Origin of the sequence: Streptomyces sp. 840.1, from assembly GCF_003751445.1 — a bacterium.
GTDB lineage: Bacteria > Actinomycetota > Actinomycetes > Streptomycetales > Streptomycetaceae > Streptomyces.
Genome location: NZ_RJUU01000001.1, coordinates 3,695,285 through 3,752,955 on the forward strand (window position 1 = coordinate 3,695,285; position 57,671 = coordinate 3,752,955).

Sequence of the window (57,671 nt, forward strand, 5' to 3'; positions counted from 1 at the left end):
CTCATCCTGCACGCGGACCACGAGCAGAACTGTTCGACCTCCACCGTGCGTCTGGTCGGCTCCTCGCAGGCGAACATGTTCGCCTCGATCTCCGCCGGTATCTCGGCGCTGTGGGGCCCCCTGCACGGTGGCGCCAACCAGTCGGTGCTGGAGATGCTCGAGGGCATCCAGGCCAACGGTGGCGACGTCGACTCCTTCATCAGCAAGGTGAAGAACAAGGAGGACGGCGTCCGCCTGATGGGCTTCGGCCACCGGGTGTACAAGTCCTTCGACCCGCGCGCCAAGATCATCAAGGCTGCGGCCCACGATGTGCTGTCCTCGCTCGGCAAGTCCGACGAGCTGCTCGACATCGCGCTCAAGCTGGAGGAGCACGCGCTCTCCGACGAGTACTTCGTCTCGCGCAACCTCTACCCCAACGTGGACTTCTACACCGGTCTGATCTACCGGGCCATGGGCTTCCCGAGCGAGATGTTCACCGTGCTCTTCGCGATCGGCCGGCTTCCGGGCTGGATCGCCCAGTGGCACGAGATGATCAAGGAGCCGGGTTCCCGCATCGGCCGCCCGCGCCAGATCTACACCGGCGAGGTCCTGCGCGACTTCGTCCCGGTCGAGGGTCGCTGAACCCCGGACCACCCCGCCTGACCCCTGCCTCACCCCCGGCCCTCGCGGCCGGTTGCCTTCGCCCCGACTGCCGCGCTTTCGCACAGAGCGCGGTGTCCGGGGCGATTTGCTTGCCCGGACGCGCTCCGTGCGTGGTTGTGCCGCGATCCGTGCGGGGGCGTGGTGCGTTCAGCGCGGGGCGCCGTACATGCGAGAAGCGCCCCGTCGTCGATCCCCCCACGGGCCGACAACGAGGCGCTTCCCATATCCCGGAGCGGATTCCCCCCACGGGATCCGGCCGGGCGTTCAGTGGGAGCCGAAGCTCCTGGGTTCCTCGGGTACTGCGTGTACTGCCTGTACTGCGCCTGTCTCCTCGTACAACCTGCCGGCCGGCGGTCTGCCGGGGTACGTACCGACGGGAGGGCCGCTCAAAGCTCCCCGGTGCACGTGCCCCGGCAACGCTTGCCTGGAGCGTCCCCCAAGACCCTCCGTCGGATGTCCCCCAAGACATCCATTGGCATCGCACTCTTAGACTCGCGAACCCACCGAATGGTTACCCCTCAACCGGTGTGATCTAGGTCTCTTTGTGTAAGTTACGTGAAGGACCTCAAGCGCAGACTGTTCGTTACGACGAAGACCGATGAGAACGCCATCGCCGCTCCCGCAATCATAGGGTTGAGCAGGCCAAATGCCGCAAGGGGTAGAGCAGCAACGTTGTAACCGAATGCCCAGAAAAGGTTGCCCTTGATCGTGCCCAAGGTACGCCTGGACAGCCGGATCGCGTCGGCGGCCACCTTGAGATCTCCACGAACCAGCGTCAGATCGCTCGCCTCGATCGCCGCGTCGGTGCCGGTGCCCATGGCCAGACCGAGATCGGCGGTGGCCAGGGCGGCGGCGTCGTTGACCCCGTCCCCGACCATCGCGACCGCACGTCCCTCGGCCTGCAACCCCGCGATGACGTGCGCCTTTTCCTCCGGGAGCACCTCGGCCCTGACCTCGTCGATGCCGACCGCGCGGGCCACGGACTCCGCCACCGCCCGGTTGTCACCGGTCAGCAGGATCGGTGTCAGACCCAGCGCGCGGAGGTCCGCGACGGCCGCCGCGCTGGAGTCCTTGACCGCGTCGGCGACTTCGAGGACGCCCCGCGCCTCACCGTCCCAGGCGACCGCGATCGCGGTACGTCCCTGGGCGGCAGATTCGGTCAGGGCCGCGGTGAGCACATCCGGAATGCCGATTCCGGCTTCGGTCAGCAACCGGGGGCGGCCGACGAGCACCTTGCAACCGTCGACGACGCCCTGGACGCCGAGTCCGGGGACGTTGGTGAAGTCCTCGGGGGTGGGGAGGGGAGTGGTGGTGCGTTCGGTGGCTCCGGTGGCGACGGCCTGGGCGATGGGGTGTTCGGAGGCGTGTTCCAGGGCGCCGGCGAGGCGCAGGACGTCGGTTTCGGTGGTGCCGGGGGTGGTGTGGACGGCCTGGAGGGTCATTTTGCCGGTGGTGACGGTGCCGGTCTTGTCGAGGACGATCGTGTCGACGCGGCGGGTGGTCTCCAGGACTTCCGGGCCCTTGATCAGGATGCCGAGCTGCGCGCCGCGTCCGGTGCCGACCATGAGGGCGGTGGGTGTGGCGAGGCCCAGGGCGCAGGGGCAGGCGATGATCAGTACGGCGACGGCTGCGGTGAACGCGGCCGTCACGTCGTCCGTGGCCAGCAGCCAGGCGACCAGGGTGGCGAGGGCGATCAGGATCACCACGGGGACGAAGACCGCCGAGATCCGGTCCGCGAGCCGCTGCACCTCGGCCTTGCCGTTCTGCGCGTCCTCGACCAGCTTCGCCATCCGGGCCAGCTGGGTGTCGGAGCCGATCCGGGTCGCCTCGACGACGAGCCGGCCGGAGACGTTCACGGTGGCGCCGGTGACGGCGTCCCCGGCAGCCACGTCGACCGGGACGGACTCGCCGGTGAGCATGGAGGCGTCCACCGCCGAGTTGCCCTCGACGACGGTGCCGTCGGTGGCGATCTTCTCGCCGGGCCGGACCACGAAGCGGTCTCCGACGGCGAGCCGGCCGACCGGGACGCGTACCTCGGTGCCGTCGCGCAGCACCGCGACGTCCTTGGCGCCCAGATGCATCAGGGCGCGCAGCGCGGAACCTGCCTTCCGCTTGGACTTCGCCTCCAGGTAGCGGCCCAGCAGGAGGAACGTGACGACGCCGGCGGCCACCTCCAGATAGATCGTGGAGGAGCCCGCCGTACGCGAGACCGTGAGGTCGAAGCCGTGCCGCATGCCGGGCATTCCGGCGTCACCGAGGAACAGGGCCCAGAGCGACCAGCCGAAGGCGGCGAGGGTGCCGACCGAGACCAGGGTGTCCATGGTGGCCGCGCCGTGCCGGAGATTGGTCCAGGTCGCCCGGTGGAAGGGCAGTCCGCCCCAGACGACGGCGGGGGCGGCCAGGGTGAGCGAGAGCCACTGCCAGTTGTCGAACTGGAGCGCCGGGATCATCGCCAGCAGAACGACGGGGGCGGCGAGGACGGCCGACACGATGAGCCGCTGACGCAGCGAGGCGAGGGCGGTGTCCTTGTCGGTGGAGTCGGTGGAGTTGTCGGGGCCGCCGGGGGCGGTTGCGGGCGGGGTGGGTGCCTTGCCGGCTTCGGCGGCCGAGGCTGCGGGTGCGGCTCTGTCCGGTGCGGCTTTGTTGGGTACGGCTCTGTTCGGTACGGCTCTGTCCGGTGCGGGGCGGCGGACCGGTTCTGCGGTGTAGCCCGTCTTCTGGACGGTCGCGATCAGATCCGCGACACCGGTCCCGGGGCCGAAGAGGACCCGGGCCTTCTCAGTGGCGTAGTTGACGGTGGCGGTGACCCCGTCCATCCGGTTCAGCTTCTTCTCGACGCGGGCCGCGCAGGAGGCGCAGGTCATCCCGCCGATCGTGAACTCGGCCTCCGAGCTCTCCGCTGCCGGGGCTTCGGTCTCTGTCGCGCTGTGCATGTCCGAACTCCTGAAACGCCGACCGGGCCGTACCCCACCAGTATCTGCTGGTCGGTCCGGCCCGGCGGCGAAGGGGTGATGCGGGTGGGATGCGAGTGGTGTGGATCCGGGGTTCCCGGCGCGTTCAGGCCCGGCCGGCGAGCTCGTATCCGGCCTCGTCGACGGCGGCGCGGACTGCCTCCTCGTCCAGCGGGGCCTGAGAGGTCACCGTCACCTGGCCGGTGGACGCGACCGCCTTCACCGAGGTGACGCCCGCGATGCCGGAGATCTCCTCGGAAACGGCGCCCTCGCAGTGTCCGCAGGTCATGCCGGTCACCTGGTAGACCGTGGTCACGCCGCCCTGCTTCGCTTCGGCGCTCGCACCGTCGTGGCAGGAGCCGCTGGGCGAGCAGCAGGAGCCGGTCGCCCGGTCGTTCGCCTGGGGGAGCTGCGTCTCGGCGGTCATCGTTTTCTCCTCTTCGACGGGCACATATGGGTGCGGAGGCGGGCGCCCGGGAGGGGTCCGGGAAGGCCGGTGTGCCTCCACACTCAACACACTATACCCCTAGGGGGTATGAATGCGAGCGGCGTGAGCGGCTAGCGGCCATTCGGGGGAGTGGAGGGAGTGGAGGGAGTGGAGGGGGTGGTGACGGGCTCGGCCTCGCACATCATCGGTTCGAGATAGCGGAAGAGGGCCGTCTTGAGCTCCTTGGTGTACGCCTCCCGCTCCGCCCCCTCGTGCGCCATGATCACATCCAGCCCCGCCTTGAACAGGGCGAAGATCATCGCGGCGACGCGGGTGAGGTCGGCGGCGGGGGTGCCCGGAAGGTAGCCGGCGAGGATGGTTTCGACCCTGGTGAGCATCGCCGTGTGGATGGCGTCGTGGTCCTGCGTGATCGTGCCGGGGATCTCGGAGCCGTGCATCAGGACCGTGAAGGCCGGGTTCTCGCAGTTGAACTCGATGAGCGGGTCGAGGGTGGCGTCGAGCAGCTGGTCCAGCGGGAGTTCGAAGTGGTTCGGGAGGAACGCGGCTCCGTATGTCTCCTGCCAGCGGTTCAGGAGCTGGTCACCCAGCTCGACCGCGATGGCTTCCTTGTTTGGGAAGAACTGGTAGAGCGTGCCCGGCGAGACCCCGGCCTCGCGGGCGATGGCATTGGTGCTCGCCGCGGTGTAGCCGCTCGCGCAGAAGACGCTGGAGGCGGCCCTGAGGAGCTGGGCGATGCGGGCCTCGCCGCGGGCCTGGCGGCGGCGCGGGCGGGCGGCGGCGGGTCCGGACTCCGACACGGTGTATCCCCAGCTTTCGTGTGCGGTTGACAAACACGAGTGGCCGCTCGCATTTTTGTGAAACGCGAGTGATGACTCGTGTTTGCCAGTGTATGTGGCAACGACTGATCCATGCTGCCCTGCGCAGCCGCTTCGCGCTGCCGCCCGGGTGCCTGGATCCGGGGGAAAAGAGGACACCGCACCATGCCTCAAGTCAACGGTTCGGAGCGCATCGGGGGCTGGACCCGTTTCGTCACCGCGCGGCCGAGGCTCGCCCTGCTGGCGGCCCTCGTGATCACGGCGCTCGCGGTCTTCGCCGGCAGCGGGGTCGCGGACCGGATGGGCAGTGGTGGCTGGGAGCCCCCGAGCGCCGAATCGACCTATACGACCAAGGCGCTGGAGCGCGAGTTCCCGGCGTCCCAGCCGAATCTGCTGCTGCTCGTCGACAGCGGCGGCGTATCCGTCGACGATCCCGCGGTGGCCGCCGAGGCGGCGCGCCTCACCGAGCGGCTGGCCGGCGAGAAGGACGTCACGGGCGTCGGCTCGTACTGGCAGAGCAAGGCGCCCGCACTCCGCGCCGAGGACGGGCGGGAGGCGCTGATCGCGGCCCGGATCGAGGGCGACGAGAAGGCGGTGGGCGAGGTCCTGGACCGGCTGGCCCCGCGCTACCGAGGTGCGCACGGGCCGGTGGACGTCTCGGTCGGGGGGCCGGTCGCCGTGCGCCACGAGATGCAGACGATCATCCAGGACGACCTGCTGCGGGCCGAGATGATCGCCCTGCCGGTCACGCTCGTGCTGCTCGTCATGGTCTTCGGCAGCGCGATCGCCGCCCTGCTGCCGCTGGGGGTGGGCATCGTCGCCATCCTGGGCACCAACGCCGTGCTGCGTGGCATCACCGAATTCACCGATGTCTCGGTCTTCGCCCAGAACCTCACCACCGCGCTCGGCCTGGGACTCGCCATCGACTACGCCCTGTTCATCGTGCGCCGGTTCCGCGAGGAGCTGGCGGCCGGTGCGCAGACGCGCGAGGCGGTGGGGACGACCTTGCGCACGGCGGGGCGGACCGTCCTGTTCTCCGCGCTCACCGTCGCGGTCTCGCTCGCGGCGATGCTGGTCTTCCCGCAGTACTTCCTCCGCTCGTTCGCCTACGCGGGCATCGCCGTCGTGGTGCTGGCCGCCACGGCCGCGCTGGTGCTCCTGCCGGCCGCGCTGATGCTGCTCGGCCCCCGGGTCAACTCCCTGGATCTGCGAAAGGTGCTGCGCCGGGGGCGTGCGGTGCCGTCGGCTGCGACCGGGTCAGGCAGGGGGTGGGGGCGGTTCGCCGCGCTGGTGCTGCGCAGGGCGCCGCTCTTCGCGGTCGTCACGAGTGTGGGGCTGGTGCTGCTCGGGCTGCCGTTCCTCGGGGTGAGGTTCGGCACGGCGGACGATCGCCAGTTGCCGGCCTCCGCCGAGTCACGTGTGGTCCAGGAGCACATCAGGGACGGGTTCCCCGGCAGCCCCGGCGGCGGCCTCGAAGTCCTCGCGGAAGGCGCCGCGACCCCGGCCCAGTACGCCGAGTACCGCAGCCGGATCGCGGCGCTCCCGGGCGCCCTGCGGGTCGACGGCCCGGTCGTCGAGGGGAGCTCGGCCTACTTCAGCGTGCTACCGAAGGAGGAGTCCGTGGGGGAGGAGTCGCAGGCCCTGGTGAAGGACCTCCGGGCCGAGCCCGCGCCCTTCGACACCTCGGTGGCCGGTACCGCAGCCGCGCTGGTCGATTCGAAGGCCGCCATCGCGGACCGGCTGCCCTGGGCGGTGGGCATCATCGTCGTGGTGACCCTGCTGCTGGTCTTCCTGCTCACCGGAAGCGTGCTGATTCCCCTCCAGGCCGTCGTGCTCAATGCCCTGAGCCTCACGGCGATGTTCGGAGCCGTCGTCTGGGTGTTCCAGGACGGGCATCTGTCCGGGCTGCTCGCCTTCACCAGCACCGGGGACATAGAGACGACACTGCCGGTGCTGATGTTCTGCGTCGCCTTCGGACTCTCCATGGACTACGGGGTGTTCCTGCTTTCCAGGATCAAGGAGGAGTACGACAGGACCGGCGACCACGAGCACTCGGTCGCGTTCGGGCTGCGGCACACCGGCGGTCTGATCACCGCGGCGGCTGTGATCCTCGCGGTGGTGATGGTCGCGATCGGCACGTCGCGGGTGACCAACACCAAGATGCTCGGCCTGGGCATCGCCCTGGCCGTGCTGGTGGACGCCATGGTCGTGCGCAGCCTGCTGGTCCCGTCCGTGATGAAGCTGATGGGCCGGGTCTCCTGGTGGGCCCCGGCACCACTGAGGGCCTTCCACCGCCGATTCGGCCTGAGCGAAGGGGAGTCCGTGCGGCCGGTGGCCCGGGAGATATCGGGGCCCGCCGCCGAGCGCGAGCGCGACAGAGTCACCAGCGGGACGTAGCCGCTGAGGGGGAGGGGTGGGCGGGGTGGTGACTCAGTCGCGCCCGGCGGCGGGCCCGGCGGCGAGCGCGACGGCGGGGCTGCCACCCCGCCGCCCCGGCCCCCGCTCAGTCCCGGCGGCCCCGGTTGCCGGGGCGGGTGGTGACCCAGGTACGGATGGTGTCCGCGTACCAGTACGGCTTGCCGCCCTCCACGTGATCCGGTGGCGGAAGGAGACCGTGTTTCCGGTAGGAGCGGACGGTGTCCGGCTGCACCCGGATGTGAGCGGCAATGTCCTTGTAGGACCAGAGCCTTCTGTCCGTCATGGGTAACACCTCTCTCTACCGCAGCGGCAGCCCGGAGGTCGTCGGGGGTGCTGCGGCCGCACCGACGCCGACGATCACTCGGTCTGTGTCCGGTGAACGAGGACGTTGAGGGACGGGGAGGGGCTGTCGAGTGCCTGTGACATAAATCGCGCGTAATGGAGATATGTGTGACGAGGAAGTGATCTCTGTGACGGAAGGAGTGCACTGGGGCAAAGGGGGTTACGAGCCCGTGGGGGTGTCCGCCCTCGGCCTCTGCACCTCAGATGTGCCTCAACTGTGGTGATACCGGGACCGACTCCGGGCACGCTTGTCCCATGACTGGTTTTGGTAAGCAGAACATGGCCGTCCTCGTACTGCGCGAGGCGGATGACATCACCACCCTGCTCCGGCGGGCCCTGGACACCGCGCCCGCCGAGGAACGCCCGGGGCTGGAAAGGGCCATGGCGCTCACCGCCGAGGCCGGTGCCGTTCCGGACGCGGAGCTGCGCGGCCGCTGGGCCCTGCGCAGGATGGCATCGGCCGGGTACGAGGGGCCGCCCCGCGCGGTCGCCGCGGTCAAGGCGCTGCGTACGGCCGAGCGGAGCCTGAGCCTGCTCCAGGCGGTGAACCTGTCGAAGGACGCGGAGGCCGTCACGATGGGCGCGAAGGAGGACGCGCAGGAGGAAGCGAAGGACGGTGCGTGACGCGTGAGGAGGCGGATGCCGGGCGGGCTGCGGAGCCGGAGGCCCGGTAAACCGGAGGCCCGGTAAACCGGAGGCACGGGTGGGCCGCCCCGCGCGAGACTGCGCCGGTGACCGCTGACTCCCCGCCCTCGCCCCCGCTGCCCACCACGCCTTCCTCCCCATCCTCCTCCTCCGCCTCCGCTCTCTCCGCGCGCTCCTCCCCGTCCTCCCTCTCCTCCTCGCCGCTGGGCTCGGCGCAGGCGCGTGCTCTGAGCCATGTGGCCGCACTCTCCTCCGGGCGGCCGCTGGACCGCGCCGTACCGCTCACGCTGAACTTCCACCCGGACCGGACGGCGGGCGGACGCCCCATCCTGGCGGGGCTTGCGCAGGACGGCGTCTACCGGTCGCAGTTCGTCACCGGTACCAGCAACGGCGGGCTGACGGCGCATCCGGGCGGTGACCGGTGGCGCTGGGAGAGCCGGATCTTCGGCGGCGCCTACGACAGCGGGCCGGGCGAACAACGGCCGGTGTACGGGGCGTTGAACTTCCGGCGGCTGGCGACCGGGGCCGCGCCCCGGTTCGGTTCGGCGCACTTCAGGCTGACCGCGCAGACGCTGGAGCGGGCCACCTTCTGCTACCCGGACAGCGCCGCCGAGCCCTCGGACTTCGGCGTCGCCGGCCGGATGGGCCTCATCGAACTCGCCGAGTCCGACAGCCGGGACGCGCTCGACGACTACATCGAGGCGCAGGTGCACGGCCCGGTCCTGCTCGACCGCCATCTGGAGGCACTGGTCCTCGACCCGAGTTTCCGGGGCACCGCCGTGGAGGAGGCCGCGCGACGGCTGCCCTGCCGTACGGAGTGGCACGGCGGCTTCCGGCTGACCGTGGCTGAGCTGCGCCGCCACCCGGACTACCGGGGCCAGGAGTTCGTCGACCTCGGCGCGGAGATCTCCCGGGGCGGGCTGCTCGATCCCCGGATCATCGGAGAGGCCGCCCGCACCGGCCGTTACGAGGCACAGTCGCTGAAGAGGGTCTGGCACTGCCTGGCCCGCTTCGGCGCCCCGGACCGCACCGCATCACCCTGACCGTCTGAAGGGTCAGAAGGGCGCGGGAGGCTGCGGCTATCGGTGGTCGGTGGTCGGCTGTCGCGTCACGCGTCACGCGCGCCAGAGCGCCGACCAGGTCTGCGGGCCGACGAGGCCGTCCGGTACGAGGGGCGGGTGATCGGCCTGGAAGCGCTGGACGGCAGTGAGGGTCCGCGTGTCGAACGTGCCGTTCACCGCCTCCCACGGCAGGTAGCGCCGGTTGGCGAGCATGCACTGAACCTGGGAGACACGGTCGCCCTGTTCGCCGAAGACGGTCGGCGCGGCGCCGTCGTAGAAGGCGCAGACGGGGCTGGAGCCGGCCGGCGGGGCGTTGCTCTCGTCGGCCGAGGCGCCGGGGGCGGCGGCGAGCGCGGTGGCCAGGGCGAGCGCGGCGAGGGCCGAGGCCCCGGCCGTCCGGCGGGACGGCAGCGTTTGGCGGATCACGGTGAGTTGCTCCTGAAGGGGTGCGGGGGCGGTTGCGGGACGCGATGGTGACCGCGCCCCGGCTCTCTCACCGAGGACAACACCGCGTACCGCCGTCACGTCACGTTCCGGGCCGCTCGGCGTGTCGGGCGGCCCGCTCCGGGCTGCCGCAGGAGCGAAGGAACTCCCGGGTGCGGCGGGCGATCGGGAACGGCGCGTCGGGCGGGCACGGGTACATGTCCTGCTCGACGATCGCGAACAGGTCGACGTCCAGCCGTCGCGCGGCGTCCAGCACCGGTGCCAGGGCGGGCACCCCGCCCGGCGGTTCGCACATCACCCCGCGCGCCACGGCGGGACCGAACGGCACCTCGTTCGCCACCACTTCGGCCAGGATCTCCGGGTCGACCTGCTTGAGGTGGAGATAGCCGATCCGTTCGCCGTAGGTCTCGATCAGTTTGACGCTGTCGCCGCCGCAGTAGGCGTAGTGCCCGGTGTCGAGGCAGAGCGAGACCAGCGCGGGATCGGTGGCGTCGAGGAACCGGCTGACGTTCTCCTCGCTGTCGATGTGGGTGTCGGCGTGCGGGTGGACGACGATGCGCAGACCGAAGCGGTCCTGCACCTCGCGCCCCAGCCGCTCCGTCTGGGTGGTGAGGTCGCTCCACTGTTCCGCCGTGAGCGTGCGGTCCTCCAGTACCTCGCCCGTCTTGTCGTCGCGCCAGAACGACGGGATGACCACGAGATGGTCGGCGCCCATCGCCCGGGTGAGTTCCGCGATGTCGGCGACATGCGCCCAGGTCCGTTCCCAGACGCCCGGACCGTGGTGCAATCCGGTGAAAACGGTGCCCGCCGAAACGCTGAGCCCGCGGCTGCGGGTCTCGTCGGTGAGACGGGCCGGATCGGTCGGGAGGTAGCCGTACGGGCCGAGCTCGATCCACTCGTAACCGGCGGTGGAGACCTCGTCGAGGAAGCGGTGCCAGGGCACCTGCTGCGGATCGTCGGGGAACCACACCCCCCAGGAGTCGGGCGCGGAGCCGATACGGATGCGGGCCGGAGGGGATGCGGAGGGGGTCATGCGCTCCAGCCTCACCGTCCGGGGAGATGAGTGTCAAGCATTAGTCCGTATGTCCGGACCAATCATTGACAGCATTCGGGGGAGGAGTTAGACCGGGGACGGCAGTTGCGTCCGCCAGCTGCCGCACCGGCCGTCGAAGGGACACAGATGCCTGAGCCGTACGACGTGATCACCATGGGCCGGATCGGAGTGGATCTCTACCCGCTGCAGACGGGCCTGCCGCTGGCCCGGGTGGACGCGTTCGGGAAGTTCCTCGGCGGCTCGCCCACCAACGTCGCCGTCGCGGCGGCCCGGCTGGGCAGGCGCAGTGCGGTGGTGACCCGGACGGGGCGGGACGCGTTCGGGGAGTACCTCCACCAGCAGCTCAGGGAGTTCGGGGTGGACGACCGGTGGGTGACGCCGGTCGACGCGTACCCGACGCCGGTCACCTTCTGCGAGATCTTCCCGCCCGACGACTTCCCGCTCTACTTCTACCGCATGCCCAAGGCCCCGGACCTGGAGATCCACCCGGCGGAACTGGATCTGGCGGCGGTGCGGTCCGCCCGGGTCTTCTGGATGACCGGCACCGGACTCTGCGCCGAACCCAGCTGTTCCGCGACGCTCGCCGCGCTGCGGGCCAGGAACCGTTCGGGCATCACGGTCTTCGACCTCGACTGGCGCCCCATGTTCTGGGACACCCCGCCGGACCCCGCGTCAGACACATCGCCGGACGCCGCACCCGGTGGCCCGCACCACCGCTCGCCCCACCCCGCCGCCTCCGCCCGGTACCGCGAGGCCCTCGCCCACGCCACCGTCGCCGTGGGCAACCTCGACGAGTGCGAGATCGCGACCGGCGAGCGCGAACCGCACGCCGCCGCGCGCGCCCTGCTCGCCGCCGGGGTCGAGCTGGCCGTCGTGAAGCAGGGCCCCGGCGGCGTCCTCGCGGTCCACCGCGACGGCACCGTGGCCGACGTGCCGCCGCTCCCGGTGGAGGTGGTCAACGGCCTGGGCGCCGGTGACGCGTTCGGCGGCGCGCTCTGCCACGGCCTGCTCGCCGGCTGGGACACCGCCCGCATCATGCGGTACGCCAACGCCGCGGGCGCCATCGTCGCCTCCAGGCTCGCCTGCTCCTCCGCGATGCCGTTCCCGCAGGAGGTCGAGGAAGCGCTCGCCGCAGGCTCCGTGACCGCGACGGAAGCCGCGACGCAAGCCGCCACGAAGGCCGCGACGGACCCGGGCCTCACCCCCACCCCCACCCCCACCGAATCCGGAGCGGCGTCATGACGGCCCCGGCTGCTTCCCTCTCCGACCTCGTCCACCTGCGCATGCACCACCCGGAAGCCGTCGCGGAGGCTGCCGCGCGGCGGCGCAGGCGGCCGCTCGTCGGCAGCGGCGGGCGGCTGATGATCATCGCGGCCGACCACCCGGCCCGTGGCTCGCTCGCCGTCGGAGAGCGGGAACTCGCCATGGCCAACCGGTTCGAACTGCTGGACCGGCTCTGTCTGGCGCTCTCCAGACCCGGCGTCGACGGAGTCCTCGCCACCGCCGACATCCTCGACGACCTGCTGCTCCTGGGCGCCCTGGAGGACAAGGTCGTCATCGGCTCGATGAACCGGGGCGGTCTGGCCGGTGCCGCCTTCGAACTGGACGACCGGTTCACCGGCCACCGCCCCGAGGACCTCGACCGGCTCGGCTTCGACGCGGGCAAGCTCCTGCTGCGGATCGACTACGACGACCCCGGCTCCCTCGACACGATGCACAGCACCGCCCGCGCTATCGACGCCATGGCCGCTTACCGGCTGCCGGTCTTCGTCGAACCCTTCCTCTGCCGCCGCGCCGGCGGCAAGGTCCGCAACGACCTGAGCGCGGCGGCGGTGAGCACCTCCATCGCCATCGCCTCGGGGCTGGCCGGCACCTCCGCGTACACCTGGCTCAAGGTCCCCGTCACCGAGAAGCCCGAGGACATGGCGCAGGTCATGGAGAGCTCCACGCTGCCCGCCGTGCTGCTGGGCGGCGAGGTGGGCGAGGACCAGGACGGCGCGTACGAGAGGTGGCGCACCGCGCTGCGGCTGCCGACCGTCCGGGGGCTGGTGGTGGGGCGGTCGCTGCTCTACCCGTCCGACGGGGATGTGGGCGGCGCGGTCGACACGGCCGTATCGCTGCTCGAACCGGGCGCGACGGGTAGGGAAGGAGCATGACGATGCACACAGAACCGAGGCGCCACCTGCCCGCGGGGAGCGCGGCGCGCGGTCCCTACGCCCTCGACATCGGGCCCGAGCAGGCCGGCTGGGACCGGTCGAGCCTGCGCGTGGTGGAGCTGGAACCGGGAGGTGTTCACACACTTGTCACCGGGGAGAGCGAGTGGATCGTGCTGCCGTTGACGGGTGCCTGTACGGTGCACGTCTCAGATGAGATCTTTGAACTGCTGGGCCGGAGAAGCGTGTTCAGCGGGGTATCCGACTTCGCGTACGTACCGCGTGACGCCCATGCACAGATCGCCTCCGGCGCAGGCGGCCGCTTCGCCCTGGCAGGAGCGAAGTGCGAGCGACGACTCCCCGCTCGCTACGGCCCCGCGCCGGAGGTACCCGTCGAGCTGCGCGGCTCCGGCAACTGCTCCCGCCAGGTCAACAACTTCGCCGCCGCCGACACCTTCGACTGCGACCGGCTGATCGCCGTCGAGGTCCTCACCCCCGGCGGCAACTGGTCCTCCTACCCGCCGCACAAGCACGACGAGGACCACCCAGGCGAGGAGTCCGTCCTCGAGGAGATCTACTACTTCGAGGTGGCGGACGACGGCCTGGGCTACCACCGGGTGTCCCCGTCCCGACCCGGCGGTACGGACGTGCTGGCCGAGGTCCGCAGCGGCGACGCGGTCCTGATCCCGGACGGCTGGCACGGCCCGTCCATCGCCGCGCCCGGCCGCACCCTGTACTACCTGAACGTGATGGCGGGGCCGGGCGCGGAGCGGCAGTGGCTGATCCGCGACCACCCCGACCACGGCTGGATCCGCGACACCTGGTCATCCGTGCCCATGGACGCGAGGCTCCCGTTCTACGGACCGGAGGACCACGCGTGAGCAGCAGCGCCACCACCCGCCGCCTCACCACCGCCCAGGCACTGGTGGACTTCCTCGCCGTGCAGTACACGGAACGCGACGGCGGCCACCACCGGCTGATCGGCGCCACCTGGGGCATCTTCGGACACGGCAACGTCGCAGGCGTCGGCCAGGCGCTCCTGGAGGCCGGGCCCGCGATGCCCTACCTCCAGGGCCGCAACGAGCAGGCCATGGTGCACGCGGCCGTCGGATACGCCCGCCGGTCCGGCCGGCTCTCCGCGCACGCCGTCACCACGTCCATCGGTCCGGGCGCCACCAATCTCGTCACCGGGGCCGCGCTCGCCACCATCAACCACCTCCCGGTCCTGCTGCTGCCCGGCGACACCTTCGCGACCCGCCCCGCCGAGCCCGTGCTCCAGCAGCTGGAGGTCCCGGGGCAGGGCGACATCTCGGTCAACGACTGCCTGCGCCCCGTCTCGCGCTACTTCGACCGGATCAACCGTCCCGAGGCGCTGATCCCGGCCGCGCTCCGGGCCGTGCGGGTCCTCACCGACCCGGCGGAGACCGGCGCCGTCACGCTCGCGCTGCCGCAGGACGTCCAGGCCGAGGCGTACGACTGGCCGGAGGAGTTCTTCGCGGAACGCGTCTGGCACGTACGCAGACCCGCCCCCGACCCGCAGGAGCTCGACCGGGCGGTACGCGCGGTGCGGGCCGCCCGCCGGCCGCTCGTCGTGGCCGGCGGCGGGGTCCACCACAGTGCCGCCGAGGAGGCCCTGGCCGCGTTCGCCGCGGCCACCGGCATCCCCGTCGCCACCACCCAGGCGGGCAAGGGCGCCCTGCGCCACGACCACCCCGCCGACGTCGGCGGCATCGGCCACACCGGCACCGGGACCGCCGACGAACTGGCGCGCACCGCCGACCTGGTCATCGGGGTCGGCACCCGCTACTCGGACTTCACCACCGCGTCCGCCACCCTCTTCGCCGACCCGGCCGTCCGCTTCCTCAACCTGAACATCACCGGATTCGACGCCCACAAGCTCGGCGCCCTCCCGCTCGTGGCCGACGCCCGCACCGCACTCGAAGCCCTCACCGCTGCCCTGGCAGGCGGCGACGGCCACCGGGCCGGTGCCGCCTACGAGAGCGAGTACACCGAGGCAAAGGCCGCCTGGGAGAAGCGCGTCGACGCCGCCTACGCCACCCCTGACCCGGCCGCCCGCCCCACCCAGGCCCAGGTGCTCGGCCTCCTCGACGAACTCGTCACCGACGACGACGTCCTGATCAACGCGGCCGGTTCGCTCCCCGGCGACCTGCACAAACTCTGGCGGACCAGATCGCCGCACCAGTACCACGTCGAGTACGGCTACTCCTGCATGGGCTACGAGATCCCCGCCGCGATCGGGGTCCAGCTGGCCGCCCCCGGCAGCCCGGTCTGGGCGCTCGTCGGCGACGGCACGTACCTGATGAACCCCACCGAGATCGTCACCGCGGTCCAGCAGGAGCTGCCCGTCAAACTGGTCGTCCTGCAGAACCACGGGTACGCGTCGATCGGCGGCCTCTCCGAGTCCGTCGGCGGCGAACGCTTCGGCACGGCCTACCGCCGGCGGGCCGCTGACGGCGCCTTCACCGGCCCGCCGCTCCCCGTCGACCTGGCGGCGAACGCGGCCTCGCTCGGGATGCGGGTGCTGCGCGCCGGGACCGTGCGTGAGCTGCGGGAAGCCCTCGCGGTGGCGCGTGCCGAGGACCGCCCCACTTGTGTCTACGTCGAGACCGAAACGGCAGACACAGTGTCGGGCCCCCCTCCGGCACAGGCGTGGTGGGATGTTCCCGTGGCCGAGACGGCCACTCGCCCGTCGGCGGCAAGAGCCCGGGAAGAGTACGAACGTCACGTCACCGACCGACGCAGCCACCTCTGAAGGAGTCACAGCATGAAGACCGTCAACCACTGGATCGGTGGCAAGACCGTCGAGGGCGCGTCGGGCAACTACGGCCCGGTCACCGACCCGGCCACCGGAGCCGTCACCACCCAGGTCGCGCTCGCCTCCCCGGACGAGGTCGACGCCGCGGTGGCCGCCGCGAAGGACGCGTACGCGACGTGGGGCACCTCCTCGCTGTCCGCCCGTACCGCGATCCTGTTCCGCTACCGCGCGCTGCTGGACTCCCACCGCGACGAGATCGCCGCGCTGATCACCGCCGAGCACGGCAAGGTGCACTCCGACGCGCTGGGCGAGGTGGCCCGCGGCCTGGAGATCGTCGAGCTGGCCTGCGGCATCACCACGCAGCTGAAGGGCGAGCTGTCGACCCAGGTGTCCAACCGGGTCGACGTCTCCTCGATCCGCCAGTCGATCGGGGTCGTCGCCGGCATCACGCCGTTCAACTTCCCGGCCATGGTGCCGATGTGGATGTTCCCGATCGCCATCGCCTGCGGCAACACCTTCGTGCTCAAGCCGAGCGAGAAGGACCCGTCGGCCGCCAACCTCCTCGCCGAGCTGGCCTCCGAGGCCGGCCTGCCGGACGGTGTGCTGAACGTCCTGCACGGTGACAAGGTCGCCGTCGACGGACTGCTGAACCACCCGGACGTCTCCGTCGTCTCGTTCGTCGGCTCGACCCCGATCGCCCGCTACATCCACGCCACCGCCACGGCCAACGGCAAGCGGGTCCAGGCGCTCGGCGGCGCGAAGAACCACATGCTGGTGCTGCCCGACGCGGACCTCGACGCCGCCGCCGACGCCGCCGTGTCGGCCGCGTACGGCTCCGCCGGTGAGCGCTGCATGGCGATCTCCGCGGTCGTCGCCGTCGGCGCGATCGCGGACGACCTCGTCGCCCGGATCAAGGACCGCGCCGAGAAGATCAAGATCGGCCCCGGCAACGACCCGGCGTCCGAGATGGGCCCGCTGATCACCGCCGCCCACCGCGACAAGGTCGCCTCCTACGTCACCGGCGCGGCCGCCCAGGGCGCCGACGTCGTTCTCGACGGCACCGGCCACACGGTCGAGGGCTTCGCCGACGGCCACTGGATCGGCCTCTCCCTCCTCGACAACGTCTCCACGGACTCGGACGCCTACAAGGACGAGATCTTCGGCCCGGTCCTGTGCGTGCTGCGCGTCGGCACGTACGAGGAGGGCGTCGCGCTGATGAACGCCTCGCCGTTCGGCAACGGCACCGCGATCTTCACCCGTGACGGCGGCGCCGCTCGCCGCTTCCAGCTGGAGATCGAGGCCGGCATGGTCGGCATCAACGTCCCGATCCCGGTGCCGGTGGGCTACCACTCCTTCGGCGGCTGGAAGGACTCGCTCTTCGGCGACCACCACATCTACGGCAACGACGGCGTGCACTTCTACACCCGCGGCAAGGTCACCACCACCCGCTGGCCGGACCCGGCCGACGCCCCGGCCGGCGTGGACCTGGGCTTCCCCAGCAACCACTGACCGGACGCGCACGAACCGCAGGGCCGCTCCCCCCGGAGCGGCCCTGCGGAGTATCCGGTGCGGATTCGGCCGCCTCGCCCCGGGTCAGCCAGGGCCGCAGCCCCGCCGACATCATCGGCCGGCCCCGCAGCGGGGACACCAGGGCCACCAGGCCGACAGGTAGTACGAGACCAGCGGCACCGCCACATCCACCGGCAGCGGCGTCAGACTGTCCAGCAGGGCCCTGCGCGGCGAGAACGCGGCGGGGCGTCCTGCCGGGTGTCGGCTAGGGCATGGGCGGCAGTAGCGGCCGGGCTGCTCATGGGGTTCCTCCCGTATCGGCGGCGCCCTCGCGGCTCCCGCTTCCGATACGTACACACTGGCCGCTGGGCCCCGGTGCGCGGCAGAGCCGGGAGGGCTGACCTCCGTATGACGAATGTCAGGGGCCGTGCCTGACGGGTGCAGTTGATGGATGGTCAGGAACCCTGCTGAGCAGGGCTGTACGCAAATGCGTTGGCCGCCGCCGTACGGGGGTGCTGTGATGAGGCGATGACCGCACCGACCCCGCCGCAGCGTGAGATCCGCGCACTCCACACCGATACCACCGTCACCGTCTACCAGGCCTACCCGCCTGCCCTCGGCCTCCCCGCCGCCCGCGACGGACGCTTCCCGTCCGCCTGGAAGCGGGACCGCATGACATGGATCAAGCCGAGTTTCCTGTGGATGATGTACCGCTGCGGCTGGGCCACGAAGGAGGGCCAGGAGACCGTCCTGGCCGTCGAGATCACCCGCGAGGGCTTCGACTGGGCGCTCTCCAACGCCGAACTCTCACACTACGAGCGGGGCGTGCACCCCGACCACGCCGCCTGGCAGCGCACCCTGCGCGGTGCCCCGGCGCGCGTCCAGTGGGACCCCGAGCGCGATCTGCACCTGAACCGGCTCCCGTACCGGTCGCTCCAGCTCGGCCTCGCGGGCGAGGCGGCGCGGCGTTACGCGGACGAGTGGACGGTGTCCGTCCGCGACGTCACCCCGCTGGCCCGGGAGATCCACGGGCTGGCGCGGGCCGGCCGGGACGACGAGGCGGCCCGGCTGCTGCCGGGGGAGACGCCGTACCCCGGCCCGTCGTACGCACTGTCCCCGGCCGCGCTCCCGTCGGCCGGCTGACCCCGCCCGCACGCACCCGGGGTTCCGGTCCGCCGGATGCCGCCGTCAGGGCCCCAGCAGCGCCCCGAGCAGCCCGCCGACGATCCGGCTGAGCGGGCCGGGCCGGCCGCCGGTGCTCCGCCGCCGGAAGGCGCCTCTTCCTCGGGACCGCCGTCTCCGGCCGGAGCGGTGGCGGACCCGGGCGCCGCGCCACCGGTCCTGGGCGGTGCGCTCTGCCCGGCGCCGGGCGGGGTCGCGGAGGCGGGCGGTACGGAGGGGACGGCCGCCTCGGAGGGCGTGGGTGCGGCGGCCGGGCTCTCCTCGCCGGCCGCGGTGGGCGCGTTCGCGGCGGGACGGGCGGGGCGCCTGCCTTCGGCGGAGGGTCTGGCCGGGCTGCCGGCGGTGGTCGCGTCGGGCTCGGGCGTCCACCCGGTGGCCTTCGGCCACTCTCCGTACGGTATCCGCCGCGTCACCCCGTCCTGGGGCGCGGCGTCGGACACGCCGCCGACCGACTCCGGGGCGGGGGCCGGGGGCGACGCCTCCTCGCGTGTCATGCCCATCGCGCGGGGCAGTTCGAGGAAGGGCGCGCTGGAGTCCCCGCCGATGAGTGTGGCGACCACGGTGGTGGCGTAGCAGGAGCAGACGAGCGCCGTGATCACCCCGGCGCGGCGCCAGGTGCGGCTGCGACGCCCGGTCGCGTCGACGAAGACCGGACCGCTGCCGCGCGCGACCGGGCCGCTGCCGCGCACCGCCGGCCCGGCGGGTTCGCCGGTACCGGCCACCGGCGGGACAGTGGCACGGTCACGGTCACGTTCCTCGCGAACTGCCCTGTCGCCTCTCATGTCCTGGTGCACCGTTTCCCTGCGCATGCCCACCCCTGGCCTCTCGCGGTTCGGCCCGCCCGGCGTCCTGCCGGCAGGTTGATCCGTATGCCGGGGTACGTGCCGCGCCCGCGCGGCGCAGACCGGAAACTGGCCCGGCCACCCCTCCCCATCTCTTCGTTCGAGACCAACGGCGCTGCGGATTGGTCGAGTTGGCTGCGGATTCGAAAAGTTCTCCCTCGTATCGTCCGGCCGGACCGTGAAGCTCCGGCGGGGGCCCGGGGCCGTCTCTCCACGCCGGAGCCATGGGGTGGAGACCCTGCGAAAGCGCCTTGACCGGCCGCTCCCGCCCCCTGGTAGGAAGATCACTGCCGGCGCGCGCCGCGCCGGTTCACAGCGGTACATGAGCACGGAGGAACCACATGGACAAGCGCAACCTCGTTCGCATGGGCGCCACGGTGGTGACCGCTCTGGGGCTCACCCTCACCGCCGGTGCCGGCACGTCCAGCGCCGCGGCCAAGCCCAACACGGTCGACTACTTCTACGCGGGCGGCAAGAAGGTGGCCATGGTCGTCTTCGAGCCGCGCGACTCGGCCAAGGACGCCGAGCGAGTGGTCGTCGACGACCTCCGGGCGGACAACCACTACATCTGGACCGAGGTCTACGACGTCACGGCGGGGAAGAAGAAGGGCACCTGCCAGACGAGCAGCTTCAAGTCCTGCGCGTTCGGCATCACCGAGGGCCACAAGGTCCGGATCAACGTGTACCGGATGAATTCGAAGGACGTCGACTTCCTCGACGAGGTGCACACCAAGAGCGGCAAACTGCCCACGGCGTAACCCCCGCGGAGAACGGTTCGTCTGCGCCGCCGGGCGGTTCGGTCACGGGCCCGCCGGGCGGTTCGGTGACGGCCCGCCCGGCGGGCATACCGCAGGCGTAGTACACCGGCGGAGCTCCGTACCTCCTGAGGAGGCCGGGCACCTCCCCCTGGCGGCTGCCCGGACCCGCCGGCGTCCCGCTTAGGCTCGACACATGGAGACCCCTCACGCGCGTACGCCCCGGTGGCGGCGCCTGCTGCCCCGCAGCCGCGGCCGGTGGGCCGCCGGTATCGCCGCACTCGTCGTGCTGGCCGGTGCGGGCACCTGGACCGCCGTGGCCGACGACAGCGCGCCGGCCGTGCACCGCCAGGACCGGATGATGCGCATCGACGGGGTGTCCATCGACACCTCGTACCTCACCACCGGCGGCTCGCAGCGACGGCCCGCCGTGCTCATCGGCCACGGCTACGGCGGCAGCAAGGACAACGCCCGGTCCCAGGCGCAGCAACTGGCCCGCGACGGATACGCCGTGCTGACCTGGTCCGCCCGGGGCTTCGGCAAGTCCGGCGGGAAGACCTCCCTCAACGCGCCCGACGCCGAGGTGAAGGACGTCTCCCGGCTCATCGACTGGCTGGCCGGGCGGCCCGAGGTACAGCTGGACGCCGCGGGCGACCCGAGGGTCGGCGTCACCGGCGCCTCCTACGGCGGAGCGATCTCGCTCCTCGCCGCCGGGTACGACCGGCGCGTCGACGCCATCGCCCCGGAGATGACGTACTGGAACCTCGCGGACGCGCTGTTCCCCGACGGGGTGTTCAAGAAGCTCTGGGCCGGGATCTTCCTGACCACCGGCGGCGGCTGCGACAACCTCGACAAGCAGCTCTGCGAGATGTACCAGCGGGTCGCCGTCAGCGGGAAGCCCGACGCCGCAGCCCGCGCACTGCTCACCGAACGGTCACCGAGCGCCGTGGCCGACCGCATCAAGGTGCCCGCGCTGATCATGCAGGGACAGGCCGACTCCCTCTTCCCGCTCGGCGAGGCCGACGCCATGGCGAAGGCCATCAAGGCGAACGGCGCGCCCGTCTCCGTCGACTGGATCGCCGGCGGGCACGACGGCGGCGACAAGGAGTCCCAGCGGGTACGGCAGCGGGTCACCAACTGGTTCGACCGCTACCTGAAGGACGACAAGGGCACCGACACCGGACCGGCGTTCCGCGTCACCCGGACCGGCGGCATCGACTCCACCGACGGGGCCGCCCTCACCCGCGGCGCGAGCGGCAACACCTACCCCGGGCTGCACAGCGGCGGGGAACAGATCGAGCTGCGCGGCCGGGCGCAGACGTTCAACAACCCGGCCGGGGGCTCCCCGCCCGCCATCTCCGCCGTTCCCGGCCTCGGCGGCGGCCTCGCCCAGCTGTCCAACTTCGGCGGCGGGCTCTCCGTCGACTTCCCCGGGCAGAACGCCCGCTTCGAATCCGCCCCGCTCAAGACCGCGCGCCGGGTCACCGGATCCCCGACGGTCAGCGTGAACGTGAAGGCGGGCAAGGGCGACGCGGTGCTGTTCGGCAAGGTGTACGACGTATCGCCGGACGGCAAGCAGCAGGCGCTGCCCTCGCAGCTCGTCACCCCCTACCGGATCACCCCGGACCAGCAGGGCAAGCCCCTCACGCTGAACCTGCCTGCCGTCGACCACGAATTCGACTCCGGCCACCGGCTCCGGCTCGTCCTGGCCGCCACCGACCTCGGCTACGCCTCCCCGGCCGCACCGGCCACGTACACCGTCTCCGTCGACGGCCCCCTCACCATCCCCACCGCGCCCGGCCTCACGACCGCCGCCGCCGGGCTGCCCCGGTGGACCTGGGCGCTCCCGGCCGCCGCCGTCCTGATCGCCGCCGTCCTGCTGCTCACCATGCGGCGCCGGACCACGACCCCCGCTCCCGACCCCGCGCTCACCGACGTACCGCTCCAGATCACCGGCCTGTCGAAGAAGTACGCCAGGTCCGCCGACAGGTACGCCGTCCGCGAGCTGTCCTTCCGGGTCGAGAAGGGCCAGGTGCTCGGGCTGCTCGGACCCAACGGAGCGGGGAAGACCACCACGCTGCGCATGCTCATGGGGCTCATCACCCCCGACGACGGGGAGATCCGGGTCTTCGGGCGTGCCATCCGCCCAGGCGCGCCCGTCCTGTCCCGGGTCGGCGCCTTCGTCGAGGGGGCCGGATTCCTGCCGCACCTGTCCGGCCGCGCCAACCTGGAGCTGTACTGGCAGGCCACCGGGCGGCCCGCAGCCGACTCGTACATCGACGAGGCCCTGGAGATCGCCGGGCTCGGTGACGCGCTGGCCCGCGCGGTCCGCACGTACTCGCAGGGCATGCGGCAGCGGCTCGCCATCGCCCAGGCCATGCTGGGCATGCCGGACCTCCTCATCCTCGACGAGCCGACCAACGGCCTCGACCCGCCCCAGATCCGCGAGATGCGCGACGTCATGATCCGGTACGCGGCCGGCGGCCGGACCGTCATCGTCTCCAGCCACCTCCTGTCCGAGGTCGAACAGTCCTGCACCCACCTGGTGGTCATGGACCGGGGCCGCCTCGTCCAGGCGGGCCCGGTCGCCGAGATCACCGGCTCCGGCGACATGCTCCTCGTCACCGCGGCGGAGAAGCTCACCGAACCCGTCGTGGAGAAGATCGCCGCGCTCCCCGGCATCGGCTCCGCCGTCCGCACCGACGACGGGCACGGACTCCTGGTCCGGCTCGACGGGGCGACGTCCTCGCAGCTGATCGCGGAACTGGTCCGCCTCGACGTCCCGTTGACCGGCGTCGGGCCGCACCGCCGCCTGGAGGACGCGTTCCTCACCCTGATCTCCGGAGGCTCCGCATGAGTACCGCAGCCGAAGTCACCGAAGCACCACAGGCGCCCGGATACCGCGCCCGGCACACCCTGCCGCTGCGCGTGGAGGCCGCCAGGCAGCTGCGCAGGCGGCGCACCCTGCTCATGGGCGGAGTGCTGGCCGCCCTGCCGTTCATCCTGATTATCGCGTTCGCGATCGGCGGCACCCCGGGCGGCGGGCCCGGCGGCGGCAGCCGGCTCACCCTGATGGACACCGCGACCGCGTCCGCCGCGAACTTCGCCGCGACCTGCCTGTTCGTCTCGGCCGGCTTCCTGCTCGTGGTCCCGGTCGCACTGTTCTGCGGGGACACCGTCGCCTCCGAGGCCAGCTGGTCCTCGCTGCGCTATCTGCTGGCCGCGCCCGTGCCCCGGGCGCGGCTGCTGTGGAGCAAGCTCGTCGTGGCGCTGGGCTTCAGCCTGGCCGCGATGGTGCTGCTGCCGCTCGTCGCGCTGGCCGCGGGAGCCGCCGCGTACGGCTGGGGGCCGCTCGAACTGCCCACCGGCGGTGCGCTCGCCACCGGGGACACGGTGCCCCGGCTCGCACTCGTCGTCGCGTTCATCTTCGTCTCGCAGCTCGTCACCGCCGGGCTGGCGTTCTGGCTGTCGACCAGGACGGACGCCCCGCTGGGCGCGGTCGGCGGCGCGGTCGGGCTCACCATCGTCGGCAATGTGCTGGACGCCGTCACCGCGCTCGGCTCCTGGCGCGACTTCCTGCCGGCGCACTGGCAGTTCGCCTGGGCGGACGCGCTCCAGCCCGACCTTGAGTGGGGCGGCATGGTGAAGGGCGCCTCGGTCTCGGTGGCGTACGCCCTGATCCTCTTCGCCCTCGCCTTCCGAGGATTCAGCCGCAAGGACATCGTGTCCTGAGCCCGGCACTCCGCCGGACCCGCCCCGGACGTTGCCGCATCGAGATTCATCCGCAACCTGCTCACCGGCTCCCCGTACCCCGCTCGCACGTCACACCCACACACGGGACACGACGGAAGCAGGGGGTACGGGGATGGCACGCGGAACACGCGCACACAGCGGGAAACGGATGTACCGAGGGGCGCTGGGGCTGCTGCTGGCGGGCGGGGTGCTGCTCACGGGCTGCTCGGGGGAGGGCAGCGAAACCAAGAGTTCCACCGCGGACCGCCGGGGAGCGCCCGCCCCGGCCGCCACCGGGAACGGCGCGAAGGGCGGTGCGGAGAACGGCGCGCGGGAGAGGGGCGGGACGAAGAAGGAGGACGGGACGAAGAAGGAGGACGGGGCGGAGAAGTCGGTGGCGCCCGACTACCTGTCCACCTTCGCCCTGGACGTGGACACCGCCTCCTACGGATACGCGCGCCGCACACTCGCCGGCGGCAGCCTGCCCGACCCCGGGACCGTACGCCCCGAGGAGTTCGTGAACAGCTTCCGCCAGGGCTACCGACGCCCGAAGGGCAACGGCTTCAGCGTCTCCGTCGACGGGGCACGGGCCGGCGCCGAGGGCGGCGGCTGGTCGCTGGTCCGGGTCGGTCTGGCGACCAGAGCCGCACCGCCCGCCGCCGAACGGCCGCCCGCCGCCCTCACGTTCGTCGTCGACATCTCCGGATCGATGGACTCCGCCGACCGGCTCGGCCTGGTGAAGAGTTCCCTTGCCACCCTCACCGACGAACTGCGCGACGACGATTCCGTCTCCCTGGTCACCTTCAGCGACAAGGCGCAGACCCTTCTGCCGATGACCCGGCTGCGCGACCACCGGGAGAAGATCCACGACGCGGTCGACTCCATGGAGCCCACCGACTCCACCAACGTGGCGGCAGGCGTCCGGCGCGGTTACGAGGAGGCGGTCGACGGCCACCGCGAGGGCGCCGGCAACCGCGTGGTCCTGCTCTCCGACGCGCTCGCCAACACCGGTGAGACCGACGCCGACGCGATCCTCGAACGGATCGGCTCCGCCCGCCGCGAGTACGGCATCACCCTCTTCGGGGTCGGGGTCGGCAGCGACTACGGCGACGCGCTGATGGAACGGCTCACCGACAAGGGCGACGGGCACACCACGTACATCGCCGACGAGGAGCAGGCTCGCAAGGTCTTCGTCGACCAGTTGCCCGCGCACCTCGAACTGACGGCGCGCGACGCGAAGGCACAGGTGGCCTTCGACCCGGAGACCGTCGAGAAGTTCAGGCTGATCGGCTACGAGGACCGCAAGGTGGCCGACGACGGCTTCCGCGACGACCGGGTGGACGGCGGCGAGGTCGGCCCCGGACATACGGTGACCGCGCTGTACGCCGTACGCCTGCGGGACGGTGCCTCGGGCCACGTGGCCACCGCCACGGTGCGCTGGCTGGACCCCGAGAGCCGTGCCGCGCACGAGGAGACGGGCGAGGTGGAGACCGGGGCGCTCGGGGGGCGGCTCTGGGGCGGTCGCAGCACCCGGCTCCAAGTGGCTGCGGTGGCCGTCTACTTCGCGGAGCAACTGCGCGGCGGCGAACTGCCGGGCGCGCCCGGTCTCGGTGCACTCGCCTCCCGGGCGAAGACGCTGGCCGAGGAGACGGAGGACGACTCCGTGTCGAAGCTGGCCGCGGCGATCGGCGCCGCGGACCGGCTCAGGGGCGGCCGGGGCGACACCGGCGCGGATACGGGAGAGGGGGAGATGGACTGACGGGGGCGGGTCCGCACCGGGGCCGGACGGTGGGCGGTGGCCGGGGCGGGACCGGGTTGAACTCGGCGTAGCGCAGGGGGAGCACCTCCGGTCGCACGTTCATGCGAATTACGGATGTGCGGCCGGGGGTGCTGGGCCATGATGAGCCCATGGCCTCCCTGTTCCTCGCTCTCGCCGTGATCACGACCGGCCTGTACGCGGGCTTCCTGCTGACGTTCCTGGTCGTCGTCATGCCCGGTCTCGCGGTCCTGCCGGACGACGGATTCACGGCTGCGATGCGCCGCTTCAACGAGAAGGTCCCCGGACCCGGGTTCCTGGTCGTCTTCCTCGGCGTGATCGCCTTCCCCGTCGCCACGCTCGTCACCGGGAAGAGCGGCTGGGGATGGCCGCTGGTGGCCGGGGCGCTGGCCTGCGCCGTCCTCTCCCACGCGGTCACGATCGCGGGCAACATCCCGCTCAACAAGGCGCTCGCCGCGGCGGAGCCGGTGTCCGGGCCGGTGCCGGCGCCCGCCTCGGTGTCAGTACCGGTCGCTGCGGCCCCGGGCGAGGGCGGAGCGGTTGCCGAGGCCGGCGAGAAGGCCGACAGCGCGGCCCGTACCGCGTTCGAGGCCCGCTGGAACATCCTTCACCAGGTCCGGACGGCGCTCTCGCTCGCCGCGTTCATCCTGCTGGTCTTCGCCGCCAACTAAGGCCTGTCCGGCGGATCTTCCAGACGCCGCGGGCCCGCGAAGATCCGCCGGACAGGCCTTAGGCGTATTGACCCGTAGGGCTCGGGACCCGGCCGGCCAGCAGATCGAGTGCCTGGCGCCCGGGTGAGCCGGGCTCGGGCGCGTAGACGGTGATACGGAGCCCGGGGTCAGCGGGCAGGTCGAGCGCTTCGTAGGGCAGGGTCAGGTCCCCGACGAGCGGGTGGCGGAGTTGCTTCACGCCGGAGTGGTGGAACCTCACGTCGTGCCGGGCCCAACGACGGGCGAACTCGTCGCTCTTCGTGCAGAGCTCGCCGATCAGGTCCATCAGGCCCTTGTCCCCCGGGGAGCGGCCGGTCTCGGTGCGCAGCAGGGCGACCGAGTCGCCGGCGGCCTTCTCCCGTTCGGGCCAGAAGCCGGCGGAACCGGGGTCGAGGAACAGGAACCGCGCGGTGTTGACCGGACCACGCTGCGCGAACAACGGGGAGTCGTAGACCGGGGCGTACAGCGCCCGGCCGAGCGGGTTGGCGGCGAGGATGTCGAACCGCCCGTTGCGGATGTAGGCGGGCTGGTCGGTCATCGCGTCGAGCATCCGCAGCACCACCGGCCGGATCCGCCCCGTCACAGCAGGTGGCCGACGCTCTGACGCCGTGGCCGCGCGGGCCAGGTCGTAGAGGTGGGCCCGCTCGGCGTCGTCGAGCTGAAGTGCGCGGGACAGGGAGTCCAGCACCGAGTCCGAGGCGCCCCGAAGGTTCCCGCGTTCGAGGCGGATGTAGTAGTCGACGCTCATCCCGGCCAGCAGCGCCACCTCCTCCCGGCGCAGCCCGGTCACACGGCGATTGCCACCGAAGACGGGCAGCCCGGCCCGCTGGGGCGTGATGCGGGCGCGGCGGGTGCTGAGGAACTCCCGCACCTCGTCGGCCTGCTCATTCCTCTCCCTGTCGGTCACAGCACCACCGTAGGCCGTGCCGCGATGTGCTGGGAGGTACTGCCGTTACCCGGAAGAGCGGTGACTCCCACCCGCGCACGCATGCGGGTTCCATGGAGGGACTCAGCAAGGCGGAGCAGCCTCACATCGGCCTGCCCAGCAGTCCGACGCACCGTCCCGCACGACCGAACGGCAAGGCTTCCAATGGCAGACAAGCAATTCACCTCACATGCGGAACTCTTCGATCTGAGCGGAAAGCGCGCGCTCGTCACCGGTGGCACCAGAGGCATCGGGATGATGATCGCGCGTGGCCTGCTTCAGGCGGGTGCCCGTGTGGTCATCAGCTCACGCGACGCGGAAGCGTGCGCCCAGGCCCAGGAACAACTGTCCGCGTTCGGTGAGGTGCGGGCCGTTCCAGCGGACCTGTCCCGCCACGACGAGTGCCGGCGGCTGTCGAGCCTCGTCACCGCCGGCTCGGAGCGCCTCGACATCCTCGTCAACAACGCGGGCGCCATGTGGGACGAGCCGCTGGAGACGTTCCCGGACGCGGCCTGGGACACGGTCGTCGACCTCAACCTGAAGTCTCCGTTCTGGCTGGTCCAGGCGCTGCTGCCCGCACTTCGCCGGGCGGGCACCGTCGACGATCCGGCGCGGATCATCAACATCGGCAGCATCGCCGCCATCCACATCCCCCAGCGGCCCAACTACTCGTACTCCAGCAGCAAGGCCGCACTGCACCAGCTCACCCGAGTGCTCGCCAAGGAACTGGGTCCGCAGCACGTCAGCGTGAACGCCGTGGCGCCGGGGCCGTTCCCGTCCTCGATGATGGCCGCGACCCTCGATGAGCTCGGCGAGGCGATCGCGGCGGCGGCCCCGCTGCGCAGGATCGGCCGCGACGACGACATGGCGGGTGTCGCCGTGTTCCTCGCCGGCCGGGCAGGCGCATACCTGACGGGTGCCGTCATCCCTGTCGACGGCGGCATCGCCACAACCGCGTAGCGGCAGACTCGGATTCCGCATCCGGGACGTGCGGCGACGGGTTCGGTGTCGGCATCGATGATGAACTGCACGTTCGCCGAGAAGCGGCGGTTTCCCCGCTCGCGCACGACCTTCAGCAGTCGAAATCCTTAACCAACTGCGTAGTTGGATGGTGAAGGTCGGTGCGGACGGCGACGCCCGGGTGCGCCCGCGTGGCTCTCCCGCTGCGCCGCCGACTCCATTGCGGCCGGCCCGCCCCTATGCTGCCCTGGTCTCGTGAGCGGAATCCGCAAGGGACCCCTCCAGGGAGAACCGCAACGGCAGCACCATCCGGAAGCGGCCCGGCCTCTCCTGAACCACCTCGAACTCGACGCCGGCCGGGATCGGCAGCCCGAGGAAGGCCTCGATGGTCTCCTTGGGCTCCCTCACCAACGCGCGGAGGAACGCCGGGTCGGCCTGGGCCCGATCGATCAGCCGGCGCTCGATGAGCTGCCTGTCCGTGTGCTTGAACAGCTTGTGCCATTCTTGGGCCTTGCGCCGCTCCGCGTCGATGTCGGCGATTTGCATATGTCCCGTCTGTGCCCCCGAACCGAATGGGCCACAGTTCGGAGCCGACGTCGGCAGACTGTTCTGGAGACCCCAGTTGCAGAACACGTCGTGACGGGTGGCTACGCCGAGCGGGTTGGTGATCCGGCCGTAGCCGTCGTCCTGGAACAGCCAGTTGCTCAGATCGTCGGGAGCCTTCTCGGCGGTGTACCAGTCGTCCGGACCGGTTCCGAGGTAGTTCTCGCAGATGTCGATGCCTTTCTGTGAATAGACCGTGTCCGTGTCCGTCTGCCAGGTGAGGTAGTAGGCGTCGAAGGTGTCTCCGCTCTGGCTGAGCATGTTCTCGATGTAGTCGGCGGGCGATGTGTAGTCGCCGCTCTCGACGAATTGACTGACGTCGGCGAGAAGCACGAACCACCTCACGGGCAGCAAGGTCTTGGTGAGCGACACCTTGTAGGCCGCGACCGCATCGTCGGTCATGTCCTGGAATGCCTCGCTGTACTTGTCAGGCACGGCGAGTTCGGGCGAGGCCATCGTCCAGGCCGTGGCCGTCTCCCCGGTGTTCGGGTTCGTCCAGGTCGTGCTCCAGTTCCCGGCCACGTCGTCGTGGATCACGGAGAGGTCGTGCTCCGCCTGGAGGAAGCTCTGGTAGAACCGGTCCCACACACCGCCCATGACTCCTTGGAGGGTCGGCGGAGTTTCGGTGACATACCCCCAGAAGATGTTCGCCACCGCCGCCGAGAAGAAGGCGTTGCCTTTGAAATCCACGCCGCCGATGCCCCAGAGCGCGTCGTCGATCAGATTGGCGACGAAAGACTCGCCCGGGTCGGTCGACCCGTCCTCGGACAGGTGGGAGTAGACGTCCTGGATGATGTCCTGAAAGTAGCTGTGGAGGTTCGTCAGCCAGTCCATCTCGTTCTCGATGTTCGTGATCGCCAGAGCCACCTGGGCCGCGGTGGGGGGCGGCGGCTCTTCCTCCTGGAAATCCGTCGTGGTGTTGTCGTCCAGGGTGCCGACGAGAACGGCGGGCTGGACGTCGCACCCCTCGGTCTGCGAGCGCCGGTAGATGTTGCGCTGGGTCGCCGTACCCTCGGGATCGGTCGCCAGGTCGACGAGATAGGCCAGTGCGTAGCCGCTGCCGCCCCAGGAGCTCCAGGGCCCGAACGCGCTCTCCCCCGAGCTGTTGACGAACGTCATCGCGTACTCGTTCTGGGTCTTGTCCGGCCACCACGGGTTTTCGGGCGGGAACGGCGCGTTCTGCGCGTAATACGACGGCGTGGGTGCCGTCGCGGGTGCGGTCGGAATCGCGTCTTCGGGAGTCTTCTTTCCGCTCACGTGGGTGGCCTCCAGTCGCCTTGGTCCGAATCTGCGGAGGGCATGGATCTGCGCTGGCGACCTCACGGGCCACCGTAAACCCGAAATGGGGAATAGATGTGCTGTGATGGGCGAGCCTGCGCCCACTGCGCGCATTCGTGCCGCGAGAAACCAGCGACACGCAATTGATCTATGTATGCAACGCTAGCTCTCCCTGGTAGGGGCCGCAATGCGTCGCATGGACCAGCGAGAGCATTGCCGCTCCGCTCGGCTCCACCACCGCGCCGCGCCTCCTCCTCGCGCAGGGCCGAGCCCGGCGCGCTCCGAATTTTCTCGCGCCCGCTTGACCTCGGCGATCGTGCCGGTGGATCTTGGTGGCTGGGCCGCCTCGGGAGCGTCCGAGGCGATGGTCGTCGGGCTCGGTGTCGATCCCGCCGGGCGGCTCGCGCTGCGGATCCCTTTTATCTGGAGTTGCTCCAGGATCCGCTTCCAGGTGCCGTCGCGCTGCCACCGGCGGAACAGGCCGTGGATCCGGCCCCATGGGCCCGTATCGCTCGGGGATGTCCCGCCAGGGGGTGCCCGTTCGGGTCCCCCTCCGTATGCCTTCGATCAGCTGCCGACGTGTCCACGTCCGCGGCCTGCCCGCTTTCTTCCCCGGCGGCAGCAACGGCTCCAACACAGCCCACTGTCGGTCTGTCAGAGCCCATCGCGCCACACCATGATCATCGCGACTCAAGATCCACTTTCGCGACAGACCTTAGTGACGCGTCTCGGATCCATGGCTGGGTGATGGGTCCTTATGAAAGCGCCTCAGTGAGCCGACCGGTGCACGGATCACCAGACCCCGGGGGTGCCCAGTTCACCGCCCCGGACGATCAGCGAGCAGGGATTTACGGTCACTGGGCAAGAGTTCCACAGCTCCACCCCGGCTGTGATCAGCTCCAGTACCGCGCGTTGTTCGTCGGGAGTCCACGCAGCGGACTCTCCTCCGAACAGCTTCTCGTAGGCGCTGTTATGCACCGCTTCCTGCTGGGGCAGCCGCTGGACCGCGTCGAGGCCGCGGGCCAGATCCTCGAAGAAGTTCCACGTCTCCAGCACCGAACCCGACGGGACCTTCCGGCGCACCGGATCCTCCAGCCAGTGCTGGACACGGACGAGCTCCAGCGTGTCGGCCTCAGAAGTGGCCGGCCTCAGCCCCCGCCGGCTCACATACACCCGCGCCTGCCGAACAGTCACGAACACCGGCACTCGCGAGCGACCAGCTTCTGCCAACGCATACACCTGATCGGGTTCGTCGCCCCGCCCGCCGATCCACAGAACTACCGCACTGCGCCCGCGCCCACGCACCCGGTACGCATAGAGACGCTCAGTTCCACCGCGGCGTCCGGTCTCCAACACATCTGTCATCTCGCTCGTCGCCACGCCCTCACACTGACACGACCCGCAAGATCCGCCGCGGCATTTCTCCGCAGCACCTGGCGGAATCGAAAATCCCAGAGAGGTCCGGTGCCCGCCAACGATTCGAGCTGAGCCACTAGCTCCTGTCGGCCGGTGCCCGCCCGGGGCCCCGGCGTCCGCGCCGCCCGCCGGACTCCGGGGGCGCCCAGCCAGGACCCGGCTGGTAGGCGAGCCGCCGGGTGTACCCGTACACCCCCCGGACGCCGGTGAACGCGGCTACCAGGGCCAGGCACCAGGACAACGCGTCCGGCCCCGGGCCGCGTTCGGCGAGGACGAGGGCGATGAGGGTCACCGCGGCCATGGCCAGCGCGTAGCCGTGCACGTCCGGGCGGTAGAGGGAGGCGCGCGGAGCGCGGCGGACGCGTCGGGGCGCCGTGGGGAAGGCGTGCTCCGGCGCGTACGCCGCCTCGGCGGCATGGCGGTCGGTGGACCCCCAGACCACGTAGCCGTCATCGGTGACCAGCGCGGCGCCCATCTGCTCCACCGGATCGCCCCAGGAACCGCCGGCGGCCGCCCAGCACAGCCACCCCTCCCGGCCCTCCAGGACGGCGGCCGACTCCAGGTCCAGCCAGGGGAACTGCGGGCTCTCCTCGTCCGGGGTCCGCAACGCGATCTGCCGGTCCTCGGCCACCACCATCAGCCGGCGCGACGCACTCCAGCGCCCGTCGCCCTCGCCGACCCAGACGGCCGGGCCCACCCGTACCCGGCGGGCCGCGACTTCACCGGCGGCGGCGTCCCGGCGCAGCTCGGCCGGCCCGGAGTGGGCCGATCCGCCGGTCAGGCCGGACAGCCAACCGCGCAGCAGCAGCAGCGAGAGCAGCGCGGCGACCGCGATGAGCAGCGGCATCACCGGGTCCAGCGGCCCCGCGTGGGCGCCGATCGTGCGCACCACGACGAGCGGGAACACGGCCATGAACAGCGAGGGCATGAGCGTCGCCCGGGTCAGCCGGCGGCGGGGCAGCTGGGCCGGGACGGGGACGAAGCCCGTGCCGTGCGGCTGCGGCGGGGCAGTCAGCGGCGGGGCGAGCGCCGCGCCGGCCCACCACAGGACGGTCAGCAGCGCCGTCAGGGCCGCGTAGACGACCGAACTGTCGCCCAGCGGCGCGTTGTCCGGGGTCGGGAAGAGCAGGGTCAGTGCCGTGACGGCGCCCGTCACCAGTGCCGCGGTTCCGGTGACGCGGCACCACCAGGTCGCACGTCTCGGCCGCACCGGATTGTCTCTGTGTGCCACGGTTCCCCCTTCGGGCCCCGGGCCCGGTGATGCGCGCCGCCCGTCGCGGTGTTTCCGGTGGTGTCGATTCGCCCGGATCCTACGCCGCGTTCCGTAATGGGTGAACAAAATTCCGAAGGGTGATGGTACGGACATCGGTGACCGGGCTTGTCCGGACAGACAGCGGGCCCGGATCCCCTGGGAATCCGGGCCCGCCACGGTCTCTCATCCCAGGTGGAAGACCTCGGCGAGCGGCACCATCGCGTCGTCCGCCGTCTCCGACTGCTCGAAGTAGTCCGCCATGTCCCGCTGCCACCGTCCGTTGACCTCGGTGGCGGCCATCGCCTCGCGCGCCGCGCCGAAGTCCTCCGTCTCCAGATAGCCGACCAGCAGCCCGTCCTCGCGCAGGAAGAGCGAGTAGTTGTGCCAGCCGGCCTCGGACAGCGCGTGGAGCATGTCCGGCCAGACCTCGGCATGCCGCTCGCGGTACTCGTCGATCCGGTCCTCGCGTACGTTCAGCAGGAAGCAGACACGCTGCACGGCAAGGCCTCCCTCGTACCTGTGTAGTGGCGGCTCAGAAGTCGAACTTGTCGATGTTCTTCTTGTCGAAGACGGTCGGCTTGCCGAGGATGACCTCGCCGTCCTTGCCGATCGTGTACTCACCGAGCTTGCCCGCCTTGAACTTCTCGCCCTCGGCGCCGGTGATCTGACCGGACGCCAGCGCCGCAGCCGCGTACGAACCGAGGTACCCGAGCTCCTCCGGGTTCCACAGCGAGAACTGCTCGACGGTGTCGTCCTTGACGTACTTGCGCATCTGGTTCGGTGTGCCGAGGCCGTTGAGCACGACCTTGCCCTTGTACGAGGAGTCGCTCAGGTAGCGTGCGGCGGCCGCGATGCCGACGGTGGTGGGCGAGATGATCCCCTTCAGGTCGGGGTAGGCCTGCATCAGGCCCTGGGTCTGCTGGAACGACTTCTGGTCCGCGTCGTCCCCGTACGCCACCTTCACCAGCTTCATGTCCTTGTACTTGGGCAGCTTCAGCTCGTCCTTCATGAACTCGATCCAGGTGTTCTGGTTCGTCGCGTTCTGGGTGGCCGAGAGGATCGCGACCTTGCCCTTGTAGCCGATCTGCTCCCCGAGGTGCTGCACCAGGCTGCGGCCGATCTCCTCGGAGCTCGCCTGGTTGATGAAGAGCTGACGGCACTCCTTCGCGGTGTCGGAGTCGTACGCCACCACCTTGATGTTCTTCTTCATGGCCTGCTTCAGCGGGCCGCACACCGCGTTGGGGTCGTTGGCGGCGACCAGGATCGCGTCCTGGCGCTGCTGGATCAGCGTGTTGATGTAGCTGACCTGGGAGGAGGCGCTGGCGTCGGACGGGCCGACCTCCTTGCCTGTGCCGCCGTACTCCTTGGCCGCCTCGATCCCCGCGTCGTCGACGATCTTCTCGTACGGGTTGTTGATCTGCTTGGGCAGGAAGGCGAGCTTCAGCCCCTTCTTCAGCGCAGCGCCCGGATCGGCCTTCGCCGTGGCCCCGGCCTTCGTGGACTCCTTGTCGGAACTGTCCTTCGTGGTGCCGGAACAGGCGCTGAGGGCGAGGGCGAGCGAGAGCGCGCCCGTGGCGGTGGCGACGGCGCGACGACCGGCGGCGGTGCGGAGCATCATGGCGGCGGTGTGCCTTTCGAGGAGTGCTTACGAGGACGAGGCGGAGGGGCGGGAGGGGGCGGGTCAGGGGCGGGTGCCGGCGGCGCGCCGGTGTCGTCGTTCGACCACGGTCGCGATGACGCGCGGGGTGAGGACGGACGCCACGAGGAGCAGCCCGGTCACGATGACCTGCACCTCGTTGGCGATGTCGTTGAGGGTCAGCAGGTTCTTCAGGACACCGATGAGCAGCACCCCGGCGACCGCGCCGAAGAGCGTGCCCTTTCCGCCGTCGAAGTCGATGCCGCCGAGCAGCACGGAGGCGATGACGAGCATTTCGAAGCCGAGCCCGTTGTCGGCTCGGGCACTCCCGTAGCGGAGGGTGAAGACGATCCCCGCGAAGGCGGAGAAGAGTCCGGTGACGACGAACAGCAGCAGCTTGATCCGCTTGACCCGGATGCCCGCGAAGTACGCGGCCTCCTCCTGCGCCCCGATCGCGAACAGCGAACGCCCCAGGCCGGTCGCGTGCAGCACGATCGCGGTGACCGCGGCCAGCACGATGAACAGCAGCACGGGGTAGGTGAGGAAGGTACCGGGCACCGTGGTGGTGTCGACGGCCCAGTCGGCGTACGTCTGCGGGAAGTCGGTCACCGCGTCGCTGCCGAGCGCCACCGAGGCCAGGCCCCGGTAGAGGGCGAGCGTACCGATGGTGACGGCCAGCGACGGGAGCCCGACCCTGGTGACCAGCCAGCCGTTGAGGAGCCCTCCGGCGACGCCCACCAGCAGCACCACCGGCACGATCGTCTCGAACGCCCACCCCGCGTCCCACAGCGCACCGGTCAGCGCACTGCCCAGGCCCAGCATCGAGGCCACCGACAGGTCGACCTGCCCGGCGACCACCAGCAGCGTCATCGGCAGTGCGATGAGGGCGACTTCCACGATGTCGTTGAACGCGAACGCGAGGTTCTCGCCGGAGCCGAAGCCGTCCGTGGTGGCGAGCCCGACGACGACGACCGCCACCAGGAGCGCCCCGACCGCACTGTCCCAGCGCAGCGCCAGGCCGCGCAGCGAACCCTTCGTCCTGGCCGGGCCCTTCGGAGCGGCCGGCACCGCCTTCTCGGTCTCAGGCGCCGTTGCCATGCCGGGCGCTCCTCTTCCTCAGTGCGGTGGTCATCCGCAGGTTCACTATTCGGTCGATGCTGATGGCCAGGAGGAGCAGCGCGCCGGTGATGGCGCCCTGCCAGAACGAGTCGACCTTCAGGACCACCAGCACGCTGCCGATGGTGGTGAGCAGCAGGGCGCCCAGCGCGGCGCCCCAGACCGTTCCGGTGCCGCCGGTGATGGCGACGCCGCCGACGACGACGGCGCTCACGACGGTCAGCTCCCAGCCGTGCGCGTTGTCCGCGACGACCGTGCCGAACCGGGCGAGCCACAGGGTGCCCGCGAAACCGGCGACGGCCCCCGAGAAGGCGTACGCGGCCAGGATCCGGCGCCGGATCGGCACCCCGGCGAGTACGGCGGCCTCCGGGCTCGACCCGATCGCGTACAGCTCGCGCCCCGAGCGGTAGCTGCGCAGGAAGTACGCGGTCGCCGCCAGCAGCACCACGGTGATCAGCGGCAGGTACGGCACGCCCAGCAGGCTCCCGCTGCCGAGGCCGAGGATCTGGTCGGGGACCTCGGCTGCGCCGATCTGGTCGCCCTGCGCCCACCAGTAGTCGACGCCCTGGATGATGTAGAGCATGCCGAGCGTGACGACGAGGGCCGGCACCTTGCCGAAGCTGACGAGCGCGCCGGAGACCAGCCCGCACACCACCCCGATGGCGATGCCCAGCAGCATGACGGTGAGCACGCCGTGGCCGGTCCCGGCGACGAACTTGCCGCAGGCGAAGGCCGAGAGCCCGACGACGGAGCCGACCGACAGGTCGATGTTGCGGGTGATCACGACGGCCGACTGGCCGACCGCGAGCAGCACCAGGATGGAGGAGTTGAGCAGCAGGTCCTTGATGCCCTGGTCGGACAGGAAGCGCGGATTGGCCAGGTAGGTGCCGAGGATCAGCAGGATCAGCGCCCCGGCGATGGAGATCTCGCGGGCCCGGAAGACGGTGTCCACGAGCGAGGCCGCGCTGCGGGCCGGCGCCTTCGGACCGCTGTCCGGCGGGCTTGCGACGGTGGTGGTCATGCCGCTGTCCTTTCACCGAGTCCGGTCGCCGCCGCCATGACCGTCTCCTCGGTGGCGTCCTCGCGTGGGAGTTCGGCGGCGAGCCGGCCCTCGTGCATGACGAGCACCCGGTCGGCCATGCCGATCACTTCGGGCAGGTCGGAGGAGATCATCAGCACGGCGAGCCCTTCGGCGGCCAGTGCGGAGAGCAGCCGGTGGACCTCGGCCTTGGTGCCGACGTCGATGCCCCGGGTCGGCTCGTCGACGATGAGCACGGAGGGTTCGGTCGCCAGCCACTTGGCCAGCACGACCTTCTGCTGGTTGCCGCCGGAGAGCACCCCGACGGTGTCGGCCAGCCGGTTGTACTTGAGCTGCAGGCGCAGCGCCCAGTCGGCGGCCCGGTCGTGCTCCAGGGCCCGGCTGACCAGCCCGCCGCGGCGCACCCTGCCGAGCCCGGTGAGGCCGATGTTGCGCTCGATCGACATCTCCATGACGAGGCCGCGCTGGCGGCGGTCCTCGGGTACGAGGGCGAGCCCGGCGGCCATCGCCGCGGTGGGCGAACCGGCGCGCAGCGCGGTGCCGTTCACCCGTACCTCGCCCGCGTCGGCGCGGTCGACGCCGAAGACGGCCTGTGCCACCTCGGTGCGGCCGGCCCCGACGAGCCCGGCCAGCGCGACGATCTCGCCCCGGCGTACCTCGAACGACACGTCGTGGAAGACGCCTTCCCGCGTCAGGCGCCGTACGGAGAGCGCGACTTCCCCGACGGCGGCGTCCTGCTTCGGGTAGAGGTCGTCGAGATCGCGGCCGACCATGCGCCGCACGAGACCGTCCTGGGTGAGCCCCTCCAGTGGCTCCGAGGAGATCCACCGGCCGTCGCGCAGGGTGGTGACGCGCTGGCACAGCTCGAATATCTCGTCCAGCCGGTGCGAGATGAACAGCACGGCCGCACCCTCGGCGCGCAGCGCCCGTACGACCGAGAACAGCCGGGCCGTCTCGCTGCCGGTGAGCGCGGCGGTCGGCTCGTCCATGATCAGGACGCGGGCCTCGAAGGAGAGCGCCTTGGCGATCTCCACGATCTGCTGGTCGGCGATGGACAGTCCGCGGGCCGGCCGGTCGGGGGCCAGATCGACACCGAGCCGGCGCATCAGAGCCCCGGTCGTTTCGTGCACGGCCCTGCGGTCGATCCGGCCGAGGGAACGCCGGGGCTGACGCCCCATGAAGATGTTCTCCGCGATCGACAGATCGGGGAAGAGCGTCGGCTCCTGGTAGATGACGGCGATTCCGGCGTCGCGGGCGGCGGCGGGGCCGTTGAAGACGACGGGCTTGCCGTCGAGCAGCACGACACCGTTGTCAGGGCGGTGCACCCCGGCGAGTGCCTTGATGAGGGTGGACTTTCCCGCGCCGTTCTCCCCGGCGAGTGCGTGCGCCTCACCGGGGAAGAGTTCGAGGGACACGTCCTGCAGGGCCCGTACGGCACCGAAGGATTTGCTCACACCCTTCAGCGCCAGCACCGGGGCCGGCTCCGGGGCCGAGTCCGGGCCCTTGGCGGACTTGTTCATGAGGGGCTCCTGAGCGGTGGACCGAGCCGGCGGAAGGCCGTAGGGGCCCACACGTCGTGAAAGGTTTCAATCGGGCTCCTCGGAAGCTAGACGGGGTGCGTGCGCGTAGTCAATGGGTGCGCCGTGGGAATCTGCTCAGGTTGGGGGGAGGCGTGAAGGGGAAATGGCCGCCGCCGGCTCGCGGGGGCGCGGATCCTCGACGGGGCCTTGATGAGACGGAAGTTCGCCGCTGTGGTGAATCGATTCACATACGTGGTTGGTGCTCGCGCGGGACATACGCGGGTTCCGGTGCGGCCGCGAGTGCGGCGTCCCCCTGTCACCGCACCCGTCGGCCGGGTGCCAACGGGCCGGCCGATGTGGGTGGGTGCGCCGGTGTCAGCGGGCGAGCCGGCCGAGGAGGGAACCGGCGGCCGTGATGCCGACGGCGGCGGCGAAGGCCAGCACCCCGAAGTCCAGGCCGAGATGGGAGGGAGTGCCGATGAGCAGCCCGCGCAGTGCGTCGACCTGGTAGCTCAGGGGGTTCACCTTGCTGATCGCCTGGAGCCAGCCGGGCATCAGGGCGACGGGGTAGAGCGCGTTGGAGGCGAAGAAGAGCGGCATCGTGATGGCCTGGCCGATGCCCATCAGCCGGTCCCGGGTGAGCACGATCCCGGCGATCGACATCGACAGGCAGGAGAAGAACGCCGAACCGAGCACCACGACCACGGCCACACCGAGCAGATGCAGCGGGTTCCAGCTCATGCCGACGCCGAGCAGCGCGGCGATCACGATGACGACGACGGCCTGGATCACGGCCTTCACGCCGGCGGCGAACGCCTTGCCGGTCACGAGGGCCGAGCGCGGGGTCGGGGTGACCATGAGTTTGGTGAGGACGCCGGAGTCGCGCTCCCAGATGATCATGATGCCGTAGAAGATCGCGATGAACATGGCCGACTGGGCGATGATCCCGGGCGCCAGGAAGTCGAGATAGGGGACGCCGCCGGTGGGGATGGCGTGGATGCGGGAGAACGTCGTACCGAAGATCAGCAGCCAGAGCGCGGGCTGGACGGCGCGGGTGTAGATCTCGGTCCGGTCGTGCATCAGCTTCTGCAGTTCGACGGCGCACATCGCGCCGACCCGGGCCGGTACGACCCGCCAGCCGGTGCGCGGCGGTGGCGGGGTGAGCAGCAGGGCGAAGCGCGGATCGGGCTCAGCCGCGCCGGGTTGCGGTGCGACGGGTGCGGCGGACATCGTTGAACGCTCCCTTCTCCGCCTCGGACCCGGGGTCGTCCAGGCCGCTTCCGGAGTGGTGCCGGAAGACGTCCTCCAGGGACGGCGGCGGGGCGGCGGGTTCGCCGGATTCCCGGCGGTGGGCGACCAGTTCGCCCTTCAGCTCGGCGGGGGTGCCGAGTGCGCGGAGCCTGCCGAGGTGCATCAGGGCGAGCCGGTCGCAGCGGCGGTCGGCCTCGTCCATGGAGTGCGTGGTCACCAGGACGGTCATCCCGGTGCCGGTCCGGATCTCGTTGATGCGGTCCCAGACGCTGTCCCGGGCGATCGGGTCCAGGCCGATCGTCGGCTCGTCCAGGATCAGCAGCCGGGGCGCGCTGACGAGGGCCTGGGCCAGTTCGAGGCGGCGGACCATGCCGCCGGAGTACGTGGCGGCGAGCCGGCCCGCGACATCGCCCAGCCCGACGGCGTCCAGGGCCTGGGCGACCCGTGCCGCGCGCTCACGGCGCGGCACGTCGTACACCCGGGCGAACAGCTGGACGTTCTCCAGGCCGGTGAGCCCGGCGTCGGCCGACAACTGCTGCGGTACGTAGCCGAGCAGGCGCCGCACCGCCATCCGCTCCCGGGCCGCGTCGTGGCCGAACACCTCGACGACCCCGCTCGGCACGGGCAGCAGGGTGGTGATGGCGCGCATCGTGGTGGTCTTGCCCGCGCCGTTCGGGCCGAGCAGCCCGAACACCTCCCCGGGCCGGACCAGCAGGTCCAGGCCGTCGACGGCCCTGGAGTCGCCGAAGCTGTAGGTCAGGCCGGTGCACCGGACGGCGGGTACGGCTTCTGTGGTCACTCGGTCTCATCCCCCTCACGCATGGAAGCGGCGAGTCGGTGCAGGGCCGGGAGCGCGGCGGTGAGCGCCGCACGGTCCTCGGCGTCCAGCCCGGCCAGATGGCGGCGGAAGAGCGCCGCACGGCGGGCGTGCCACTCATGCAGCGTCTCCGCCCCGGCGGGGGTGGGGTACAGCAGCGCCGCGCGGCCGTCCCCGGGGTCCTTCTCCCGCCGCAGCAGCCCCTCGGCGACCAGATGGTTGACCAGCGTGCTGACCGAGTTGGCCGCCAGGCAGAGGCTCCGTGCGGCCGTCGAGACGCGTACGCCGGGCTCACCGACCACCAGCCGCAACAGCTCGGCGTGCGCCCCGCGCAGCCGGGGAGCGGACAGCCCGCTCCACAGCCTGCGCCGGGCGAGCCGCTGGATACGGGGCAGAAGTCCGGCGAGTTCGTCGGACAGCTCACTCGTCTTCACCGCTCCATTTTAGCTCTGCATACGAACTAAGTCATCGGCTGCGGGCCCCGTCGAGGAACCGGCTCCGCGCCCGCCGACCGCGCGTCCGGCCGCGCGTCAGGCCTTACGCCGTCACTACGCGGGGCCCGCTAGCGTCTTTCGCCTGATCCGAACAAGAGGCCTCGGCACCCCTCCGACCAGCAAAAAGGCCCTCCCGGTGGGAGGGCCCGACATCGGCTGGGCTGAAGCGCCCCCGGCAGGACTCGAACCTGCGGCCAAGCGCTTAGAAGGCGCCTGCTCTATCCACTGAGCTACGGGGGCCGGGTGGTGGACTCGGTGACCTGGAGCCCTGGGACCCGGGCGGTCCGTGACCTGCCGGGACAAGGATAGGGCTCCGATCGCCTGGACCCGGTTGCTTCACCTGCGTGGCACGATGTGGAGGTTCGGTGAAGCGAAACGATAATCGCAGGTAGGTGCGATTCATGCATAGCTTTTGGCGCCTCACGCCCCGGGCGTTGTGCACTCGTTATGCCTGCGCCCCACTCGTCCCCTCTGTCCTGAGGAGGAACCGCCGCGCAGAGGGGGCTATACGCTTCAAAAAGGCGCCAAAATTGGGCATTCTTCGCATGTGGTGACCTTGGACGTACGGCCTCAGCTCATCGACGCACTTTCCGCCCTGCGCGACCGTGTCGCTGCCGTGCGTCTTCCACTCCCGCTGCCGGGCGCTCCACGCGCCAGGCAGACCCGGATCGAGCTGCTCGCCCAGCTCGACGACTATCTGCTGCCCCGCCTCAAGGACCCCGAGGCACCCCTGCTCGCGGTCATCGGCGGATCCACCGGCGCCGGCAAGTCGACGCTCGTCAACTCCCTGGTGGGGCGCCGGGTCAGCGAGGCCGGGGTGCTCCGGCCGACCACCCGCACCCCGGTACTGGTCTGCCATCCGGACGATCATCACTGGTTCGCGGACATCCGGGTGCTCCCGCAGCTGACCCGGGTCTGGCTCTCGCCCGAGGAGTCCGCCAACCCCGGCCAGTGCGACGACCTCGAAGGACCCGACGGGCACGCGGCCGAGGAAGGGACCGCGCTCCGCGTCGAGACCGCCGCCGGGCTGCCGCGCGGGCTCGCCCTGCTGGACGCCCCCGACATCGACTCGCTCGTCGTGCGCAACCGGGTGCTGGCCGCCGAACTCGTCTGCGCCGCCGACGTCTGGGTGATGGTGACCACCGCCGCCCGCTACGCCGACGCCGTGCCCTGGCACCTGCTGCGCACCGCCAAGGAGTACGACGCCTCGCTCGTCACCGTCCTGGACCGGGTGCCGCACCAGGTGATCGCCGAGGTGTCGCGGCAGTACGGGGCGCTGCTCACCAAGGCCGGTCTCGGCGAGGTGCCCCGCTTCACCATCCCCGAGCTGCCCGAGTCGGCGGGCGGCGGCAGCGGGCTGCTGCCCACCACGGCGGTCGCCCCGCTGCGCGCCTGGCTCACCCACCGCGCCCAGGACCCGGCGGCCCGTCAGCAGGCGGTCGGACGTACGGCGGCCGGGGTCATCGACTCACTCGACGTCCGGCTGCCCGCGCTCGCCGGGGCCGTCGCGGCCCAGTACGCGGCCGCCGTGCGGCTGACCGGGGTGGTCGAGGACGCGTACCGCAAGGAGGGCGCACGGGTCCGGCGGCGGCTGCAGAACGGCGGCGCGCTGGCCGGCGACGCCCGCACCCGGTGGCGCGGCTACCCGCTGTACAGCACCACGGAGGAAGTCCTCGAAGCCCTGGTGGAGAGCCTCGCCGCACTCCTGGAGTGCGCGGTGGCGGCCGCCGACGAACAGATCCGGACGACCTGGCGCCGGGAGCCCGCAGCGGCGGTGTTCGGCTTCGAGACGGTCGGCCGGGAAGAGGGCGGCTGGGGCCCGCCGGAAGACATCCGGGGCCGGATCGCCATGACCGTACGGCGCTGGCGCAGGGTCCTGGAGGAGCTGGCCGAGGAGGAGGTGCGCCTCATGGAACGCAACGCCGCGCCCGACGCGGAGACCGTCACCACCCTGCTCGCCGCCGCCCTGCTCGGCGGCCGCCGGGCCCGTAACGCCGGCGAGCAGCTGGCCGAACGCATCGGCGCCCAGGGCGCGCTGAGGCTGTGCGACAAGGGCGGGGCACTGCTCACCAGCTATCTCGACCAGGTGCTGGGCGGCGAGCGCGACCGGCGCCTCGCCCCGCTGGACGCACTCGACGTGGCACCCGAGCCGCAGGCCGAACTGATCGCGGCGCTGTCCGTACTGCAGAAGGAGAGGTGGCAGCGATGACTGCCGTCACTGACGAGGGTCCGGGCCGGGGACAAGGACCGCAGCAGGAGCCGGAGCCGGAGTTGCGGCCGGAGTCGGGTCCGCAGCCGGGGCGCCGCCCGGACGAGGAGGCGGCCCACAGCGAGAACCGGGCGGGCGACCAGGCCGAGGACCGGCCGAGCGGGCGCGGGAAGGACCGGGCGAAGGACCGGTCGAGCGAGCGGGCGAAGGATGGAGCCGAGGAGCGCGGCCGGCCGGGCGGCGGCTGGGACGACGGCCTCATCGCCCGTCGCGCCGCCGCCGGGGCCGCCCCCCGGCAGGCGCCGGAAGCCGCCCCGGACGAGGACGCCCGCCCCCAGGTCGAGGCGTACGTCCCCTCCGGCAGCCCGCTCAGCCCCCGGCTGGACGCACTGCGCGAACTCGTCGGGCTCTCCAGGGCCCGGCTCGACCGGGCCGACCTCGTGGAGGCGGGCCGGGTGCTCGACGAGGCGGCCGCCCGGCAGCGGCTCTCGTCGCGGCACACCGTCGTCGCCATCGCCGGAGCCAGCGGCAGCGGCAAGTCGACGCTCTTCAACTCCCTGGCGGGCGCACAGATCTCCGAGGCCGGGCTGCGCAGGCCGACCACCGCCGCGCCCATCGCCTGCTCGTGGACGGACGGCGCCGCGGGGCTGCTGGACCGGCTGGCCATCCCGGGGCGGCTCAGGCGCCGCCCGCAGCCGGGCGGCGCGGGGGCCGACGAGGCGCTCCAGGGGCTCGTCCTGGTCGACCTGCCCGACCACGACTCGGCGGCGGCCGGACACCGGGAACAGGTGGACCGGGTACTGGCGCTGGTCGACGCGGTGGTCTGGGTCGTGGACCCGGAGAAGTACGCGGACGCCGCACTGCACGAGCGCTACCTGCGGCCGCTCGCCGGGCACGCCGAGGTCACCTTCGTCGTCCTCAACCAGATCGACCGGCTGCCGGGCGAGGCCGCCGACCAGGTCCTGGACGACCTGCGCCGGCTGCTCGACGAGGACGGCATGGCCCTGGGCGAACACGGCGAACCGGGCGCCACCGTCCTGTCCCTGTCCGCGCTCACCGGCGACGGGGTCGGCGAACTGCGTGAACTCCTGGGCCGGTTCGTCCAGGAGCGCTCGGCCGCGACGCGCCGCCTCTCCGCCGATGTGGACGCCGCCGCCGCCAGGCTGCGCCCGGTGTACGTGGCCGAGGGGCGCACCGGGCTGGGGGAGCGGGCCCGGGAGGAGTTCGCCGGCCGGCTCGCGGAAGCCGTCGGCGCCGCCGCGGCGGGCCAGGCGGCGGAGCGCGAATGGCGCCGCAACGCGGGCCGGGCGTGCGGGACGCCGTGGCTGCGCCTGTGGCGCTGGTACGAGTCCACCAGGCAGCCCCGGCTCCTGGACCGGACGGCGCTCACCGCACCGCCCGAGGAACAGCTCACCGCACGTCAGCGCGTCGAGCAGGCGGTGCGCACGGTCGCGGACGAGGCCGTGGACGGGCTGCCGGGACCGTGGGCGCAAGCGGTGCGCGAGGCCGCTGTGCACGGGGCGCAGGGGCTGCCCGAGGCCCTCGACGAGCTGGCCGAGCGCGCCGGCGCCGCGCCGGTGAAGGGCGCGGAGAACGACGGCGGCGAGCCGGCGGAACCCGGGGCGCGGGCCGGGGCGCACCGGGGGCGGGCCGGTGTCAGGCCGCCCCGCCCGGCCTGGTGGCCCGCGGCCGTGCTGGCGCAGGTGGCGATGACGCTGCTGCAGATCTTCGGCGGCCTGTGGCTGATCGGCCAGATCGTCGGCGTACTCGAACCGGGGCTCCTGACGCCCGCCCTGGTGATGCTGGCGGGGATCGTCGGCGGTCCGCTGGTGGAGTGGTCGTGCGCGGCGGCGGCCCGGGGGCCCGCGCGGCGGTACGGCCAGGAGGCCGAACGCCGGCTGCGCGAGGCGGCGGCCGCCTGCGGCCGGGCCCGGGTGCTCGATCCGGTGTCGGCGGAACTGGTGCGCTATCGAGAGGTGCGCGAGCGCTTTGTGGCGGTGACGGAGTTTTCCACAACGGGCCGTTAGTCCACAGGCGCCCGCAGGAATTCCGCCTCCCCTTCAGCATGGGATCAGTGACCGGACGCAAGGACGCGGTCACTGAATCCAGTGCGAGGGGGAGGCGGAGTCATGAACGAGACCTTGGTGACGCTGGTGGGCAATGCGGCCACCGGTGTGGAGTTCCGGGAGACCGCGAGCGGCGGAATGGCGCGATTCCGGTTCGCGGTGACGCCGCGACGGTGGGACCGGGGGAAACAGCTCTGGGCGGACGGGCACACCAGCTTCTACACCGTGTGGGCGTGGCGGGCCCTGGCGTCGAATCTGACCGGTTCCGTTTCCGTGGGGGAACCCCTGGTGGTGCACGGCAGGCTGAAGGTGCGTGAGGAGGAACGGGACGGGCAGCGGCGGACGTTCGTGGACATCGAGGCGACGGCGGTGGGCCACGATCTGACCAGGGGGACGTCGGCCTTCCGGCGGGTGGTCAGGGCCGAGCCGGGGCTGGTGTCGCGCACCGGCGGCGCGGATGCGGCCGAGCCGGACCGGTGGGCGGTGCGCGAGGCGTCAGGGCGGGACCGGCCGGCGGCGCCACCGCCGAGGGAACGGGGCGAGCAGCCGGGCGAGTCGGACCGGGCGGATCAGCGGGAGGAGCCCGCTGATCAGCCTGATCAGCGTGACGAACAGGCGAATCGGCAGGATCGGCCTGAACAGACGGGGTGGCAAGCCGATCAGCTGGATCAACTGGACCAGTTGGATCAGTTGGGCCGGGCGGAGCAGCCGGATCAGTTGGACCGGGCGGATCAGCCGGAGCGGGTGAAGGCCCAGGATCGGGCGGAGCGTCCGGCGGCCGGGCGGCGGGTGGTTCGCCGGAAACGCGGGACCGAACTCGTCTCCGCACCATGACCGGCCGGCGCCGGCCGGGGCCGAACGCGGGCCAACCACCTCTGGCCCAAGCGTTACCGGGGATAACGATTCCGAGTCGGAATGGTTATCCGAGGGTATGACGGGGGACTGTGCTTCGCTTCTTACTTAGGATTTCCCAGTACTCACAGGGCACTTGAGTCGGCAGGCGGGACATTCCCCACACGCGCACCAGGCGCGAGGGTCTCGCCCGGAGGGGAATTCTGTGTTTTTTGCTTCTTCAGCGACCGCCTCGTCATCCGTGACGACGGTCAATTCCCGACGGTTCCGGGGCATATCCCGCCTGGCGGCGTCGGTGGTGGCATCCGGTCTGGTCATCGCCGGCACCCTCGCCGGCGCGGGCGGCGCGGCTGCCGACGAGGCGCCGCAGCACCAGGGCGGCGCGAGCGCGGTACTGGACGGGTTGAAGACGTACGACGTCGCGGTGCTGCACGCGGACGGCAAGGACCAGAAGCTGCCGGCGGGTCTCTTCGAGATGACCGTCGACGGCGGCGGCAAGCTCAAGACGTACTGCATCGACATCCACAACCCCACCCAGGACCAGGCGAAGTACCTGGAGACCCCCTGGGCCCAGACCTCGCTGGGCGGCAACAAGAACGCGGGCCGGATCCGCTGGATCCTGGAGCACTCCTACCCGCAGGTCGATGACCTCTCGGCACTGGCCGAGGCGGCGGGCACCGGGCCGCTCACCGAGAAGACCGCGGCGGCGGGTACCCAGGTCGCCATCTGGCGCTTCTCGGACAACGCCGACGTCGACGCCTCGGACCGCCAGGCGGAGAAGCTCGCCGACTGGCTGCAGAAGTCCGCGACCGACACGGCCGAGCCCAAGGCGTCCCTCTCCCTGGACTCCGCCGCGGTGTCCGGCCGGTCCGGTGAGCTGCTGGGCCCGGTCACCGTCCGCACCAACGCCGGCCAGGTCTCGGTGGCCCCGCCCGCCGACTCCGCCAGCGGCGTCAAGGTCACCGACAAGAAGGGCAAGGCCGTCACCACCGCGGCCAACGGCTCCGAGCTCTACTTCGACGTCCCGTCCGGTGCCGCCGACGGTTCGGCCGCACTGACCGTCCAGGCCACCACCTCGGTGCCCGTCGGCCGGGCCTTCGCCGGGGTGACCAGGAGCCAGACCCAGATCCTGGCCGGCTCCAGCGAGTCCACGGTCTCCGCGAGCGCCACGGCGACCTGGGCCAAGAAGGGCGCGATGCCCGCGCTCACCGCGAAGAAGAACTGCGCCAAGGGCGGCGTGGACGTCACCGCGAGCAACAAGGGCGACGAGGCCTTCACCTTCGAGCTGGCCGGGGCGAAGCACACCGTCGCGGCGGGCAAGTCCGCGACCGTGACCGTGCCGGTCGCCGAGGACCAGGCGTACGACTTCACGATCACCGGGCCGGGCGGTTTCAGCAGGACGTTCACCGGCGTGCTGGACTGCGAGACCAGCGGCAGCACCGCGACCACCACCGGCGGCCTCGACACCCAGACCGTCGACCAGCCCAACACGACCACCGCCACCGCGGGCGGCAGCTCCACGGGCGCCGAGGGCAACCTCGCGGAGACCGGAAGCTCCAACGCCACCCCCGTCATCGCGGGAATCGCGATCGGCCTCGTCGTCATCGGCGGCGGCGCGGTCTTCTTCCTCCGCCGGCGCAAGGGACAGACCTCCGGCGAGTGACGAGCGGCAGGCACACGGTGACGATGTGCTGATGACAGCCCCGGGACGCGGCCGCGACCCGGGGCTGTCGCGTACCGGGGGGCCGGGCCGGGCCGTTGCCGGGGCCGGGAAGGTGTGCACCGCGGGCAGTACTGGTTTCCATCCGGGTACGGACGTCAGGCAAGATGGGTGTATCTGCCCACTCATCGATTGCCGGACGGTTTCTCTTGGCTGAGTACATCTACACGATGCGCAAGACACGCAAGGCGCACGGCGACAAGGTCATCCTTGACGACGTCACGCTGAGCTTCCTGCCCGGCGCGAAGATCGGTGTGGTGGGTCCCAACGGTGCCGGTAAGTCCACGGTGCTGAAGATCATGGCGGGCCTGGAGCAGCCGTCCAACGGTGACGCCTTCCTGTCGCCCGGGTTCAGTGTCGGCATCCTCATGCAGGAGCCCCACCTCGACGAGTCGAAGACCGTGCTGCAGAACGTGCAGGACGGCGCCGCCGAGATCATGGGCAAGCTGAAGCGGTTCAACGAGGTCGCCGAGGAAATGGCGACCGACTACACCGACGCGCTCATGGACGAGATGGGCAAGCTCCAGGAGGACCTGGACCACGCCAACGCGTGGGACCTGGACGCCCAGCTGGAGCAGGCCATGGACGCCCTGGGCTGCCCGCCCGGCGACTGGCCCGTCGTCAACCTCTCCGGTGGCGAGAAGCGCCGGGTCGCGCTCTGCAAGCTGCTCATCGAGGCGCCGGACCTGCTGCTGCTCGACGAGCCCACCAACCACCTGGACGCCGAGTCGGTGAACTGGCTGGAGCAGCACCTCTCGAAGTACGCGGGCGCCGTGGTGGCCGTGACCCACGACCGGTACTTCCTGAACAACGTCGCCGAGTGGATCCTCGAACTCGACCGCGGCCGCGCCATCCCCTACGAGGGCAACTACTCCACGTACCTGGAGAAGAAGGCCACCCGCCTCAAGGTCGAGGGCCGCAAGGACGAGAAGCGCCAGAAGCGCCTCAAGGAGGAGCTGGAGTGGGTCCGCTCCAACGCCAAGGGCCGCCAGACCAAGTCCAAGGCACGTCTCGCCCGGTACGAGGAGATGGCGGCCGAGGCGGACAAGATGCGGAAGCTGGACTTCGAGGAGATCCAGATCCCGCCGGGCCCGCGGCTCGGTTCCATCGTGGTCGAGGTCGAGAACCTCTCGAAGGCCTTCGGTGACAAGGTCCTCATCGACGACCTGTCGTTCACGCTGCCGCGCAACGGCATCGTCGGCATCATCGGCCCGAACGGCGCGGGCAAGACCACGCTGTTCAAGATGATCCAGGGCCTGGAGACGCCGGACGCCGGCTCCATCAAGGTCGGCGACACGGTCAAGATCTCCTACGTCGACCAGTCCCGCGCCAGCATCGACCCGAAGAAGACCCTCTGGGCCGTCGTGTCGGACGAGCTGGACTACATCAACGTCGGCCAGGTCGAGATGCCCTCGCGGGCGTACGTCTCCGCGTTCGGCTTCAAGGGCCCGGACCAGCAGAAGCCGGCCGGTGTGCTCTCCGGTGGTGAGCGCAACCGCCTCAACCTGGCGCTGACGCTCAAGGAGGGCGGCAACCTGCTGCTCCTCGACGAGCCCACCAACGACCTCGACGTCGAGACCCTCTCTTCGCTGGAGAACGCACTCCTGGAGTTCCCGGGTGCGGCCGTGGTCATCTCCCACGACCGCTGGTTCCTGGACCGCGTCGCCACGCACATCCTGGCGTACGAGGGCGACTCCAAGTGGTACTGGTTCGAGGGCAACTTCGAGTCGTACGAGAAGAACAAGGTCGAGCGCCTCGGTGCGGACGCGGCCCGTCCGCACCGTGCCACGTACAAGAAGCTCACGCGAGGCTGATCGTCTTGGCACGTCACATCTACAGCTGCCCGCTGCGCTGGTCGGACATGGACGCCTTCGGCCACGTCAACAACGTGGTCTTCCTCCGCTACCTGGAGGAGGCGCGCATCGACTTCATGTTCCGGCTGGCGCCGGGGGACGGCTCGCCGTCGTTCGCGGGCGGCTCCGTCGTCGCCCGGCACGAGATCGACTACGTCCGGCCGCTGGTCCACCGGCACACGCCGGTGACCGTCGAGTCCTGGGTCACGAAGATCGGTGCCGCGTCGCTGACGATCGCCTACGAGATCAAGGACCCCGATCAGGTCTACGTACGGGCGTCGACCATCGTCGTGCCGTACGACCTGGCCGAGGAACGACCGCGGCGGATCTCCGCCGAGGAGAAGCTCTTCCTCCAGAAGTACCTGGCCGAGGAGCCCGCCGCGGCATGAGCGTGCCCGTTCAGTCGCTGCTGTTCGCCGACGCGAGGGAGGCCGCGGATCTCGCGGCCTTCCTCGGCCGGCTGCTCCACTACGACCGGGCCGCCGCCGTGCGCCTCCAGGCGGGCGGCGGGGCGCTCGCCGTGTTCGGCCGGCCCCCGTCGTTCGAGGTCCTGGCGATCCGGGCGGTGCGGCTCGCGGACACCCATGACTTCGACGTCACGGTGTCGGCCGGTGAGCTGCTCGAATCGCTGGAAACCGAGGGGCCGGACGCCGGCGCGGGAGCACTGCCCCAGCCGGTGACCGGACCGCCGTGGACGGGCGTGCTGCCCCCGCGCGGCGGCTGGCAGGAGTGCGACGGCCTGCCGGACCCCGTCGACCTGCGCGCGGCGCTGACCGCCGCCGTGGCGGAATTCCGGGCGCGCGACGAGGCGCTCCCCGAGGACCGGCGTACGCGGGCGGAACGGGACCTCATCGGACGCGACATCTGGTCCCGGACCATCGGAGGCACCGAGCTCCCGCTGCGCGCCGTGCACGCGGCGCAGGCCCTCGGCTTCCTCCGGTCCGCGCCGGACTTCCCCGTCGCGCTGCTCACGGCGGGGTCGTGGCTGCGGCTGCGCACCCCGTTCGGCGCGGTCGCCCTGCGGCGCGCCGGTGCGGGGGGCGGCCTGGGGATGCTCGGCCTCTCCGTGGGCGGCCAGTAGCGCTTCGTCAGGTTCCGGCCGGGCCGTCGGATCAGGCCCGATCCGAGCCCGGGTCCGATTCCGGGGCCGGATCCGCGTTCCGTCCGGCCGGGGTGTCCGGGCGCGGGCTGTCCGGCCAGACGCCGATGTGGTCCTGTTCCAGCTCCAGCATCACGCGGTGCTCCATGCCCAGCGACTCCGTGTAGTCCGCGGGCAGTTGCAGCCGGCCCGCCCGGTCGAGCATCGCGTACTCGCGTGCCACCTGGGACTCCTGGCCCGTCGCCGCGTCGACCTCGGTACGGCGCAGCACCTCGAACGAGGTGCGGCCGTCACGGATGGCGACCGTGCGGCGGACCTCGTTCGCGACCGCCTGGTCGTGCGTGACGATCACGATCGTCGTGCCCAACTCCTCGTTGGCGCGGCGGAAGGCCGCGAAGACCTGCTCGCCGGTGGCCGAGTCCAGCTCACCCGTCGGCTCGTCCGCGAGCAGCACCGAGGGGGAGTTGGCCAGCGACACCGCGATCGCCACCCGCTGCTGCTGCCCGCCCGACATCTGCTGCGGGCGCCGGTCGCGGCAGTCCGCCACCTCCAGCATCGCGAGCAACGACTCGGCGCGCGCGGCCCGTTCACGATTGCGCCCACGGCCGCGCAGCTGCATCGGCAGCGTGACGTTCTGGATCGCCGTCAGATAGGGCAGGAGATTGCGGGAGGTCTGCTGCCAGACGAACCCGACGACGTCCCGCCGGTAGCGCAGCCGCTCCTTCTGCCCCATCGACAGCAGATCGCAGCCCGCCACCTTCGCCGCCCCGGCCGTGGGCACGTCCAGGCCCGCCAGGATGTTCATCAGCGTCGACTTGCCGCTCCCGGACGCGCCGACCAGCGCCAGCAACTCACCCTCCTCGACCAGCAGATCGAGACCCTGAAGGGCCTGCACCTCCACCCCGTCCGTGGTGAAGATGCGCACCAGCCGGTCGCAGGAGATCAGCGCGTCGTGCCCGTACGAGGGCCGGTCGCGGCGTGCGGCGGCCCGCTGTTCGAGCTCCGCCAGTGTGGAATCGGTCGACGGCGTCGTCATCGGGAGTCTCCTGCCCTGAGTTCGGTGATCGAGCCGCGGCGGCCGGTCCACCAGGCCTGTACACCGGCCACCGCGGCGGTGAGGACGATCACGCCGATCGCCGGCAGGACCATGGACCACGGATCCGCCCGCAGCGGTGCCTCGTCGAGCGGACCGGAGCCCGCGGCGGTCGCGAGTGCGAGGTGCGCCAGATCGACGCCGGGTGCCAGCAGCGCGATGGTGGCCCGGCCGACGAGCAGGCCGCCCGCGGCGGCCAGCAGCGCCTGCGGCATGGCCTCGTAGCCCAGCAGGCGTCCGCCCTGCCGGGTGCCGATGCCCATGGTGCGCAGCCGCGCCAGCAGCGTGGTGCGCTCGGGCGCTGTCCGGAGCAGCGAGAGGAGCACGGCGAGCAGGGCGTAGCCCGCGCCGGCCGCGATCGCCGCCGTGTAGATCCGCTCGGCGCCCACCTGCATGGGGGTGTCCACATAGGCGGCGCGCGCCTCGGAGCGCAGCCGCACGGTGAGGTTCTTGTCCGCGTGGTGGGCCGCAGCGCGCAGCGCCTTCGCGTCCAGCCGGTCGCCGGTGAGCAGCAGCGCGGTGGTCTGCCGGTGGGTGAGGGCGGCGGCGTCGACGACCATGAAGGAGGTGTCGGTGACGGCGGGCGTGTGCGCCACCGTGCCCGCCACCCGGACCTTGAAGTCCCCGGCCATCGACTGGAGATCGCGCGGCCGTTCCCCGAGCCGCTCGGCTACGGACGGCGAGGCGAGGACGGGCAGCACCCGGTCCCTGGAGGGCATCGTGCCCTCCGGCGTCTTCGGGCCGGTGTACGTCAGCCTGTCGGCGGAGAAGGCACCGATTCCGGTGGACCGTGCCAGCCGGGCGTAGGTGACCGGGTCGACGCCGATCAGGGTGGTGCCCTGCGCGTCCTCGAAGCCGTGCTCGGGCGGCGGCAGCGAGACGCCGTACTCGATCTGCACGCGCGCCACCTCCCGTACGCCGTCGGCCCCGGACACCGTCCGTGCCAGGGCGTCCGACAGCGGCGCGGAGTCGGCCTGGCCGCTGATCCGGGCGTCCGCGCCGGTCGCGAGGACCGCCGCGGTGTCCCGGGCGGTCGCGACCCCCGCGAGGACCGAGCCGCCGAACGCCGCCGTCGTCAGCGCGACCAGCAGCGCGAGCAGCGGCAGCGTCCCGGCGGCCGAGGAGCGCCCGGCACGGGCCAGCGCCAGGAAGCCGATGGCGCCGCGCAGCCGCGCCACGGAACGCAGCGCGAACCGCAGCGGCAGCGGGTAGAGCCGGACGAGGACCAGGGCCGCGATCAGCGCGACCAGCACGGGGGCCGCGCTGACCAGGAGGTCGGTGCCGCCTTCGCCGCCGGTACCGCGCCTGCGCAGGGCGACCACCGCGCCGACGGCCAGCACCAGCAGGGTCAGTTCGGCGACGGTACGCCGCGGGGAGGGCCGGACGCTCACCAGGTCCTCGCGGCCGCCGTGCAGACTCGGTCTGCGGTGCAGCAGCACGGTACGGACCGGAAGCGCGGCGCAGACCAGCGCGCCGACCGCCGCCGCGCCGGCGGCCGAGGGCCACAGCCGGCCCCCGTCGGTCACCAGCACCGCGAGCAGCAGCCCGAGCGCGGCGGCGGGCACGGCCGTCACCGCGGTCTCGGCGAGCAGCCGGCCCCCGATGGACCGCAGCGAGCCGCCACGGGCCCGGAGCAGGGCGAGTTCGTCGTGGCGGCGGCCGGCGATCAGCCCGCCCGTCATCAGCAGCACGATGGCGGCGACGGCCCCGATACCGACGGCGGCGACGGTGACGACAGGGCGGATCGCCTGCCGCATCCCCTCGTACGCGCTCACGATCTCGTCCAGGTCGGTCGTCACCGTCGCGGTCGCACCGGCCGAGGCGCGCACCTTCAGCAGCCCGGGGCCGCCCTCCAGGGAGGCCACGGACGAGCGGAGCCGGTCCACGTCCAGGGTGGTCAGCCGCGATACGTCCGGCATGATCCGCCAGTACGCCTCCGGCTGGCCCGTCGTCGCGAGCAGCGCCGGCGCCGCGTCCGGGGGCAGCAGCAGCGCCGCCGTCCAGTAGTAACGCGGCTCGGTCCTGGTCGGTTTGGCCACCAGCGACGGGGTGCGCAGCAGCTGCTCGGCCGACCAGTAGGCGGCCCCGGGGCGCAGCGGGCGGACGATGCCGGTGATCCGTACCGTGAACTGCCCGCCCCTGGCGACCGGGACGGAAACGGCCGAGCCCACCTTGAAGCGGAGCGCCTTCGCGGTCTCCTCGGTGACCGCCGCCTCGACCTCGTCGGTGGTGGCGGTGACCTGGCCGCGGACGGCCGGCCACCTGCCGGCGCGCAGTGTCGCGTGGTCGGGCAGCGCCGACTGTGTCGTGTACGTCAGCTCCGGGTCGATGCCGTACGGGCGGGGGAACCAGGGCTCCTGCGCGGGGATCGGGTCCGTCGTCCGGAGGCCGTACGCGGACTGGGCGGTGTCCGCCCGCAGCGGGCCGGGCAGTCCGGCCAGCAGCGTCCGGTGCACGGAGCCCACCGACGCGTCCCGCACCGCTTCCTCGCGCGCAGCCTCGGGCACCTCGAGCCCCGGCGGCTGGCTGCTGACCTCCAGGATGCTGCGCCTGGGGGAGGCGGCGCCGAGATCGTGGCGCAGCCCCTCGCCCTCGTACCGGTCGACGGCGCGCGGGAACGCAGCGGCCAGGAACGCCGTCAGCAGTACCAGCAGCCCGAGCGCGCAGGCCGCGCCGGGAGCGGTGCGCAGCCGGGTCCGTACCCAGGGCGCGCAGGCGGCCGTCGTGCGGAAGAACATCGAACGCGTGCTCATGTCAGTTGTCTCCCTGGTGGCGCAGCGAGATGGCCGGGTCGGTGCGCCGGAGCGCGAGGACCGCGACGATCAGCAGCGGCAGGGCGGCGAAGGCGGCGAGCAGCACCGCGATCTGTCCGGCGGGCAGTTGCACCGATACGGCGGGTACGGGCCGGGCGGCCTGTCCGGTCAGCACGATGAGCGGCACCACCGCCCGGGTCAGTACGGCCCCCAGGACCGCACCCACCAGCAGCCCGATGGCGATCAGCACCCCCTGCTCGGCGGCGATCATGCGGGCCAGCCGCCGGCGCGGCGCCCCCAGCGCGCGCAGGACGGCGAACTCCGCGGAGCGCTCGCGCCGCGAGCCGACCGCCGTCACGGCGAAGCCGACCCCGGCGAGCGCCGCAGCGACGACCGCCACCGCGAGCAGCGCGGACTGCGGGCCCGCCCCCAGCGGATCGCTCACCAGCTCGTCCGCGACCTCGTCCCGGACCTGCACCTGCGCCGGATCGGTGTCGGGCCGGGCGCGGAGCGCGGCCGCGACCTCGGCGCTGCGGCCGGGAGCGGTGCTCAGCCACCACTCGGTGGCGGTGAGCACGGCGCTGGGGCGTTGCGCGAACACCCCGCTGACGGCCCTGAGGTCGAGCAGCAGGGCGCCGCCGTCCCGGGCCGCCTGCGACTGCCCGGAGGACAACGAGGCGGAGGACAGCGAGGCGGCGGAGCCGGGGCCGGTCGTCGGGAGCGCGTGGACGGTCCGCACGATCTTCACCCGGACCGTCTCACCGGCCAGCGTCACGTCCACGCTCTGGCCGGTCCTCGCGCCGGAAGCCTTCAGGTAGGCGTCCGTCGCCACCCCGTTCAGCGTGGCCGCCGGGGGCCGGGCCGCAGTGATCCCGTCGGTGCTCTGGGCCGCCTGCCAGCGGAATCCGCCGGGCACCGGGACCGGCAGCTCGTCGCCGTCCCCGGTCACGGTCCGCAGCCCGCTCACGGTGAGCCGGTGCGACTCGTCCCGCCCGACCGGCTGGGCGCTGTCCAGCTCGAACCCGGTCACCGCCAGTCCGCCGGCCGGGTCCACCTTCAGCGAGAGCGGATGCGCCTTCCCGTCCACCGGCACGGAACCGGCGATCACCCGGTACGGAATGCCGTAGCGGTCCTCCAGCAGCACGGTGACCACCGGGCTCGTGCCGGAGGGCGAGCGGCCCGCGGCCTTCGTCCCGGACGAGATCCGCAGGCCGAGGCGGAGCCGGGTGCTGCCGGGCGGCAGCGGCAGCCCCGCCCGTGCGGTGCGGGGCGGTGCCAGGGAGTCGAACAGCCGGCCCCGGGCCCCGTCGGCGAGGTCCCCGCGCATCAGCATCCGCTCGTCGGCGTGCGCGGTGTCCAGGGCCAGCACCTCGGCCGTACGGCTGCCGGAGAGCTCCACCGTCGTGCGGAACGCGGGCGCCGCGTTCCGTACCCCCGCCAGCCGCGCGTACGCGCCCGAGCGCGCCGGGTCCGCGTTGACGCCGCCCAGCATCCGGACCTGGGCGCCGGACCTGAAGTCCGCCTGGTCCTGCTGCGAGCGGTCCCACGAGGCGCTCTGGCCGATCGCCAGCATGCCCATCGCGACCGACAGCACCAGCAGCAGTACCGGACCGGCGCCGCGCAGCGGCCGGCGGCTGAACTGCCAGCCGGCCAGCGCCGTGACCAGCCCCCGGCCCCCGGCCGCCCGCCGCTCGGCGAGCCGGGCGGCGGGCGGCAGCAGCCGCAGCGTCACCACGGTGCCCGCGAGCAGCGCCAGGGCGGGCGCCACGACCAGCAGCGGATCGATGCCGAGCCCGCCCGAGCGGTCACCGCTGAGCGCACCGCTGCCCGCGCCCCCGGTCTGCCGGTCGAGCTGCCAGTACGCTACCCCCGCGACCGCGAGGAGCCCGAGGTCCGCGCCCGCGCGCACCGGCGCGGGCAGCGCGGCGGCGCGGGTGGAGCGGCGGCCGCCGGCGCTCGCGGCGAGCGCGGGCGCCACCACGGCGAGCGCGCAGGCCAGCGCGGTCACGGCGGCCACCAGCCACACGGTGCCGGTGGCGGTCCCGCCGAGCCGCAGCCCGATCCGGGACAGCTCACCCCGGTCGGCCAGCAGCCGGGTCAGCGGTTCGCTGAGCAGCGGGGCGAGAACGGCGGCGGGCAGCGCCAGCAGCAGCGCCTCGATCGCGGCGAGCGAGGTGATCCGGCCGCGCGACCCGCCGCGCGCACGCAGCAGTTCGGTCTCGCCGCCGCGCTCACTGCTCAGCAGCCTGGCCACCAGCAGCAGCGTGTAGCCGGCCAGCAGCACCAGCTGCACCGCCACGATCATCAGCGTCGAGCGGGAGACGAGCAGCCCCCGGTCGATCTGGTCGAGAACGGTGGGCAGCTGGGTCCGGGCGCTCGCCCCGTTCTTGAACTCCGGGGCGGCCAGCAACTGCTTGGGCCCCTCGGTCGCCGCGTGGCGCAGCGAGGCCATCCGGTCCGTGGTGAGGGCGCGGAAGTCGGCCGACGCCAGATAGGAGACCTCGCCTGAACTGGTCCGGCCGGAGCCGAGCACCGCGGGGTCGGTGAGCAGCGGCCCGTACGTCGTGAAGACGACCCGGCGGACGCCGCGCCCGCCGGCCGCGTCCAGCTGCCAGTACGGATCGGCCTGGTCCGAGGCCTCGTAGAGGCCGGTGATCAGGATCTTCTCGTGCGTGTCGCTCAGCCGGTCGGTGAGCGTCAGCCGGGCGCCCGGCTTCAGCCCGAGGGCCTCGGCGGCGGTGCCCGGCAGCGCGACCTGGACCGGGTCGCCGGGCTTCCCCGCCCCGGCCCGGGGCATCCGGCCGTCGGTGAGCCGGACCCGGCTGCGGTCGAGCGAGGCGAAGTGGGTGAGGTCGGGGTCGCCGCGGCGGGCGGCCGGGGTCTGCAGCTCGCGCGGCAGCGCGTACGGACCCGACGCCTCCAGCCTCCGCACGGTCACCGGGAGCCCGTCGAACGTGGTGCGGGCGGCCTTGCGCGCCGAGGCGTCGGCGGCGTCCCGCTGCTCGGGATCGACCTGCGCCGATATGAGGAGCGAGGCGTCGGCGGCGGACCGGTGGGTGAGGGTGTGGCGCAGTGCGGCGTCGCCGATGGAGCCGGAGAAGGCGGTGAGCGCGGCCAGGACGGAGGTGGTGAGCAGCACGGCCAGCACTGCCGCCGCGAGCAGGAGCCGGTGCGCCCTCACCCGCAGAAGAACGAACCCCGTCACCCGGCCCCACCCTCATCTCATGAAACACGCCCCCCGGCGTTGCATGGATGCTTTCAGAGTGGACCTGTCGCGGTATACCGCCCATGGCCACACCTTGATGGGATCGTGACCGTTATCCGGCGGCGGAGTACCGGATTCCGCACACGTCCGACGCCTCCCGACCGGATTCAGCCCTCGGTGTTCACCATCGAGGCGGCCGCGTAGGTGAGGTAGTCCCACAGCTGACGCTCGTGCTCCGGGGCCAGCCCGAGCTCGTCG

Annotated in this window: 46 protein-coding genes, 1 tRNA gene and 1 pseudogene (2 of these 48 running past the window's edge); 24 read left to right on the top strand and 24 right to left on the bottom strand. The window is 71.8% G+C overall.

Annotated elements, in window-relative coordinates:
- Positions 1-621, top strand: partial view of a citrate synthase gene (locus EDD93_RS16855; protein WP_123525920.1) — the final stretch only. It extends 669 nt beyond the left edge of the window; only the last 621 of its 1,290 coding nucleotides appear in the window; its start codon lies beyond the left edge, outside the window; it ends in the stop codon at positions 619-621.
- Positions 622-1,193: 572 nt separating this feature from the next.
- Here the strand turns inward: EDD93_RS16855 and EDD93_RS16860 are convergent.
- The 3 genes from EDD93_RS16860 to EDD93_RS16870 all read right to left on the bottom strand — a co-directional run bounded on the left by EDD93_RS16860 (position 1,194) and on the right by EDD93_RS16870 (position 4,871).
- Positions 1,194-3,575, bottom strand: a complete 2,382-nt coding sequence (locus EDD93_RS16860) for a cation-translocating P-type ATPase (RefSeq protein ID WP_123525921.1) — start codon at positions 3,573-3,575, stop codon at positions 1,194-1,196.
- 124 nt (positions 3,576-3,699) lie between these two features.
- Positions 3,700-4,020, bottom strand: coding sequence for a heavy-metal-associated domain-containing protein (locus EDD93_RS16865; RefSeq protein ID WP_185092343.1), 321 nt, complete (start codon positions 4,018-4,020; stop codon positions 3,700-3,702).
- A 131-nt stretch (positions 4,021-4,151) separates the two neighbouring features.
- Positions 4,152-4,871, bottom strand: coding sequence for a TetR/AcrR family transcriptional regulator (locus EDD93_RS16870; protein ID WP_123525923.1), 720 nt, complete (start codon positions 4,869-4,871; stop codon positions 4,152-4,154).
- Between the two features lie 150 nt (positions 4,872-5,021).
- On the opposite strand from EDD93_RS16870, the gene EDD93_RS16875 reads away from it, so the two are divergent.
- Entirely contained in the window at positions 5,022-7,253 is a 2,232-nt protein-coding gene (locus EDD93_RS16875; protein ID WP_123525924.1) for an MMPL family transporter, read from the top strand.
- Positions 7,254-7,359: 106 nt separating this feature from the next.
- Here the strand turns inward: EDD93_RS16875 and EDD93_RS16880 are convergent, their stop codons facing one another.
- Entirely contained in the window at positions 7,360-7,557 is a 198-nt protein-coding gene (locus tag EDD93_RS16880; RefSeq protein WP_073739601.1) for an AlpA family transcriptional regulator, read from the bottom strand.
- Between the two features lie 314 nt (positions 7,558-7,871).
- Between EDD93_RS16880 and EDD93_RS16885 the strand changes: the two genes are divergently transcribed.
- Together EDD93_RS16885 and EDD93_RS16895 are read left to right on the top strand one after the other, a co-directional pair.
- A complete protein-coding gene (locus tag EDD93_RS16885) occupies positions 7,872-8,240 on the top strand; it encodes a hypothetical protein (RefSeq protein WP_123525925.1) in 369 nt (122 codons plus the stop codon).
- Between the two features lie 257 nt (positions 8,241-8,497).
- Complete coding sequence (locus EDD93_RS16895) at positions 8,498-9,304, top strand: DUF3626 domain-containing protein (protein WP_123525926.1); 807 nt, start codon at positions 8,498-8,500, stop codon at positions 9,302-9,304.
- A 72-nt stretch (positions 9,305-9,376) separates the two neighbouring features.
- Here the strand turns inward: EDD93_RS16895 and EDD93_RS16900 are convergent, their stop codons facing one another.
- A complete protein-coding gene (locus tag EDD93_RS16900; RefSeq protein ID WP_260255760.1) occupies positions 9,377-9,748 on the bottom strand; it encodes a peptidoglycan-binding protein in 372 nt (123 codons plus the stop codon).
- 100 nt (positions 9,749-9,848) lie between these two features.
- Positions 9,849-10,799 carry a sugar phosphate isomerase/epimerase gene (locus EDD93_RS16905; protein ID WP_123525927.1) on the bottom strand — a complete coding sequence of 317 codons (951 nt, stop codon included), beginning with the start codon at positions 10,797-10,799 and terminating at the stop codon, positions 9,849-9,851.
- Between the two features lie 147 nt (positions 10,800-10,946).
- Between EDD93_RS16905 and iolC the strand changes: the two genes are divergently transcribed.
- From iolC to EDD93_RS16970, 12 genes are all read left to right on the top strand, one after another.
- The gene (gene iolC / locus EDD93_RS16910; protein WP_123525928.1) at positions 10,947-12,062 is read left to right on the top strand and encodes a 5-dehydro-2-deoxygluconokinase; all 1,116 of its coding nucleotides are present in this window, start codon (positions 10,947-10,949) and stop codon (positions 12,060-12,062) included.
- Positions 12,059-12,976 carry a deoxyribose-phosphate aldolase gene (locus EDD93_RS16915; protein WP_123525929.1) on the top strand — a complete coding sequence of 306 codons (918 nt, stop codon included), beginning with the start codon at positions 12,059-12,061 and terminating at the stop codon, positions 12,974-12,976. The genes iolC and EDD93_RS16915 overlap by 4 nt, the downstream gene beginning before the upstream one ends.
- On the top strand, positions 12,973-13,854 hold the full coding sequence (gene iolB, locus EDD93_RS16920; protein WP_123525930.1) for a 5-deoxy-glucuronate isomerase: 882 nt from the start codon (positions 12,973-12,975) through the stop codon (positions 13,852-13,854). Before EDD93_RS16915 ends, iolB begins: the two co-directional genes overlap by 4 nt.
- Entirely contained in the window at positions 13,851-15,746 is a 1,896-nt protein-coding gene (gene iolD / locus EDD93_RS16925) for a 3D-(3,5/4)-trihydroxycyclohexane-1,2-dione acylhydrolase (decyclizing) (protein ID WP_123525931.1), read from the top strand. Before iolB ends, iolD begins: the two co-directional genes overlap by 4 nt.
- Positions 15,747-15,758: 12 nt before the next feature.
- The gene (mmsA, locus tag EDD93_RS16930; protein WP_123525932.1) at positions 15,759-17,258 is read left to right on the top strand and encodes a CoA-acylating methylmalonate-semialdehyde dehydrogenase; all 1,500 of its coding nucleotides are present in this window, start codon (positions 15,759-15,761) and stop codon (positions 17,256-17,258) included.
- 528 nt (positions 17,259-17,786) lie between these two features.
- A complete protein-coding gene (locus EDD93_RS16940) occupies positions 17,787-18,401 on the top strand; it encodes a DUF4291 domain-containing protein (protein WP_123525934.1) in 615 nt (204 codons plus the stop codon).
- A gap of 36 nt (positions 18,402-18,437) precedes the next feature.
- The gene (locus EDD93_RS16945) at positions 18,438-19,013 is read left to right on the top strand and encodes a hypothetical protein (protein WP_148083871.1); all 576 of its coding nucleotides are present in this window, start codon (positions 18,438-18,440) and stop codon (positions 19,011-19,013) included.
- Positions 19,014-19,623: 610 nt separating this feature from the next.
- Complete coding sequence (locus EDD93_RS16950) at positions 19,624-20,040, top strand: hypothetical protein (RefSeq protein ID WP_123525936.1); 417 nt, start codon at positions 19,624-19,626, stop codon at positions 20,038-20,040.
- 193 nt (positions 20,041-20,233) lie between these two features.
- The gene (locus tag EDD93_RS16955; RefSeq protein ID WP_123525937.1) at positions 20,234-22,894 is read left to right on the top strand and encodes an alpha/beta fold hydrolase; all 2,661 of its coding nucleotides are present in this window, start codon (positions 20,234-20,236) and stop codon (positions 22,892-22,894) included.
- Positions 22,891-23,769, top strand: coding sequence for an ABC transporter permease (locus EDD93_RS16960; RefSeq protein ID WP_123525938.1), 879 nt, complete (start codon positions 22,891-22,893; stop codon positions 23,767-23,769). Before EDD93_RS16955 ends, EDD93_RS16960 begins: the two co-directional genes overlap by 4 nt.
- A gap of 133 nt (positions 23,770-23,902) precedes the next feature.
- Entirely contained in the window at positions 23,903-25,528 is a 1,626-nt protein-coding gene (locus EDD93_RS16965) for a von Willebrand factor type A domain-containing protein (RefSeq protein WP_123525939.1), read from the top strand.
- 149 nt (positions 25,529-25,677) lie between these two features.
- Positions 25,678-26,217, top strand: coding sequence for a DUF1772 domain-containing protein (locus EDD93_RS16970; protein ID WP_123525940.1), 540 nt, complete (start codon positions 25,678-25,680; stop codon positions 26,215-26,217).
- A 58-nt stretch (positions 26,218-26,275) separates the two neighbouring features.
- Here EDD93_RS16970 and EDD93_RS16975 read toward each other — a convergent pair whose 3' ends face one another.
- The gene (locus EDD93_RS16975; RefSeq protein WP_123525941.1) at positions 26,276-27,163 is read right to left on the bottom strand and encodes a helix-turn-helix transcriptional regulator; all 888 of its coding nucleotides are present in this window, start codon (positions 27,161-27,163) and stop codon (positions 26,276-26,278) included.
- 183 nt (positions 27,164-27,346) lie between these two features.
- On the opposite strand from EDD93_RS16975, the gene EDD93_RS16980 reads away from it, so the two are divergent.
- On the top strand, positions 27,347-28,141 hold the full coding sequence (locus tag EDD93_RS16980) for an SDR family oxidoreductase (protein ID WP_123525942.1): 795 nt from the start codon (positions 27,347-27,349) through the stop codon (positions 28,139-28,141).
- Between the two features lie 237 nt (positions 28,142-28,378).
- Here the strand turns inward: EDD93_RS16980 and EDD93_RS16985 are convergent, their stop codons facing one another.
- The 13 genes from EDD93_RS16985 to EDD93_RS17045 form a co-directional block, all read right to left on the bottom strand.
- On the bottom strand, positions 28,379-30,001 hold the full coding sequence (locus tag EDD93_RS16985; protein ID WP_123525943.1) for a hypothetical protein: 1,623 nt from the start codon (positions 29,999-30,001) through the stop codon (positions 28,379-28,381).
- Positions 30,002-30,170: 169 nt separating this feature from the next.
- The gene (locus EDD93_RS39405; RefSeq protein WP_311318311.1) at positions 30,171-30,695 is read right to left on the bottom strand and encodes a transposase; all 525 of its coding nucleotides are present in this window, start codon (positions 30,693-30,695) and stop codon (positions 30,171-30,173) included.
- 119 nt (positions 30,696-30,814) lie between these two features.
- Positions 30,815-31,402: a hypothetical protein gene (locus EDD93_RS40230; RefSeq protein WP_260255762.1), complete on the bottom strand. Its 588-nt coding sequence runs from the start codon at positions 31,400-31,402 to the stop codon at positions 30,815-30,817.
- 112 nt (positions 31,403-31,514) lie between these two features.
- A complete protein-coding gene (locus EDD93_RS17000) occupies positions 31,515-32,669 on the bottom strand; it encodes a hypothetical protein (RefSeq protein WP_148083872.1) in 1,155 nt (384 codons plus the stop codon).
- 204 nt (positions 32,670-32,873) lie between these two features.
- Positions 32,874-33,188: an L-rhamnose mutarotase gene (locus EDD93_RS17005; RefSeq protein WP_123525946.1), complete on the bottom strand. Its 315-nt coding sequence runs from the start codon at positions 33,186-33,188 to the stop codon at positions 32,874-32,876.
- A 34-nt stretch (positions 33,189-33,222) separates the two neighbouring features.
- A complete protein-coding gene (gene rhaS / locus EDD93_RS17010; protein ID WP_123525947.1) occupies positions 33,223-34,308 on the bottom strand; it encodes a rhamnose ABC transporter substrate-binding protein in 1,086 nt (361 codons plus the stop codon).
- A 63-nt stretch (positions 34,309-34,371) separates the two neighbouring features.
- Positions 34,372-35,424 (bottom strand): ABC transporter permease, encoded by a 1,053-nt coding sequence (locus tag EDD93_RS17015; RefSeq protein ID WP_123525948.1) that lies wholly within the window; start codon positions 35,422-35,424, stop codon positions 34,372-34,374.
- Complete coding sequence (locus EDD93_RS17020; RefSeq protein ID WP_123525949.1) at positions 35,408-36,463, bottom strand: ABC transporter permease; 1,056 nt, start codon at positions 36,461-36,463, stop codon at positions 35,408-35,410. Before EDD93_RS17020 ends, EDD93_RS17015 begins: the two co-directional genes overlap by 17 nt.
- Positions 36,460-38,001 carry a sugar ABC transporter ATP-binding protein gene (locus EDD93_RS17025; protein ID WP_123525950.1) on the bottom strand — a complete coding sequence of 514 codons (1,542 nt, stop codon included), beginning with the start codon at positions 37,999-38,001 and terminating at the stop codon, positions 36,460-36,462. Before EDD93_RS17025 ends, EDD93_RS17020 begins: the two co-directional genes overlap by 4 nt.
- A 375-nt stretch (positions 38,002-38,376) precedes the next feature.
- Positions 38,377-39,231, bottom strand: coding sequence for an ABC transporter permease (locus EDD93_RS17030; RefSeq protein WP_123525951.1), 855 nt, complete (start codon positions 39,229-39,231; stop codon positions 38,377-38,379).
- Positions 39,191-40,051 (bottom strand): ABC transporter ATP-binding protein, encoded by an 861-nt coding sequence (locus EDD93_RS17035; protein ID WP_123525952.1) that lies wholly within the window; start codon positions 40,049-40,051, stop codon positions 39,191-39,193. Before EDD93_RS17035 ends, EDD93_RS17030 begins: the two co-directional genes overlap by 41 nt.
- Entirely contained in the window at positions 40,048-40,503 is a 456-nt protein-coding gene (locus EDD93_RS17040) for a MarR family winged helix-turn-helix transcriptional regulator (protein WP_123525953.1), read from the bottom strand. Before EDD93_RS17040 ends, EDD93_RS17035 begins: the two co-directional genes overlap by 4 nt.
- Positions 40,504-40,730: 227 nt before the next feature.
- Positions 40,731-40,803 (bottom strand) — tRNA-Arg (locus EDD93_RS17045).
- 316 nt (positions 40,804-41,119) lie between these two features.
- Here EDD93_RS17045 and EDD93_RS17050 point away from each other — a divergent pair.
- The 7 genes and pseudogenes from EDD93_RS17050 (at position 41,120) to EDD93_RS17080 (ending at position 50,344) form a co-directional block, all read left to right on the top strand.
- Positions 41,120-42,772: a dynamin family protein gene (locus EDD93_RS17050; RefSeq protein WP_123525954.1), complete on the top strand. Its 1,653-nt coding sequence runs from the start codon at positions 41,120-41,122 to the stop codon at positions 42,770-42,772.
- On the top strand, positions 42,769-44,799 hold the full coding sequence (locus EDD93_RS17055) for a GTPase (RefSeq protein WP_260255763.1): 2,031 nt from the start codon (positions 42,769-42,771) through the stop codon (positions 44,797-44,799). The genes EDD93_RS17050 and EDD93_RS17055 overlap by 4 nt, the downstream gene beginning before the upstream one ends.
- Positions 44,800-44,901: 102 nt before the next feature.
- Positions 44,902-45,428, top strand: a pseudogene (locus EDD93_RS17060) (single-stranded DNA-binding protein).
- A 467-nt stretch (positions 45,429-45,895) separates the two neighbouring features.
- Positions 45,896-47,353, top strand: a complete 1,458-nt coding sequence (locus EDD93_RS17065; protein ID WP_185092345.1) for an LAETG motif-containing sortase-dependent surface protein — start codon at positions 45,896-45,898, stop codon at positions 47,351-47,353.
- A gap of 206 nt (positions 47,354-47,559) precedes the next feature.
- Complete coding sequence (gene ettA / locus EDD93_RS17070) at positions 47,560-49,224, top strand: energy-dependent translational throttle protein EttA (RefSeq protein ID WP_123525956.1); 1,665 nt, start codon at positions 47,560-47,562, stop codon at positions 49,222-49,224.
- Positions 49,225-49,229: 5 nt separating this feature from the next.
- Complete coding sequence (locus tag EDD93_RS17075) at positions 49,230-49,652, top strand: thioesterase family protein (protein WP_185092346.1); 423 nt, start codon at positions 49,230-49,232, stop codon at positions 49,650-49,652.
- Complete coding sequence (locus tag EDD93_RS17080) at positions 49,649-50,344, top strand: hypothetical protein (RefSeq protein ID WP_123525957.1); 696 nt, start codon at positions 49,649-49,651, stop codon at positions 50,342-50,344. The genes EDD93_RS17075 and EDD93_RS17080 overlap by 4 nt, the downstream gene beginning before the upstream one ends.
- Positions 50,345-50,375: 31 nt before the next feature.
- Here the strand turns inward: EDD93_RS17080 and EDD93_RS17085 are convergent, their stop codons facing one another.
- The 4 genes from EDD93_RS17085 to EDD93_RS17100 all read right to left on the bottom strand — a co-directional run.
- Positions 50,376-51,398, bottom strand: a complete 1,023-nt coding sequence (locus tag EDD93_RS17085) for an ABC transporter ATP-binding protein (RefSeq protein ID WP_123525958.1) — start codon at positions 51,396-51,398, stop codon at positions 50,376-50,378.
- A complete protein-coding gene (locus EDD93_RS17090; protein ID WP_185092347.1) occupies positions 51,395-54,208 on the bottom strand; it encodes an ABC transporter permease in 2,814 nt (937 codons plus the stop codon). Before EDD93_RS17090 ends, EDD93_RS17085 begins: the two co-directional genes overlap by 4 nt.
- 1 nt (position 54,209) lies before the next feature.
- Positions 54,210-57,413, bottom strand: a complete 3,204-nt coding sequence (locus EDD93_RS17095) for an ABC transporter permease (protein WP_123525959.1) — start codon at positions 57,411-57,413, stop codon at positions 54,210-54,212.
- Between the two features lie 167 nt (positions 57,414-57,580).
- Positions 57,581-57,671: the 3' portion of a globin gene (locus tag EDD93_RS17100; RefSeq protein WP_073738979.1), read on the bottom strand. 314 nt of this gene lie beyond the right edge of the window; 91 of the gene's 405 nt are visible here — the last part of the coding sequence; the start codon falls outside the window, past its right edge; it ends in the stop codon at positions 57,581-57,583.

Excerpts from the sequence above, each read along its gene's own strand:
- EDD93_RS16875 (WP_123525924.1), top strand. The coding sequence starts at position 5,022 with ATGCCTCAAGTCAACGGTTCGGAGCGCATCGGGGGCTGGACCCGTTTC.
- EDD93_RS16960 (WP_123525938.1), top strand. The coding sequence starts at position 22,891 with ATGAGTACCGCAGCCGAAGTCACCGAAGCACCACAGGCGCCCGGATAC.
- EDD93_RS17055 (WP_260255763.1), top strand. The coding sequence starts at position 42,769 with ATGACTGCCGTCACTGACGAGGGTCCGGGCCGGGGACAAGGACCGCAG.
- EDD93_RS16860 (WP_123525921.1), bottom strand. The coding sequence starts at position 3,575 with ATGCACAGCGCGACAGAGACCGAAGCCCCGGCAGCGGAGAGCTCGGAG.
- EDD93_RS16880 (WP_073739601.1), bottom strand. The coding sequence starts at position 7,557 with ATGACGGACAGAAGGCTCTGGTCCTACAAGGACATTGCCGCTCACATC.
- iolB (WP_123525930.1), top strand. The coding sequence starts at position 12,973 with ATGACGATGCACACAGAACCGAGGCGCCACCTGCCCGCGGGGAGCGCG.
- EDD93_RS16865 (WP_185092343.1), bottom strand. The coding sequence starts at position 4,020 with ATGACCGCCGAGACGCAGCTCCCCCAGGCGAACGACCGGGCGACCGGC.
- EDD93_RS17015 (WP_123525948.1), bottom strand. The coding sequence starts at position 35,424 with ATGGCAACGGCGCCTGAGACCGAGAAGGCGGTGCCGGCCGCTCCGAAG.
- EDD93_RS16940 (WP_123525934.1), top strand. The coding sequence starts at position 17,787 with ATGACCGCACCGACCCCGCCGCAGCGTGAGATCCGCGCACTCCACACC.
- EDD93_RS17020 (WP_123525949.1), bottom strand. The coding sequence starts at position 36,463 with ATGACCACCACCGTCGCAAGCCCGCCGGACAGCGGTCCGAAGGCGCCG.
- EDD93_RS17085 (WP_123525958.1), bottom strand. The coding sequence starts at position 51,398 with ATGACGACGCCGTCGACCGATTCCACACTGGCGGAGCTCGAACAGCGG.
- EDD93_RS17025 (WP_123525950.1), bottom strand. The coding sequence starts at position 38,001 with ATGAACAAGTCCGCCAAGGGCCCGGACTCGGCCCCGGAGCCGGCCCCG.
- iolC (WP_123525928.1), top strand. The coding sequence starts at position 10,947 with ATGCCTGAGCCGTACGACGTGATCACCATGGGCCGGATCGGAGTGGAT.
- mmsA (WP_123525932.1), top strand. The coding sequence starts at position 15,759 with ATGAAGACCGTCAACCACTGGATCGGTGGCAAGACCGTCGAGGGCGCG.
- EDD93_RS16905 (WP_123525927.1), bottom strand. The coding sequence starts at position 10,799 with ATGACCCCCTCCGCATCCCCTCCGGCCCGCATCCGTATCGGCTCCGCG.
- EDD93_RS16950 (WP_123525936.1), top strand. The coding sequence starts at position 19,624 with ATGGACAAGCGCAACCTCGTTCGCATGGGCGCCACGGTGGTGACCGCT.
- EDD93_RS16980 (WP_123525942.1), top strand. The coding sequence starts at position 27,347 with ATGGCAGACAAGCAATTCACCTCACATGCGGAACTCTTCGATCTGAGC.
- EDD93_RS16955 (WP_123525937.1), top strand. The coding sequence starts at position 20,234 with ATGGAGACCCCTCACGCGCGTACGCCCCGGTGGCGGCGCCTGCTGCCC.
- EDD93_RS16970 (WP_123525940.1), top strand. The coding sequence starts at position 25,678 with ATGGCCTCCCTGTTCCTCGCTCTCGCCGTGATCACGACCGGCCTGTAC.
- rhaS (WP_123525947.1), bottom strand. The coding sequence starts at position 34,308 with ATGATGCTCCGCACCGCCGCCGGTCGTCGCGCCGTCGCCACCGCCACG.
- EDD93_RS16915 (WP_123525929.1), top strand. The coding sequence starts at position 12,059 with ATGACGGCCCCGGCTGCTTCCCTCTCCGACCTCGTCCACCTGCGCATG.
- EDD93_RS17030 (WP_123525951.1), bottom strand. The coding sequence starts at position 39,231 with ATGTCCGCCGCACCCGTCGCACCGCAACCCGGCGCGGCTGAGCCCGAT.
- EDD93_RS16885 (WP_123525925.1), top strand. The coding sequence starts at position 7,872 with ATGACTGGTTTTGGTAAGCAGAACATGGCCGTCCTCGTACTGCGCGAG.
- EDD93_RS16945 (WP_148083871.1), top strand. The coding sequence starts at position 18,438 with ATGCCGCCGTCAGGGCCCCAGCAGCGCCCCGAGCAGCCCGCCGACGAT.
- EDD93_RS17090 (WP_185092347.1), bottom strand. The coding sequence starts at position 54,208 with ATGAGCACGCGTTCGATGTTCTTCCGCACGACGGCCGCCTGCGCGCCC.
- EDD93_RS16965 (WP_123525939.1), top strand. The coding sequence starts at position 23,903 with ATGGCACGCGGAACACGCGCACACAGCGGGAAACGGATGTACCGAGGG.
- EDD93_RS17080 (WP_123525957.1), top strand. The coding sequence starts at position 49,649 with ATGAGCGTGCCCGTTCAGTCGCTGCTGTTCGCCGACGCGAGGGAGGCC.